58 protein-coding genes, 6 tRNA genes and 1 pseudogene (2 of these 65 cut by a window edge) are annotated in these 57671 nt (G+C 39.5%); 20 read left to right on the top strand and 45 right to left on the bottom strand.

Annotated features, from left to right (window positions below):
- The 4 genes in view from F3G91_RS07205 to F3G91_RS07220 are tightly spaced (at most 8 nt apart) and all read right to left on the bottom strand, a layout consistent with a single transcriptional unit that may run on beyond the window.
- On the bottom strand, positions 1-519 hold the start of the coding sequence (locus F3G91_RS07205; RefSeq protein ID WP_149701131.1) for a fatty acid--CoA ligase. The gene continues 1149 nt to the left of window position 1, outside the view; the window shows 519 of its 1668 coding nt (coding positions 1-519); its start codon is at positions 517-519; the stop codon falls past the left edge of the window.
- Positions 520-527: 8 nt separating this feature from the next.
- Complete coding sequence (locus F3G91_RS07210) at positions 528-1772, bottom strand: OmpP1/FadL family transporter (protein WP_149701132.1); 1245 nt, start codon at positions 1770-1772, stop codon at positions 528-530.
- A complete protein-coding gene (nfo, locus tag F3G91_RS07215) occupies positions 1769-2620 on the bottom strand; it encodes a deoxyribonuclease IV (protein WP_149701133.1) in 852 nt (283 codons plus the stop codon). Before nfo ends, F3G91_RS07210 begins: the two co-directional genes overlap by 4 nt.
- Positions 2617-3087, bottom strand: a complete 471-nt coding sequence (locus F3G91_RS07220) for a hypothetical protein (protein WP_149701134.1) — start codon at positions 3085-3087, stop codon at positions 2617-2619. The genes nfo and F3G91_RS07220 overlap by 4 nt, the downstream gene beginning before the upstream one ends.
- Before the next feature lie 65 nt (positions 3088-3152).
- On the opposite strand from F3G91_RS07220, the gene F3G91_RS07225 reads away from it, so the two are divergent.
- Positions 3153-3227: transfer RNA gene (locus F3G91_RS07225), tRNA-Glu, on the top strand.
- Between the two features lie 211 nt (positions 3228-3438).
- On the opposite strand, the gene F3G91_RS07230 is transcribed toward F3G91_RS07225, so the two are convergent.
- Together F3G91_RS07230 and F3G91_RS07235 are read right to left on the bottom strand one after the other, a co-directional pair.
- Positions 3439-5856, bottom strand: a complete 2418-nt coding sequence (locus F3G91_RS07230) for a bifunctional diguanylate cyclase/phosphodiesterase (RefSeq protein ID WP_149701135.1) — start codon at positions 5854-5856, stop codon at positions 3439-3441.
- Positions 5849-6712 carry a cytochrome-c peroxidase gene (locus F3G91_RS07235; protein ID WP_149701136.1) on the bottom strand — a complete coding sequence of 288 codons (864 nt, stop codon included), beginning with the start codon at positions 6710-6712 and terminating at the stop codon, positions 5849-5851. Before F3G91_RS07235 ends, F3G91_RS07230 begins: the two co-directional genes overlap by 8 nt.
- Positions 6713-6862: 150 nt before the next feature.
- Between F3G91_RS07235 and F3G91_RS07240 the strand changes: the two genes are divergently transcribed.
- The 7 genes from F3G91_RS07240 (at position 6863) to F3G91_RS07270 (ending at position 8577) form a co-directional block, all read left to right on the top strand.
- Positions 6863-7375: a type II secretion system protein gene (locus F3G91_RS07240; RefSeq protein WP_107855957.1), complete on the top strand. Its 513-nt coding sequence runs from the start codon at positions 6863-6865 to the stop codon at positions 7373-7375.
- A 130-nt stretch (positions 7376-7505) separates the two neighbouring features.
- Positions 7506-7976 carry a type II secretion system protein gene (locus tag F3G91_RS07245; RefSeq protein ID WP_149701137.1) on the top strand — a complete coding sequence of 157 codons (471 nt, stop codon included), beginning with the start codon at positions 7506-7508 and terminating at the stop codon, positions 7974-7976.
- A gap of 165 nt (positions 7977-8141) precedes the next feature.
- A tRNA-Pro gene (locus F3G91_RS07250) sits at positions 8142-8219 on the top strand.
- A gap of 9 nt (positions 8220-8228) precedes the next feature.
- A tRNA-His gene (locus F3G91_RS07255) sits at positions 8229-8305 on the top strand.
- Positions 8306-8311: 6 nt separating this feature from the next.
- Positions 8312-8388: transfer RNA gene (locus tag F3G91_RS07260), tRNA-Arg, on the top strand.
- A gap of 13 nt (positions 8389-8401) precedes the next feature.
- A tRNA-Arg gene (locus tag F3G91_RS07265) sits at positions 8402-8478 on the top strand.
- Between the two features lie 14 nt (positions 8479-8492).
- Positions 8493-8577, top strand: a tRNA-Leu gene (locus F3G91_RS07270).
- Positions 8578-9243: 666 nt separating this feature from the next.
- Here F3G91_RS07270 and F3G91_RS07275 read toward each other — a convergent pair.
- The 5 genes and pseudogenes from F3G91_RS07275 to fliK form a co-directional block, all read right to left on the bottom strand.
- Positions 9244-11685, bottom strand: coding sequence for a molybdopterin-dependent oxidoreductase (locus tag F3G91_RS07275; RefSeq protein WP_149701138.1), 2442 nt, complete (start codon positions 11683-11685; stop codon positions 9244-9246).
- 20 nt (positions 11686-11705) lie between these two features.
- On the bottom strand, positions 11706-12275 hold the full coding sequence (locus F3G91_RS07280; protein ID WP_103639819.1) for a hypothetical protein: 570 nt from the start codon (positions 12273-12275) through the stop codon (positions 11706-11708).
- 166 nt (positions 12276-12441) lie between these two features.
- Positions 12442-14043 (bottom strand): flagellar hook-basal body complex protein, encoded by a 1602-nt coding sequence (locus F3G91_RS07285; protein WP_149701139.1) that lies wholly within the window; start codon positions 14041-14043, stop codon positions 12442-12444.
- A gap of 5 nt (positions 14044-14048) precedes the next feature.
- Entirely contained in the window at positions 14049-14756 is a 708-nt protein-coding gene (locus F3G91_RS07290) for a flagellar basal body rod modification protein (protein ID WP_103610313.1), read from the bottom strand.
- Between the two features lie 8 nt (positions 14757-14764).
- Positions 14765-15076 (bottom strand): annotated as a pseudogene (gene fliK, locus F3G91_RS10805) (flagellar hook-length control protein FliK); the annotation flags it as partial.
- Between the two features lie 1250 nt (positions 15077-16326).
- On the opposite strand from fliK, the gene typA reads away from it, so the two are divergent.
- Complete coding sequence (gene typA, locus F3G91_RS07300) at positions 16327-18129, top strand: translational GTPase TypA (protein ID WP_004317297.1); 1803 nt, start codon at positions 16327-16329, stop codon at positions 18127-18129.
- A gap of 876 nt (positions 18130-19005) precedes the next feature.
- Here typA and F3G91_RS07305 read toward each other — a convergent pair.
- The 6 genes from F3G91_RS07305 to F3G91_RS07330 are packed head-to-tail and all read right to left on the bottom strand — an operon-like array spanning position 19006 to position 23435.
- Complete coding sequence (locus F3G91_RS07305; RefSeq protein ID WP_149701141.1) at positions 19006-19428, bottom strand: Sua5 YciO YrdC YwlC family protein; 423 nt, start codon at positions 19426-19428, stop codon at positions 19006-19008.
- Entirely contained in the window at positions 19406-20308 is a 903-nt protein-coding gene (locus F3G91_RS07310) for a DMT family transporter (RefSeq protein WP_149701142.1), read from the bottom strand. Before F3G91_RS07310 ends, F3G91_RS07305 begins: the two co-directional genes overlap by 23 nt.
- 5 nt (positions 20309-20313) lie before the next feature.
- Positions 20314-20991, bottom strand: a complete 678-nt coding sequence (locus F3G91_RS07315; protein WP_103645862.1) for a DUF799 domain-containing protein — start codon at positions 20989-20991, stop codon at positions 20314-20316.
- Entirely contained in the window at positions 20981-21385 is a 405-nt protein-coding gene (locus F3G91_RS07320; protein WP_149701143.1) for a DUF4810 domain-containing protein, read from the bottom strand. The genes F3G91_RS07315 and F3G91_RS07320 overlap by 11 nt, the downstream gene beginning before the upstream one ends.
- A complete protein-coding gene (locus F3G91_RS07325; RefSeq protein ID WP_149701144.1) occupies positions 21370-22038 on the bottom strand; it encodes a CsgG/HfaB family protein in 669 nt (222 codons plus the stop codon). Before F3G91_RS07325 ends, F3G91_RS07320 begins: the two co-directional genes overlap by 16 nt.
- A 44-nt stretch (positions 22039-22082) precedes the next feature.
- On the bottom strand, positions 22083-23435 hold the full coding sequence (locus F3G91_RS07330; RefSeq protein WP_149701145.1) for an MATE family efflux transporter: 1353 nt from the start codon (positions 23433-23435) through the stop codon (positions 22083-22085).
- A 151-nt stretch (positions 23436-23586) separates the two neighbouring features.
- Between F3G91_RS07330 and F3G91_RS07335 the strand changes: the two genes are divergently transcribed.
- Together F3G91_RS07335 and F3G91_RS07340 are read left to right on the top strand one after the other, a co-directional pair.
- The gene (locus F3G91_RS07335) at positions 23587-24366 is read left to right on the top strand and encodes an acyl-CoA dehydratase activase (protein WP_149701146.1); all 780 of its coding nucleotides are present in this window, start codon (positions 23587-23589) and stop codon (positions 24364-24366) included.
- Entirely contained in the window at positions 24353-25510 is a 1158-nt protein-coding gene (locus F3G91_RS07340) for a double-cubane-cluster-containing anaerobic reductase (protein WP_149701147.1), read from the top strand. The genes F3G91_RS07335 and F3G91_RS07340 overlap by 14 nt, the downstream gene beginning before the upstream one ends.
- A gap of 196 nt (positions 25511-25706) precedes the next feature.
- Here F3G91_RS07340 and F3G91_RS07345 read toward each other — a convergent pair whose 3' ends face one another.
- The 26 genes from F3G91_RS07345 to mqnP form a co-directional block, all read right to left on the bottom strand.
- Entirely contained in the window at positions 25707-25919 is a 213-nt protein-coding gene (locus F3G91_RS07345) for a hypothetical protein (protein ID WP_149701148.1), read from the bottom strand.
- Positions 25920-25975: 56 nt separating this feature from the next.
- Positions 25976-26221, bottom strand: a complete 246-nt coding sequence (locus F3G91_RS10270; RefSeq protein ID WP_188116812.1) for a hypothetical protein — start codon at positions 26219-26221, stop codon at positions 25976-25978.
- Positions 26178-26366 (bottom strand): hypothetical protein, encoded by a 189-nt coding sequence (locus tag F3G91_RS07350; protein ID WP_149701149.1) that lies wholly within the window; start codon positions 26364-26366, stop codon positions 26178-26180. The genes F3G91_RS10270 and F3G91_RS07350 overlap by 44 nt, the downstream gene beginning before the upstream one ends.
- Before the next feature lie 113 nt (positions 26367-26479).
- Positions 26480-27142, bottom strand: a complete 663-nt coding sequence (locus F3G91_RS07355; RefSeq protein WP_149701150.1) for a DUF8095 domain-containing protein — start codon at positions 27140-27142, stop codon at positions 26480-26482.
- Complete coding sequence (purF, locus tag F3G91_RS07360; RefSeq protein ID WP_149701151.1) at positions 27139-28476, bottom strand: amidophosphoribosyltransferase; 1338 nt, start codon at positions 28474-28476, stop codon at positions 27139-27141. Before purF ends, F3G91_RS07355 begins: the two co-directional genes overlap by 4 nt.
- 270 nt (positions 28477-28746) lie before the next feature.
- On the bottom strand, positions 28747-29517 hold the full coding sequence (gene dapB / locus F3G91_RS07365) for a 4-hydroxy-tetrahydrodipicolinate reductase (RefSeq protein ID WP_149701152.1): 771 nt from the start codon (positions 29515-29517) through the stop codon (positions 28747-28749).
- A gap of 315 nt (positions 29518-29832) precedes the next feature.
- Positions 29833-30771 carry an NAD(P)/FAD-dependent oxidoreductase gene (locus F3G91_RS07370; RefSeq protein WP_149701153.1) on the bottom strand — a complete coding sequence of 313 codons (939 nt, stop codon included), beginning with the start codon at positions 30769-30771 and terminating at the stop codon, positions 29833-29835.
- 9 nt (positions 30772-30780) lie between these two features.
- Complete coding sequence (locus F3G91_RS07375; protein WP_103590356.1) at positions 30781-31227, bottom strand: hypothetical protein; 447 nt, start codon at positions 31225-31227, stop codon at positions 30781-30783.
- Positions 31227-31541 carry a thioredoxin gene (trxA, locus tag F3G91_RS07380; RefSeq protein WP_021092602.1) on the bottom strand — a complete coding sequence of 105 codons (315 nt, stop codon included), beginning with the start codon at positions 31539-31541 and terminating at the stop codon, positions 31227-31229. Before trxA ends, F3G91_RS07375 begins: the two co-directional genes overlap by 1 nt.
- Before the next feature lie 73 nt (positions 31542-31614).
- On the bottom strand, positions 31615-31956 hold the full coding sequence (locus tag F3G91_RS07385) for a YraN family protein (RefSeq protein WP_149701154.1): 342 nt from the start codon (positions 31954-31956) through the stop codon (positions 31615-31617).
- Between the two features lies 1 nt (position 31957).
- Complete coding sequence (locus F3G91_RS07390; RefSeq protein WP_149701155.1) at positions 31958-33220, bottom strand: homoserine dehydrogenase; 1263 nt, start codon at positions 33218-33220, stop codon at positions 31958-31960.
- The gene (locus F3G91_RS07395; RefSeq protein WP_149701156.1) at positions 33217-34425 is read right to left on the bottom strand and encodes an LL-diaminopimelate aminotransferase; all 1209 of its coding nucleotides are present in this window, start codon (positions 34423-34425) and stop codon (positions 33217-33219) included. The genes F3G91_RS07390 and F3G91_RS07395 overlap by 4 nt, the downstream gene beginning before the upstream one ends.
- A 9-nt stretch (positions 34426-34434) precedes the next feature.
- Positions 34435-35217: a hypothetical protein gene (locus F3G91_RS07400; protein WP_149701157.1), complete on the bottom strand. Its 783-nt coding sequence runs from the start codon at positions 35215-35217 to the stop codon at positions 34435-34437.
- On the bottom strand, positions 35211-36146 hold the full coding sequence (locus tag F3G91_RS07405) for a RodZ family helix-turn-helix domain-containing protein (protein ID WP_149701158.1): 936 nt from the start codon (positions 36144-36146) through the stop codon (positions 35211-35213). The genes F3G91_RS07400 and F3G91_RS07405 overlap by 7 nt, the downstream gene beginning before the upstream one ends.
- A complete protein-coding gene (gene rlmB / locus F3G91_RS07410; RefSeq protein ID WP_103567913.1) occupies positions 36139-36819 on the bottom strand; it encodes a 23S rRNA (guanosine(2251)-2'-O)-methyltransferase RlmB in 681 nt (226 codons plus the stop codon). The genes F3G91_RS07405 and rlmB overlap by 8 nt, the downstream gene beginning before the upstream one ends.
- 100 nt (positions 36820-36919) lie before the next feature.
- Positions 36920-37735 carry a 16S rRNA (cytidine(1402)-2'-O)-methyltransferase gene (rsmI, locus tag F3G91_RS07415; protein WP_149701159.1) on the bottom strand — a complete coding sequence of 272 codons (816 nt, stop codon included), beginning with the start codon at positions 37733-37735 and terminating at the stop codon, positions 36920-36922.
- A gap of 3 nt (positions 37736-37738) precedes the next feature.
- Positions 37739-37939: a 50S ribosomal protein L31 gene (gene rpmE, locus F3G91_RS07420; RefSeq protein ID WP_002942443.1), complete on the bottom strand. Its 201-nt coding sequence runs from the start codon at positions 37937-37939 to the stop codon at positions 37739-37741.
- An 81-nt stretch (positions 37940-38020) separates the two neighbouring features.
- A complete protein-coding gene (locus F3G91_RS07425) occupies positions 38021-38677 on the bottom strand; it encodes a 16S rRNA (uracil(1498)-N(3))-methyltransferase (protein ID WP_149701160.1) in 657 nt (218 codons plus the stop codon).
- On the bottom strand, positions 38678-39079 hold the full coding sequence (locus tag F3G91_RS07430) for a hypothetical protein (RefSeq protein ID WP_149701161.1): 402 nt from the start codon (positions 39077-39079) through the stop codon (positions 38678-38680).
- Positions 39076-39279, bottom strand: a complete 204-nt coding sequence (locus F3G91_RS07435; RefSeq protein WP_009295012.1) for a hypothetical protein — start codon at positions 39277-39279, stop codon at positions 39076-39078. The genes F3G91_RS07430 and F3G91_RS07435 overlap by 4 nt, the downstream gene beginning before the upstream one ends.
- The gene (locus F3G91_RS07440; protein WP_148785673.1) at positions 39279-39860 is read right to left on the bottom strand and encodes a 6-pyruvoyl trahydropterin synthase family protein; all 582 of its coding nucleotides are present in this window, start codon (positions 39858-39860) and stop codon (positions 39279-39281) included. The genes F3G91_RS07435 and F3G91_RS07440 overlap by 1 nt, the downstream gene beginning before the upstream one ends.
- A complete protein-coding gene (locus tag F3G91_RS07445; protein WP_149701162.1) occupies positions 39860-40615 on the bottom strand; it encodes a 7-carboxy-7-deazaguanine synthase QueE in 756 nt (251 codons plus the stop codon). Before F3G91_RS07445 ends, F3G91_RS07440 begins: the two co-directional genes overlap by 1 nt.
- A complete protein-coding gene (gene moaA / locus F3G91_RS07450; protein WP_035142762.1) occupies positions 40615-41583 on the bottom strand; it encodes a GTP 3',8-cyclase MoaA in 969 nt (322 codons plus the stop codon). The genes F3G91_RS07445 and moaA overlap by 1 nt, the downstream gene beginning before the upstream one ends.
- A 133-nt stretch (positions 41584-41716) precedes the next feature.
- A complete protein-coding gene (locus F3G91_RS07455) occupies positions 41717-42220 on the bottom strand; it encodes a DUF6115 domain-containing protein (protein ID WP_149701163.1) in 504 nt (167 codons plus the stop codon).
- A gap of 9 nt (positions 42221-42229) precedes the next feature.
- Positions 42230-42751 (bottom strand): hypothetical protein, encoded by a 522-nt coding sequence (locus F3G91_RS07460; RefSeq protein ID WP_103571713.1) that lies wholly within the window; start codon positions 42749-42751, stop codon positions 42230-42232.
- Positions 42748-43608, bottom strand: a complete 861-nt coding sequence (mqnP, locus tag F3G91_RS07465) for a menaquinone biosynthesis prenyltransferase MqnP (RefSeq protein WP_411160730.1) — start codon at positions 43606-43608, stop codon at positions 42748-42750. Before mqnP ends, F3G91_RS07460 begins: the two co-directional genes overlap by 4 nt.
- Before the next feature lie 102 nt (positions 43609-43710).
- On the opposite strand from mqnP, the gene F3G91_RS07470 reads away from it, so the two are divergent.
- Positions 43711-44925 (top strand): FAD-dependent oxidoreductase, encoded by a 1215-nt coding sequence (locus tag F3G91_RS07470; RefSeq protein ID WP_149701164.1) that lies wholly within the window; start codon positions 43711-43713, stop codon positions 44923-44925.
- Positions 44926-44927: 2 nt separating this feature from the next.
- Positions 44928-45803 (top strand): tRNA (adenosine(37)-N6)-dimethylallyltransferase MiaA, encoded by an 876-nt coding sequence (miaA, locus tag F3G91_RS07475; protein ID WP_149701165.1) that lies wholly within the window; start codon positions 44928-44930, stop codon positions 45801-45803.
- 87 nt (positions 45804-45890) lie between these two features.
- Here the strand turns inward: miaA and F3G91_RS07480 are convergent, their stop codons facing one another.
- The gene (locus F3G91_RS07480; RefSeq protein ID WP_004318029.1) at positions 45891-46883 is read right to left on the bottom strand and encodes an iron-sulfur cluster assembly scaffold protein NifU; all 993 of its coding nucleotides are present in this window, start codon (positions 46881-46883) and stop codon (positions 45891-45893) included.
- A 17-nt stretch (positions 46884-46900) separates the two neighbouring features.
- On the bottom strand, positions 46901-48091 hold the full coding sequence (locus F3G91_RS07485; RefSeq protein ID WP_009295004.1) for a NifS family cysteine desulfurase: 1191 nt from the start codon (positions 48089-48091) through the stop codon (positions 46901-46903).
- A 317-nt stretch (positions 48092-48408) separates the two neighbouring features.
- Here F3G91_RS07485 and F3G91_RS07490 point away from each other — a divergent pair, with 317 nt between their 5' ends.
- The 7 genes from F3G91_RS07490 to F3G91_RS10275 all read left to right on the top strand — a co-directional run.
- Entirely contained in the window at positions 48409-49065 is a 657-nt protein-coding gene (locus F3G91_RS07490; RefSeq protein ID WP_149701166.1) for a tRNA 2-selenouridine synthase, read from the top strand.
- On the top strand, positions 49065-49247 hold the full coding sequence (locus F3G91_RS07495; protein ID WP_149701167.1) for a hypothetical protein: 183 nt from the start codon (positions 49065-49067) through the stop codon (positions 49245-49247). The genes F3G91_RS07490 and F3G91_RS07495 overlap by 1 nt, the downstream gene beginning before the upstream one ends.
- An 89-nt stretch (positions 49248-49336) precedes the next feature.
- Positions 49337-49996, top strand: coding sequence for a tRNA 2-selenouridine synthase (locus tag F3G91_RS07500; protein WP_149701168.1), 660 nt, complete (start codon positions 49337-49339; stop codon positions 49994-49996).
- Positions 49996-50217 carry a hypothetical protein gene (locus tag F3G91_RS07505; RefSeq protein ID WP_149701169.1) on the top strand — a complete coding sequence of 74 codons (222 nt, stop codon included), beginning with the start codon at positions 49996-49998 and terminating at the stop codon, positions 50215-50217. Before F3G91_RS07500 ends, F3G91_RS07505 begins: the two co-directional genes overlap by 1 nt.
- Before the next feature lie 49 nt (positions 50218-50266).
- The gene (locus F3G91_RS10450; protein WP_223227841.1) at positions 50267-51028 is read left to right on the top strand and encodes a tRNA 2-selenouridine synthase; all 762 of its coding nucleotides are present in this window, start codon (positions 50267-50269) and stop codon (positions 51026-51028) included.
- The gene (locus F3G91_RS07515) at positions 51028-54402 is read left to right on the top strand and encodes a lipase family protein (protein ID WP_149701170.1); all 3375 of its coding nucleotides are present in this window, start codon (positions 51028-51030) and stop codon (positions 54400-54402) included. Before F3G91_RS10450 ends, F3G91_RS07515 begins: the two co-directional genes overlap by 1 nt.
- 24 nt (positions 54403-54426) lie before the next feature.
- On the top strand, positions 54427-57671 hold the 5' portion of the coding sequence (locus F3G91_RS10275) for a hypothetical protein (protein WP_188116813.1). 460 nt of this gene lie beyond the right edge of the window; only the first 3245 of its 3705 coding nucleotides appear in the window; the start codon lies at positions 54427-54429; its stop codon lies beyond the right edge, outside the window.

The raw sequence follows: 57671 nt of genomic DNA on the forward strand, positions 1-57671 counted from the left end.
CTTGCTCATATCCTCTTTTGAAATTTGTGGTGTAGAAGAGAGATAAGCGCTCTCGCCATACTCCTCATCAACGCTTACATAGTCGTCTTTTGAGGCGCTTTGAAGCTTTTTAGGCGTCTGACCGATCCAGATGATCTTTCTTAAAATCTCAAGCTCGCTAAGTGCGATTAGCTCCTTTGCAAGTGAGCTAGAGGCGAAAAGCACCCTTGCACCGCAGTCATTTAAGATATACTCAAACTCATTTGTTTTTAAAAAGGTGTTCATCGGCACCGCGACCGCTCCGATAGCCGTGATAGCAAGGTATGAGATGATAAATTCTTTCGAATTTGCCACCGCCATAGCCACTTTGTCGCCAAAATTTACTCCGCAAAGCTGCAAGTAAGCCGCCACTTTATCGACGTTTTGCTTTATTTCGTGGTATTTTAGCTTCTCTTTTTCGTCAAAGATCGCTATCTGGTTTGGATTCTGCTTTGCTACTTTGGTCAAAATTTCATAAAAATTATTATAAGAGTATTGCATTTTTAGCCCTAGAAAGAGTATTTAAATGTCATCGCAGCTATTTGAACGCTACTTGCGTCAAATTCGCCAGACATTGAGCCAGTGCCGTTGCCAGTACCATTTTTTATACCTGTCGCACGCTTTTTGTCTCGGTGCTGATAGAGATAGCCTAGTCCTAGCTCTAAATTTGGTGTAAATTTATAGTTTGCTCCAAATGAATATGCCTGAGAGGTGGTGTTTGGAAGCTCTAGGCCAGTGTGCTCGCCACTAGTTATATCCTCATCGTATGAAAAGCCAGCCATTAGCCTAAGTTTTTCATTTACGTCGTAAGCAAGGCCTATCCTATATGTGTTTGTATCTTTTGCATTTTTAACGACTGGATCGTCCATAAACATTTTAAAAGCAGGGTGGTGTGAATGAATAGCCGTCTTATCATCATATTCAAAGTCATAATCTTTAAATTTAGACCAGTAAGTCCTCTCGAAAGCAAGCAAAAGGGTAAAATCACTAAATTTATATCCAGTCGCAAGCACTAGCTGAGCAGGCAAAGGGATCTCAACTCTTGTTTTGCCATGATAGCTTATATCTGCTAGCGGCACGTTAAAATCAGCGTCAGCGCTACCTTTAAGCTCCAAATTTACCTTCGAGCGGTAAGTCACTGCAAAGCTTAGCTCATCAATTGGTCTATATGTAAGAGCGACGTTGTAGCCGTAGTTTATCCCATCGCCTTGTATCTCTCTGTAGCCAAAACGTCCAAAGTCACTTGCTATCTTGCCCTTGCTATAAACGCCTCTAGCGCCCAGAGCAATGGCAAGTTTGTCATTTATGCGGTAAGCTACGGTTGGATTTAGCTCGACAACTTGTAGTTTGAACCTCTTGCCAGTAAAAGCAGTCTCTGGATCCTCCCACGAGATGCCAACAGCAGCAGGCACGGCAAGGGCTAGTCCAAATCTCCAGTTTTCATAAATTTCTGGCGTTACAAAGCTAAATGTGCCAGCTAGTGAGTCAAATTTCTCTGAGCTGTAGCTCTTGCCATCATCGCTTTTAAAGTCGATGGAATTTATATGAAACCAACCAAGCGTGCTTTCAAAATGGTGAAGCCCGTCTAAAAACATCATATTTGCAGGGTTAAAATAAGCCGCATCAGCCCCAAAACTAAAGGCTACGTTGCTAGCAGCAAGCCCTAAAGAGTCAGCACTTTGCTCAGGGACCTTGTAGCCCCCAGCATTTAATAAAGAACACGTCGCAACAATGCTTAAAAGCACTCTTTTCATAGCTTTTCCTTTTCTAGGTTTCTTAAAATTTTGATCTCATCTTCCCAAATACTCTCGTCAATCGTCTCTAAAATCAAGGGAATTTCGCCTATTTTATCATCATTTATTATATTTTCAAAAGCGCCAAGCCCAAGCTCGCCCTTGCCAAGGCTCTCGTGCCTATCTTTTTTTGAGCCAAGCCCAAATTTAGCGTCATTTAAATGCATGCCAGATAGAAATTTATAGCCGATTATCGCGTCAAATTCGCCCATCGTCTTAGCGTAAGCTTCTTTGCTTCTTAGATCGTACCCAGCGGCAAATGCGTGGCAAGTATCGATGCAAACGCCAACTCTGCTCTCATCATCCACACGCTCGATCAAATACGCCAGCTGCGCAAAGTCAAAGCCTAAATTTGAGCCTTGTGCGGCTGTGTTTTCGATGACAAGCTTTACGCCGCTTGTTCGTTTTAGCGCTTCGTTTATGCATCTAGTGATGTTATCTAGGCACTCATTTTGGCTTATCTGCTTTAGGTGTGAGCCTGGGTGAAAATTTAAAAGCTTTAGTCCAAGCTTGCTAGCTCGCTCTATCTCATCGACAAAGGCTTCAAGGGATTTTGTCCTTGCCTCTTTTTCTGGATGGCCTAAATTTATGAGGTAGCTTGCGTGTGGCAAGACGTGATCAGCGCTTATGCCAGAGGCTTTTAAATTTGCTTTAAACTGCTCTATCTCGCTACCACTTAGCTCTTTTGCGCTCCACTGACGCTGGTTTTTTGTAAAAAGCGCAAAGGCATTTGCTCCTATTTTTGCAGCATTTATAGGTGCGTTAGATACGCCTCCAGCCGCACTTACGTGAGCCCCTATGTATCTCATTTTAACTCTTTTATTATCACTTTTATTTTATTTTTGCTGTCGATAAATTTGACGTAGTTATCGCAAACTTCGTATTTTATAAAATAAGAACTTAGATCTTGTCTAAAGCCGCACTCTGTGGCGCTTAGATCTTTGCCGTCATAAATTTTTTGCCTTTGCAAAATCTCTTCAAAAAGGCTCTCATAATGTGGCGCTAGAAAAAATTTCTCGTTAAATTCTGTCTTTTTAAAACAAGCGCTATTTACGCAAATTTTGTCCTTTATATTGATATTTGCGGTATTTACGCCAGAGCTATAAATTTGTAAATTTAGATCATTTTTATAAGTGTGAAAAAATCCAACATCATTTATCTTTATCATCGGAGAAAATAAAGTGACCTGAAAAGCTTGTGAGCTTTGCGGTGTTTTAGTCGCAACACAGCCTGAAAAAATGAGAGCAGATAATAAAACAAGTGAAAATTTCTTCAACGATTTGTCCTTTTATGTAAATTTAAGTTAAAAAGTAATATAATCCCAACTTCATAACCGACCGTGGCCCATTCGTCTAGCGGTTAGGACATCGCCCTTTCACGGCGGTAACACGAGTTCGAGTCTCGTATGGGTCACCACTTCTAAAAGACAAAATCTTATCCACATAAGCTTTAAAATCTAGTTAATCCAAATTTCAAGATTTCTAAAAACAAATTCCTAAATTTTCGTTTTGTAAAAAGAGATCAAATTTCACGTCTAGCAAAATTTAAAAAAGAGGTTTCGCACGAGTATAAAAGCAAAAAGCAGTTAAATTTAGTTTTTTATAGGCTCTAAATTAACTGCTTAAATTTACATCTGATGTGGCTTGCCTAGTAAAAATCCCTGCGCGTATGAAATTCCAAATTTCTTTATATATTCTAAAATTTCTTCGTTGCTCACAAACTCAGCCACTATCTTATAGCCTTGTCTTCTAGCAAAGCTCACGATAGTCTCAACCAAAACCCTTGCGTTTTCATCGGTTGGTAGCTTTTTGATGATCGAGCCATCTATCTTGATGTTATCTATATCAAGCTCTAAAATTCGGTAGTAGTTAGAGTAGCCAGAGCCAAAGTCGTCGATTGAGATTTTACATCCATATTTTTTAGCTCTTTTTATAAATTCATTTGCCATGCCGTAGTCGCTAAGCTCTTCGCTCTCTAGCATCTCAAAGCAAACTCTACTAGGATCTGGACAGCTCTCTAGCTTTTCATCTAAAATTTCTCTAACACCAGGATCAGTTAGATCCGAGCTTGAGAGGTTGATAGAAAATGTATAGTCTGGATATTTTTTCACTAGATCAAAGGCTAGAGCGATCACCTTTTTTGTTATCTGAAGGTAAAGTTGTGTTTTCATCGCGATCTCTAAAAACTCGCCTGGGTAGCGGATCTTGCCATTTTGATCGACTATGCGCACCAAAACTTCGTAGTATTTTGCCTCTGTTTCATTTTCATGCACGTTAAAAATTCCCTGACACTCGACTATCACCTTGTCGTTTTCTAGAGCGTACTCGATGAGTTCGGTTATGAGTTGGTTTTTATAGTATCTCATCTCGATCGCGTCGTTTTCTAGGTAGTAGTAGATCTCGTTGCCGCTATCGCTTGCTTGTTGATTAGCTAGGATTGACTGCATTAGACGGTTTGTTTGCGGTGTGTCATTTGATAAGGATACGCCAAGAGTTATCTTGATACCAGGTAGGTTTTCAAATTTACCATCTATCTCGATGTTCATCCTGCTAAAGTTAAAATACTCTTTTATAAAGCCGATATCTCTAACGATGTCATCGCCTTGATACCAGATGTAAAACGCATCATCTTGAAATCTAAATAGTTCAGCATTTATAGAGTAGGTATCAACACAGAGTTTTAGTGTATTTGCCACCGCTTTTAACATAGCGTCAATAACCTTTGTCTGGTAGAAAAATCTTAGCATCTTGTAGTTTTTGATGCTTATGCTGATCACAATTCCATCTTTTTTCGCCTCTATCATCTCAGTCAGAGCAAAATAGTTTCCAAAGCCAGTTAGCTTGTCGATTGAGGATTGAATTTTTATCTGCTCATTTTTTTGAGTTAGCTCTTTAAGCATGCTAAGTTCTTTTGTCCTATCAAGCTTTATAGCCATGTAGCCCTCTAGCTTGCCCTCAAAGAAAAATGGCGCAAAACGCACCTTTTCATAGAGCAGTTTGCCACTTTTTGTTCTGCTTATCAGCTCGTCGCTTTCCCAAGAAGTATGCTTATTTATGGCATTTCTTATCTCAGCGTAAAAGCTCTCTGGGTGCATATTTGATTTTAAAATTTTAGGGCTTTTTCCGATAACGTCTTTTAGTTTATAACCAGTTTTTGCCTCAAAGGTTTTATTTACATATAAAATTTTATTGTTATTGTCACAAAAGACTATAGAGCTGTGTCCAGCATCCACTGTCGTTTTTAGAAGTTTTATCTGTTTTTGCTGCTTAGCTAGTACCCTTGCTTGATAAAAAGTTAAAGCGCAAAATAGCACAAAGCTGATAAAACAAAGCACTTGCATTATTACTATATTTCGTATCATTATTTTGTAAGAGGCTAGGGTATCATCTCTAAATTTTCTTAGTGTTTCTCCAAGTTTTAGATCAACAGAGTCTTGAGCTACGGCACTTAGGTTTTTTGCAAATTCAAGTGCGTAAGTTGCCTTATTTAGCACCAAGATCGCTTTTGTGTCGTTTTTGTAAGTATCTTTATATTTTTCTATCTGCTCTTTTGTTTGATTTAGCGTTTCAGGGCTGATTAGGGCTGAGCTTTTTATCGCGTGAAATATCACATTAAGCGCATCTAGCTTCTTCTCTGATGCTATTTCAAACTCACCTGATAAGATATAAGCAGCCATTGACGAGCTAGCGTAGTTTGACCTATCTACAAGCCTTTGTTTTTTTAAAAAGTCGTCGTTTATGACCTTTAAAGTTTTGGCATTTTTCTCTTGGTAAAAGACCTGTATGATCGCGTTTAGCTCATCAAGCTTGGTTAAATTTTGATCAAAACTCCTTAAATTTTTATTTACATCGTCGTAGTTTAAGCGAAGTACGTTGTTTTCTAGGGTGAAGCTTAGCTCATTATCTAGTAAGATAAGACTTAAGATCGTATCGTTAAATTTACTAACAGCAGTAACTGCTTTATTTGCCATGTAGATATAGGTTGAGCTAAAGCAAAAGATGATTGCTAGGACGATTAAGATGATATTTGCTTGTCTTTTATTCATTTAGTATCCTAGGTCTGCGTCCATTTAGCGTTAGCAAAAATTTATAAATTTGCCCTATCTCTTCGCTATTTAGTGTATGGATTAGTTGATGATAGCTCACAAAGCCTATGACTTCTTTTAGATCACTCATTTCGCCACTGCTTAGATATGGAGCCGTTCTTGCTACATTTCTAAGCGAAGGCACTCGCATGAGGCGTCTGCTCTCACTTGCATCTTTTAAGCCCACATTTTGCATCAAATTTCCACCTAAATTTCTACCATTGTGGCAAGCCACACAGCCTACTTTATTAAAGAGCTCAAAGCCCTTTTTTGCCTCAGCGTTTATGGAGTCGTCATTGCCAGCTAGATACTCATCAAATGGCGAATCTATGCTTAAAATAGCCTTTTCAAATTCTGCCAAAGCACCTACTATATTTTCATAGTTTATGCCATCACTATATGCATCATTAAATAAAATCCCATACTCGCCTATGCTTTTTATCTTTTTTACTATCTCATCTTTGTTTGAATTTAGCTCATTTCTAGAATTTATCGACTCTTTTACCTGATCTTTTAAGCTTCTTACCCTGCCATCAGTAAAAAATAGAAAATTTAAAGCCGAATTTAGCACGCTAGGTGGGTTTATAACGCCTTTTTGGCTGGTGTAAGATGAGTTTGTACCACTTAAATTCCAGTATAAGTTGTGGCAAGTTTCGCATGAGTAGTTTTCAGTGGTGCTTAGCCTTTTGTCAAAAAAGAGCTTTTTGCCGATGTAGGCTTGTTTTTCGTCATATTTTGATGAAAGCACTGGCTCAAATGATGAATTTGCGCTCAAAATACAAAAAGATACTACCATCCAAAATAAAACTTTTTTCATAAAATCTCCATATTCTTGAGCGTCATTATAGCGGAATTCTTTTTCATAACTACCAAATCGGCTAAATTGTAAAAAATTTAGTTTTTATTTGTCTTTTGAAAAAAATGTTGTATAATCCGCGAAAAATTACACAAATTTCAAGGAGGAACCATGAAAAAAGGTTTTACAATGATCGAGTTGATCTTCGTGATCGTGATTTTAGGCATATTAGCCACAGTCGCTATACCAAAACTAGCTGCAACAAGGGATGATGCAGAGATAGCTAAAACTGCTACAAACATATCAACTTTACTAAGTGATATCGGTACATATTATACTTCGCAAGGTAAATTTGCTGATGATATCAGCACAATGACAAACGTACCATTAGAAGTTGATGGAACTAATAAAAAAATTGGTCAGATGACAGTTGCTAGTAAAAAATGTATAAAATTTACTTTAGCTGGGCCTGTAACAGACGCTGGTGATACCAAAGGAAAACCTGCTGTTATAAAAGTCGAGGATGGAGCGGATAGTGCCGCTGGTCTTTGCCCTAAGGTACTAAGCAGTAGTGCTGTTACAAAAATAAAAACTAGTAAATTTAAATTTGTAAATGCTTCTGGCGTTGAGAAAGAAAGTGCGGCAGGTGAGTATCCAGTTAGCGGTCTTAGCGTAGCTTTCTAATTTTTCAAACTCAAACTTCTTGGCAAGGAAATTCCTTGCCATCTCTCTTTAAATTTCACTTAAAAATTTATTTTTCATTTATAAAAAATCTAGCTATAATCTCCCAACTTCAAATTTCAAGGATGAAGTGGTGAAAAAAGCTTTTACAATGATCGAGCCAATTTTTGTAATAGCCATTATGGGAATACTGGCCGCTGTTATCATCTCTAAGATAAATGCCACAAGAGAGGACGCTAAGCTTACAAAAGTCATGTCAGAGATAGCAGTCGCCATTCAAGACATAAATGCCTACTATATATCAGAAGGTAAGCTAGCTATTGATACTACAAACAATAAAGTTAAATTTAAAGAGATGACAAATGCTGGGGTTGTAGATAGCTCTGGTGATCTTGGCTTTTTTGCCAAAAACGAAAGGTGCATTTCATTAAAATTCTTTGCTGCAGACCAAAGCTACTTAGGAGTAGATATCAGCGAGCAAGGCCTATGTAAAAAGCTTTGGGAAGCTCCAGAATTTAAGCGCTTTAGCCAGACCATGATAAAGCCAGCACAAGGAGCATTGCCAGCTCATATCAGCTTTAGCGCTGTTCGCATCGTTTTTTAGCTAGATATTTTTCAAAAAGCTTTAAAGTCTGAAATTTACACTTAATTCTTGAAACTTTATAAAAATAAAGTCCAAAACTAATTTTTTCTTGACAACAATAACATTTTTAGATACAATGCGACTTTTTAATGAGGTAGTGGCATAAACTTACAAACACGACTCAGGCGGGGTGTAGCGCAGTCTGGTTAGCGCATCTGGTTTGGGACCAGAGGGCCGAAGGTTCGAATCCTTTCACCCCGACCATGTTAAATGGTGAGTGTAGCTCAGTCGGTTAGAGCATCAGATTGTGGTCCTGAGGGTCGTGGGTTCGATTCCCATCACTCACCCCATTTTGGGCGCTCGTAGCTCAATTGGATAGAGCGACAGACTTCGGATCTGTAGGTTATGGGTTCGACTCCTATCGGGCGCGCCACTTAAAACTTTATGCGCTCATAGCTCAGCTGGATAGAGCAACGGCCTTCTAAGCCGTAGGCCTCAGGTTCGAATCCTGATGGGCGTACCACTTATTATTGTTGTGCGGATGTGGTGAAATTGGCAGACACGCCAGACTTAGGATCTGGTGCCCCACGGCGTGGAGGTTCAAGTCCTCTCATCCGCACCATCTTTTTTAAACTCCATCTTTAAAACTTCAGAAACTCGATTTTCATTTGAATTTATCAAATTTATTTTGTGAATTCGGTAAAAATATCCATTTATTAAATGATCCGTATCAAATTTATAGACTCAAAATTTCAAATTAACAATTAAATTTTGAACCATTTGCAAGCAATAATCTCGTGTATATTTGGCAACGCTGCGATATTGGTTGTAGGCGAGGCGCTGTTGGTAAATTTAACTTTAGAGCTTCAAAACACAAAAAATTGTGGCTTAAATTTAGAAAACCGAGATACTTAAAGAGTAAAAGAGATGAAATTTGTAATAGAAGCAATAAATTTAAGCTATTAGAAAAGTATATTTCTTTTGTGGTGGTAGTTGTGCTGATATTTTCCCACCAAATTTAACTACAAAATCAAATAATCTAGAAATTTACGATCAAATTTAAGTCGCTTCGGGCTTGGATTTAAATTCTTGCTACCAAATTTATTAGCCAAAGTGATAACTAAATTTGAACTGCCCGAGAAATTTGCTCAGCAAGTAGCTTGTTTAAATATTTTTGTTTTTAGAAGCTAGAAATTTATTGTGGTTGAAACTTTAGCTATTTGCAGATTTAAAGCAGCACATATACGTCAAATTTAGCCCCCAAGCGAGGGCTAAATTTATATAAATTCTACAAAGATTGCGTAATTTTTGGTTTAGAAAATGCAGTGATCGGCTTGATCTCGCCTTTATATTTTTCCAAATTTGCAAGGATTGTGTGTCCGCAGTTGCTTTGAGCGATGCTAGATGTACCTTTGTCGCGAGTTAGGACGTTTATGCAGCCATGCTTACAAAGGCTCTTCTCGCCTAGCACTTCAGGGTCGTACCACGCACCCTCGCAGATGGCGATGACGTGCTCTGGTATGATGTCGGTGACTAGCGCGCCAACCAAAATTTCGCCCCTGTCGTTAAATACTCTCACCACGTCGCCAGTTGCGATGCCTTTTGCTTTGGCGTCATTTACGTTTATTAGCATTGGCTCGCGCGCGCATACTTCAGCGTAGTTTCTGATTATTGAGTTATTTAGCTGTGAGTGGAGGCGGTATCTTGAGTGTGGGGTTGTGACGCTAAATGGATACTTTTTGGCTTTTTCGCTACCAAGCCACTCAAATGGCTCGATCCAAGCAGCGTGCGGCGCAAAGTCTTTGTAGCCAAATTTAGCGATAGTTGGAGAGTAGAGCTCTATCTTGCCAGATGGCGTGCCTAGGCGGTTTTTGTGAGGATTTTCTCTAAAAGCACTAAGCCTTGTGTAGTATCTGCTCGCTTCGTCATCTTGCTCAAATCTAACATATCCCTCTTTCCAAAACTCATCAAAGCTTGGCATCTTGACATTTATGCCCTTAGCTTGCTCGGCTGCGTCTGCGTAAAATTCTTTCGCCCAGCCAAGCTCATCTTTGCCCTCTGTAAAGACCTCTTCTCTGCCCCAGCGTTTGCAGATTTGTGAGCAGATCCAGTAATCACTCCTGCTCTCGCCCATAGGCTCTACGACAGGCTTGTAAGCTACGATGTACTCGTTAGTAGGCACGCTTTGGTTGATGTCATTTCTCTCGACTTCGAGGGCTACTGGCAAGACGATGTCGCTTAGTTTTGCTGTGCTTGTCCAAAATGGCTCAGCGGTTATTACGGTGTCAAATTTACGCCACGCTTTTACGGCGTTATTTACATCCTGATGTCTTGTAAACATCGATCCAGACGCCATGTAAGCCACTCTCATGTGTGGTAGCTTGATCTTTGAGCCGTCATAGTCTATCTCTTTGCCAGGGTTTTGCAAAGCCTCGATCGATCTTGAAGATGGGATGGTGACGTTTTTAAATTTCTTCCAAGGAGCGCCATCTACGTTGTCGTATTTCTCGCTGATGCTGGTGCTGATGCCTTTTAGTGACGGAGCGATCTTGTCTGTAGCGCCATTTGAGTGGTAGAGGTTAAACTCAAACCCAAGACCCTCTTTGCCAATCTGACCTAGCATCGCACTAAGTGTTACGATGCCCCAAAAGCCCATCTCGCCGTGATCTTGTCTTTGAAGTGACCTGCCTGCGATGATGACGCTTGGCTCTTTCGCAAGCGCTGTTGCAAATTTAGCGATATCTTCGGCTTTTACGCCACAAATTTTGCTCGCCCAGTTGATATCTTTGACCACTTTGTCGGTTGTGCCAAGTAGGTAGTCTTTAAATTTATTAAAGCCAACTGTGTATTTTTTGATAAATTCTTCGTCATAAAGCTTGTTTTCATATAGATAGTGGCACATGCCAAGCATCATTGCTACGTCGGTATTTGGACGAACGATGATAGCTTCAGAGTCAAGGTATCTTGTGGTGTCGTTTTTAAAGACGCAAACGCTATAAGTTTTTATGCCTGCCTCTTTTATCTTTTTGATGCCAAGATAGCCATCATGTGTTGGTGGCTGCCATGAAATTTGATCAGTTACAAGTGGGTCAGTGCCCCAAAATACAACATTTTTAGCGTTTTTAGCGATAGCCTCCCACTTTGTCGGAGCATCATAAACGGCGCTGTTGCCTAGGACGTGAAGCATGATAACAAGGCCAGCACCCGTTGAGTAGTCGCCGCTCTCTTCTACATATCCGCCAAGCACTTTTAGCATCCTGTGACCAACAGTCCTACCCCAGCTGATCTTGCCGCTACCGCCCCACCAGTAGCACTCGCCGTAGATGCTCTCAGGGCCATACTTATCAAAATTTTCTTTTAAGGCTTTTGCTGCTAGATCAAGGGCAGTATCCCAGCTAACGCGCACAAATTCCTCTTTGCCACGAAGCTCGCTCTTTGCTGCGCCTTTTGCTTTTAGATAGCTCTTTCTCACGTATGGATAGAGCACGCGGCTCTCGTTTTGGATGAGGTCTGGCAAGCTGTTGTTCATGGTATTTGGAAATTTATCGCCCTCAAATGGACCTACTGAGACGATTTGGTTTGAGTTGGTATTTGCCCAAAATAGGCCAAATCTATTTGCGCCAAAGGTCTTGCTTTGATCAAAGATGGTCTTTGTCACGCCCTCTATCTTGTTTGCCTGCGCTGCTGTGGCAGCAAGTGCAGAAAATTTTATAAAATCTCGTCTTTTCATATTTTCTCCCTTATGAAAATTTATTTTACTTTTTTGGCATTGTGTTGTAGGTATTTAAGCACTAAATTTAGATCAGTTTCATCAAGTGCAACAAATTTCGCATCGACCATGCCAGCTAAATTTGCTGGCCACTGAGCGGCTGTGAAGCTGTTTGGTTCGTGCAGTCTGTGACATGCTGAGCAGGTCTCTTCGTAAATTTTCTTAGCCTTTGCATAAAGCTCTTTTTGGTTGCCACCAAGCGCGTCATTTGGCACTTCATAAAGCCCATCAACTTGGTACCAAACCTCGCCGTAGTCATCTTCAAGATCTTTTACTTTTTTGAAATTTGCCTCGCTCTCGTCATCAAAAGCTACAAAAACTTCAGGATCTTCTACACTTCTTTGAAGCTGAGCCAAGTAGTTTGCCGACGCTACACCACTAACCTTGATCTTGCTCGTTTTATCGCCTTTTTCAACGACTTCAACTGGCGTTAAAACCTCGATCTTACCGATCATCTTGCCATCAAGTGTTATGTTCGCATCTTTTGCGATCACATCAGCACCAAAGGCAAGACTACATACTAGCACTGGGGCTAAAAATAGCATTTTCATTTGACAATCCTTAAAAAAAGAAATTAAATGAATTTTATAACCATCACGCTTAAAATTATATTGCTATATTTAGAGAAAAGTAAGTATTTTAGGGGACTTGAAAGGTCTAAAGTAAATTTAAAGTTATAAAAATAGGGCGATTGCTCGCCCAAATTTACTTTAAGGATTATTTCTTCATCTGGATAGCAGTTTGTATCATCTCATCACTTGTCGTGATGCTTTTTGCACTCGCTTCGTAGGCCTTTTGCGTGACGATCACCTCGCTTAGTGCTTGACCAAGATCGACGTTACTCATCTCAAGCTTGTTTGCTAAAATTTGCGCCCCATAAACAGTCTCGCCAGCTTTGTTTTTGTAAAAAAATGGCTCGCCAGAGTTGGCTGTGGCTTCATAGAGATTGTCGCCAACCTTTGCCACGCCTTGGTCATTTATAAAGTGATAAAGCGCCACTTTTGCCACGGGGAATGCTCGAGTGTTGTCGAAATTTGCCATGATGTTGCCACGATCATCGACGCTATATTTTGAAAGTAGCCCCTCAGCGTAGCCATCTCTTTTTATGTTAAAGTCTTTTCTGGCGTTTGCTGAGCTTGTCATGCCGTTATAAACGTCCGCGTCGCCATCGCCTTCGAAGTTTAAATTTACACTGCCAACGCTTGTTAGCGTATTTGCGACAAGCCTGCCGCTGCCATTAAATGTAAGCGAGCCCATTGCAGTATTTTGCACGGCTCCGCTAGCGTCAGTTATCGTTGCCACTGCGTCCCAGATGGTCTGGTTGCCAGTTTGTGGGATCTGCTTGGTTAAATTTATGGTGACTAGGCTCTTTGTGCCGTCTGCATTGTAGATATCAGAGGTTAGTTTCTCTTTGTTTGGCACTTCAACGAGCGAGGTGACTTCAGCATTTACCTCTAAATTTGCAAAATCCATAAATTTAAGGCTCTTGTCGTTTATCTGCCAAGTGCCGTCACTCTCAAGTGTGGTTGAAAACTCGCTAAATTTACCATCTCCGTCTTTTACTTTTACGACCACGCTGTCACCAGCTTTTGCGCCGAGTGATGTGGTGCTTAGCGGGATCTGTCCGTTTAGTGAGATCGTCTTGTTTGTATTATCAAGCGTGTAGGCGTATTCGCTAGCCTCAAGGGCTGTCGTTTTTTTATCTGTTATGCGGCTTGAGTTTAGGTTGCCTTTTAAGCTGATATTTGTAGTAGCCTCAGCTGGCATAAATAAAAAATGAGGCAACGTTATGCCCTTTTGTGAGCCAGGATCGCCCAGATTTAGCTCTTCTTGCGAGACTGTGTAAGCTTGTGGGGCGCTTGATGTTTGACCATATTTTTTAAGAGCGCTCGCACTTGGCGTGGTTGGAGTGAAATTTGCAAGCGTGCCAAGGAGTAAATTTCCCCTAGTATCTACTAAATTTCCAGCCGCATCTATGTCAAAAGTGCCTGTTCTTGTGTAGTAGTTTTTGCCTGTTTTATCGACAACGCCAAAGAAGCCATCTCCGCCTATGGCAAGGTCAAAGTTGTTATCAGTGTTTTGAAAGCTACCATTTGACATGTCAAGTGCAGTCGTTTGCTTAGTAGCTCCAAGTCCCACTTGATCACTAGTTGGGCCGCTTCCTGCTGAGACTAGGTTTTGGTTTATTAAATTTTTAAACTCAGGGATTGAAGCTTTGAAACCGACATTGTTTATGTTTGAGATGTTGTTTGACCAAACATCCATGCCAAAGCTTTGCGTCTTGATGCCGCTAACCCCGTTGTAAAAACCTCTCATCATGGCTTTTAGCCCTCGTAATATTCAGATACTTTATCCATTGAAACGTATTCGCCAGCTACCTTCATCATAGCCTTGCCATCTACAAATTTCACCGCCTCGACTGGGTAGTTGCCTACTTGTGTTTTATACTCTTTGCCATCTTTGCCAGTGTAAGTCGCTGAAATGGTGTATGAGCCATTTGGCACTTGGTTGCCAGACGCGTCTTTGCCGTCCCAAGCTAGGTTATGAACGCCTGCATTTGTCTCATTTAGATCAGTTGTTCTTACGACTTGACCATTTGCATTTTTGACCTCGATTTTGCCATTTGCAAGATCTGTCTTAAAGTAAAGCGCAAAATTTGCATCTTTTTTCTCATCTGTTAGTGTGACTGCATTTGAGCCAGTTGAGACCATCTTGCCAAGGGCTGAGATAGCGTAGGCATTTGCGTTTGATTTTAGCTGACTTACTAGCTCTTTCATCGCTTTGTTCGTGTTTTCTTGCATCTCGACTGATGCTAGTTGGCTAGTTTGCGTTAGCATCTTTTCAGTATCCATAGGGCTTGTTGGGTCTTGGTACTGAAGCTCAGTCAAAAGTAGCTTCATAAATGCATCTTTGTCTAGCTGTCCATTTGGATTAGTTCCTGTGCTAGCTGCAGCGTCTTGTCTTGCTTTTGCCTTTTTCTCGGCGTTTTTTTGCTGCGTTGTTTGTGTAGTTATATCTGAAACTGAAGCCATAATCTCTCCTAAATATATCTTGGTATTACTAGCTCAAGCAAGCTTTGTTCCGCTTGAGCGTTTTCGCTCTCGTCGCTTTGATTTGAGCCATATTTGTTCTTTGCTTGTTCTCTTTTTTCTTGTCTTTGGTTTTGGTCTGAGAAATTCATCTCAAGCTCGGTAAATCCCATATTTACAAGGCTGTTTTTAAACTCAGCTTGGTTTTGTAAAAAGAGGTTCATCGTAGCCGTTGTAGAGTTAAAATTTACATGCAAATTATTGCCGCGATTAACCATCGTGATCTCAACCTCGCCTAAATTTAGCGGGTTAAGCGTGATGTTAAAGCGAGTGATCGGCGCTTTGTAGTTTTGCACCTGCTCTTTTAGCGTAGAAGAGAAATTACTAAGCGTCTCTTTTATCTCAGCCTTTGTCTGAAGCTGGTGTTTAGCGCTATTTGCGATATCTTTTACCATTTGATTTAGCTCTGATTTATTATCACTGCTAAAGGTCTCCTCGCTTGGCTCAGCCTCGCTCATCTGCTCTCTTTCTGGAAAGAGTAGTGACTCAAGAGTTGGGGCTTTTTGCGCCTTTTGCTCGTGTAAATTTACCTTTACTTTTGGCTCTTTTGGCTGCTCCTCTGGCTCAACATCCACTAGCTCATCATCAAGCTTTACTTCACTATCATCTAGTTTTTTAGGCTCTTCTTTGACTAAATTTTTAACTTCGCTGACTGGATTTGCCACCACCTCTTTTAACAAAGTATCAAGCTTTACGACCTCTTTTGGCTCGCTTTTGATGATGGTTTGCTCGACTTCGTTTTTTAGCTCTTTTAGGTAAAAAGGCTTATCCTCAGTCTTTATCGGCGTGAAAAATTCCTGCTTGCCCAAATTTTTAAACATCTCGTTTAGTTTTGGCACGTCTTCATTTGAAATTTCTATATTTTCAAGGCCAAGGTCAAATTTCTTAGCAAGATCGATAAGATCGCTAACGCTTTTAACGTTGCTAAGCTCTTCGACGTTTTGGGGCACACTTAAGAAATTTGCTATTTTGTCGCTGAAATTTGGAAATTTGCTTACTTTTTCATTGCCATTTAGAATTTCTAAAACTTGCAAAAGCTGCATGAAATTTGCATTTTCATAGAGCTCATTTTTTGTATCTTCGTCCAAATTTTCTTCAAGTGCGGCTGAAATTTTTGCTACGCTTTCGTTTTGCGCCTTCTCTATCGTCTCTTTTTGGATATCAACAGTTTTTACTATCTCTTTGACATCCTTTTCGGTGATCTTTTGACCGCTATTTGCCTTGCTCGCAGCCGCATCCAAAACCATCGACAAAAACTCGCCGTTGTTTTGAGACTTCTTCGCAGCCGCAGGCTTTTTAGTAGCCGCAGGAGCTAGCAAATCTACGTTGTTTTTCGCTGTGTAAGCTTGCATTTAATCCCTTTAAATTTAAAAACTTAACGCTTACATGCAAAATCTATTCCAAAAATTAATTTCTTGATATCAGCTTAAAATTTATAAAAATTTGGATATAATCTGCCCCTATTTTAAAACTGATAAAGCGAAAAATATCAAACTAATAAACGGAGAAACATTTGGAAAAGATACGAAATATAGCCGTTATCGCGCACGTCGACCACGGTAAGACAACAATGGTTGATGAGCTTTTGAAGCAGTCAGGAACATTTAACGAGCATCAAAACCTTGGCGAGCGTGTAATGGATAGCAACGACATCGAAAGAGAGCGTGGCATCACGATCCTTTCTAAAAACACCGCCATTCGCTACAAAGATACAAAGATCAACATCATCGACACCCCAGGCCACGCCGACTTTGGTGGCGAGGTAGAGCGTGTTCTTAAGATGGTTGATGGTGTTTTACTACTTGTCGATGCGCAAGAAGGCGTTATGCCACAAACTAAATTTGTCGTCAAAAAGGCGCTCTCACTTGGACTTCGCCCAATCGTCGTCGTAAATAAGATAGATAAACCTGCAGGCGATCCAGACCGCGTTATAAATGAAATTTTTGACCTTTTTGTCGCACTTGATGCAAATGACGAGCAGTTAGAATTTCCAGTCGTTTATGCAGCTGCAAAAAATGGCTACGCAAAGCTAAAACTAAGCGATGAAAACAAAGATATGCAGCCACTTTTCGAGACTATCTTAGCTCACGTACCAGCTCCAAGCGGCAGCGACGAGAACCCACTTCAGCTTCAAGTTTTCACGCTTGATTATGACAACTACGTCGGTAAGATCGGCATCGCGAGGATTTTTAACGGCAAGATAGCTAAAAACCAAAACGTCATGCTTGCAAAAGCTGATGGCACAAAGACAACTGGTAGAATTTCAAAACTTATCGGTTTTATGGGACTTGACAGGATCGATATAAACGAGGCTGGCACTGGCGATATCGTAGCGATCGCTGGCTTTGACGCGCTTGACGTTGGCGATAGCGTCGTTGATCCAAATAACCCACATCCGCTTGATCCGCTCCATATCGAAGAGCCAACCCTTAGTGTTGTATTTTCTGTAAATGACGGCCCACTAGCAGGCACTGAGGGCAAACACGTCACATCAAACAAGATCGATGAGCGCCTTGCAAACGAGATGAAGACAAATATCGCGATGAAGTATGAAAACATCGGCGAGGGCAAATTTAAAGTAAGCGGCCGTGGTGAGCTTCAGATCACCATTTTGGCTGAAAATATGCGCCGTGAGGGCTATGAGTTTTTACTTGGCAGACCTGAGGTCATCGTAAAAGAGATAAACGGCGTAAAATGCGAGCCATACGAGCTTTTAGTCATCGACGCGCCTGATGATACGACAGGCACAGTCATCGAAAAACTAGGCAAAAGAAAAGCCGAAATGGTCTCTATGAACCCAACAGGCGACGGACAAACAAGGATCGAATTTGAGATCCCAGCGCGTGGTCTTATCGGCTTTAGAAGCCAGTTCTTGACTGATACAAAAGGCGAGGGCGTTATGAACCACAGCTTTTTGGAGTTTAGACCACTAAGCGGCACCGTCGAGCACAGAACAAATGGCGCGCTAGTTTCTATGGAAAACGGCGTAACGCTTGCTTATTCGCTATTTAACTTGCAAGATCGTGGCGTGCTATTTCTTGATCCGCAAGCAAAAGTCTATGTGGGTATGATCATCGGTGAGCACAGTCGTCCAAACGACCTTGATGTAAATCCTATCAAGGGCAAAAACCTAACAAACGTGCGTGCCAGCGGCAGTGACGATGCGATCAAGCTTGTGCCGCCTAGAAAGCTAAGCCTTGAGCGCGCGCTAGAGTGGATCGAGGATGACGAGCTAGTCGAGGTTACACCTATAAATATCCGCGTTCGTAAGCGCTATTTAGACCCAACAGAGCGCAAAAGAAAAGCAAAACTATAATCCAAATTTGCTAGCAAAATCCCTTTGGTGCCAGCCAAAGGGGCTAGCAAGTGAAATTTAATCCTAAAAGCAAATTTAATAATCTAATTTGTAAATTTATCTGTTTGTGCCAAATGGAGCTGGCTAAATTTAGTCAAATTTGGGTTTTAACTGCTGTAAATTTATAAAGAATATTTTTGTTTTTTGGTTCAGCGCTTCAAATTTGTAAATTTATGCTTGATAAGTAAATTTGTCTGATCTGATGCCGTCACGAGAAATTTATAGAGTAGTTTGCGTTTTACAAAGACTATTTTGCCCGTGAAAAAGCAACTAGCCGTGGTTAGTGAATTTGCAAAAGGGTTAAATTTTGGTTTTGAGGGCTGTTAAATTTACTTATTTGACTATCTCTGCATCCAAATTTTGATAGTGGCTAAAATTTTAAATTTGTGGCTTGACTAATTTTGCTTGCGTGGTTGTAGTGGCGTTGCGATGAATAGCTACTTTATCCGCACAAATGAGCTAAATTTAGTGAAATTTAGTCCTTTCTTGCTCTAAATTTGTAAATTTATGTGAGTTGATAGGATTTGAGCGATATAAATTTTTGGTCTTAGTGGGTAACTTTAGATATTGGCTCAAATTTACATCAGCCAGTGCTTAGCTAAAGCATCTGGCAGACTTTAAATTTTAAAATGTAGTCTGAAGCGAGGTTCATAGTAATATATAGGCTAAATTTAGTTTGGACATTTGTAAATTTATCTAATTAGTAGATTAAATTTAGATCTTGTATAAAAAACTAGCTTTTAAAATCGCTCTTGCAAGCTGTGAAATTTGGCAAATTTATCACCTCAAACCACGAAAACTATCTAAATTTATAAAAAGTGCAGGGCGTAAATTTAACTAACGGATTTTTTTTATTTTTGATTTTGAAATTTTATAAATTTTTGATGGACTATCTTCAAAAAATCGTTCATCAACAACTTCATCAGCCACGCTTCTAGCCCAAACTTCGTCAAATTTCATACCATTCTTGTTTGCGCTGCTTGAGTAAAGCCAGTCAAATTTGCTTAAGAATTTCTCATGTTCGCACTCTTTTACGACCCTGATCGCCTTTAAATTTGGATATAAAAATGTCGTTTTTCTCGAGCGGCGGATGAAATTTTTATACTTTTTTGGCGCTCTTGCTAGCTCACGTAAAACGCTAAATTTAGCCGTCGTGATAAGGCAAGGTTTGCCCTCACTTCGCATTTTGACGTGATTTATCTCCTTGTAGTCTTTGCTTAAAAAGCCAGCTGTCGTGTCAGTTTGCGCTAGGTATATCATCTCTCTTCTTTGAAAGTAAAAATATGCATGATATGATGAGAGCAAAGCCTAAAAAGTCCCAAAAGACGAACTTCGTCCCAAGCCAAAAGTAGCCAAAAAAGGCCGCGCTTAGTGGCTCTATGCAGGCTATCATGCTGGCCTTTGAGGCGCCTATGAGCTTAACTCCAGTCATATAAAAGCTAAATGCAAATATCGTGCCAAGCGTGATAACGGCGAGAAATGCCAGCCACTGCGCCGTGCCACTAAGCCCCGCAAACTCCCACACTCTCATATAAAGGCAAAGCACCACGCCACCTATCACCATGCCCCAGCCAAGCGTGAGCGTGACTGAGTATTTGGCATTTAGCCTTGCGGGAGCTAGGTTATAAACGCAGACGCAAACGGCGCTTACTAAGCACCAAAATAGCGCTTCTGGCGAGATGACAAGGGCTGAAATTTGCGCATGAGTAGCCAAGAAAAAGACGCCAAGCATCGCGCAAAGTAGGGCTAAAATTTCAAGCGGTCTTGGTGCTCGCTTTTCTTTTAGGCAGATGACGGCTAGGATGAGAACCGGGGCTGTGTATTGAATGACGGTTGCAACTGCGGCGTTTGAGAGCTCGATCGAGTAAAAGTAGGCATACTGCGTCATCATGAGCCCAAGCAGAGCGTATATGAGAAGCTCAGCCATCAGTTTTACGTCAGTAACTGGCGCAAAAACGGCCTTTGGAGCCTTAAAAGCGTAGTAGAGCACGATAAAAGCGCCAGCTAGCAAGAGCCTATAAGGCACTAAAAAATCAGCGCTTATGCCTTGCGAGAAGAGATACTGCCCGCAAACTCCGCTAAACCCCCAAAGCACGCCACCAACTAGCGTAAGAAGCACTCCAAGTTGATGGCTGGGCATTAAATTTATCTATCTTTATGTAGCTGGGCGTCTTTGCCGTAGTGAGGCGAATATGGCCCATAAAGTATGCAGTCGTGGCAGTTTCTAGAAAAGAGGTAGGCATCAGCTCTTACTGCTAGGTCGTATGATCTATCTGAGATGGTGTTTGCCACCTGCGTGATGACGGCTGAGACTAGCATGCCAAGCAGGCTGTTTTGCCCGCTGCCGCTATCCTCTGCGGCTGCTGCCTCGCCCTGCCAGAGTGTCGCGCCACTTTTTATATCGACTAGCTTTGCTTCAAGCACTACCTTTGTAGAGCTTGAGACCACGACGTAGCTTGTGCCATAGTCTTTGATGTTTATGTAAAGCACGCTATCGGCGTGAAAAATTTTATCAAGCTTATTTAGTGGCACGGCTGCGATCTCGCTAGGTTCGGTTATGCCATTTTGCTTAAATGTATCATTTACAAGAGCCACTGGAAATACATAGTATCCAGCCTCGCTAAGTGGGGCTACTGAGTTAGCCAAAACCGCTGCTGAGCCGCTTACTTCGGTGCTATCGTTTGTTGGCATGAGTACTAGGATGGAGCGTGGCTTTTTTTGTAAAAAGGCTGAGTAGTCGTATGGCTCAGGCTCTTTGAAAGAACAACCCGCAAAAAACAGCGCAAGAAGCGTCACAGCTATAAATTTCAGGCTATTTTTCATCTTTCGCTCCCTCTTTTTTGCTCTGCTTTTTTGGGGTTAAATTTTTAGAGCCTTTGATGAAATTTATAAATTCTTTTGACTCTGGGAAATTTTGCACCTCTTTGTCAAAATTTGCATTTGCAGCACCTAAATTTCCGTTATTTAAGTATAAAAGTCCAAGGTGCGCATAAAGCCCTGGCGCAACCTTGTAGCCCCTTTGGGTTGAGTTTTGCACTAAATTTTCTAAGCGTGAAATTTGCTCAGTTGCGTCGCCATCTTCGCTTAGATAGCTATATAGCGAGCTGCTATATGTGCCGTCCCAGTAGTAAAGCGACCTTGGGCCACTTGCGTTGCTGCACCCTGCGATTACGAGCGCAAGAGCGCTAAGGCAGGCAAGCTTTATTTTACTTGCCATGCTCCGCTTTCTATGCCATTTACTAGGTTATTTACCGCTTCAACTATCGCTAGGCTTAGAACCTTGCCATTTAGCGTAGAGTCGTATCCTGCAGTGCCGCCAAAGCCGATAATCTCTCTGTTTGAAAGGGTGTATTCGCCAGCACCGCTAACTGAGTAGACGACCTCTGCCGTTTTGGTATCGACAACGTTTAAATTTACCTTTGAGTAGGCGGTTTGCTTTTTGCCTTTGCCAAGTATGCCAAATAGCTGGTGATCGCCTGTTGTCTTGCGGCCAAACTCAGTCACATCGCCAGTTATCACATATCTTGAGCCTTTTAAATTTTGAGCCTCTTTGCTTAGCTCGCTCTCTTGTTTGAGGACCGACATATTTGATCTCTCAAGCACTAAAAATCTACCGCTTTGCTGTAAATTTGTGATCAAGATGCTTTGAGCTTGGTTGCCAAGTCTATCTTCGTTATCACTAAAAACGCCACTATTGTAGTTTGATTGGTTATTAAAGCGGCCAATAGAAACTGAGACCTTTTTGCCGTTATAGACTGAGCCATAGCTTGCTACTTTTGGAGTTTCGACCACTCTTGAGCTCTCGCTTGCACATCCAGCAAAAAGTGCTGCGATCACTAGAGCTGCACTAAATTTTAAAACATTTTTCATCTTTATCCTTTGTGACAAAATCGTGTGTATATTACTACTTTTTTTTAAATGGCTCGAAATTTCATCCACGTGCCATTTGCGTATCTGCGCACAAAGAGCACCGCCTTTACCGCCCAGTCGGCAAACATTGCAAACCAAGTGCCTATCATGCCAAGATCAAAGGTGAGTGCAAAGATATAAGCTAGCACGATCCTGCAGGCAAACATGCAGGCTAAATTTACTATCATCGGGTATTTTGCGTCCCCGGCAGCTCGAAAAACGGTCGGATAGGTGTAGGCAAGCGGCCAGATAAGGCACATCGCGATGCCGTGATACCAGACGATCTGCCTTGTTAAATTTATGGCCTCGCTTGAGAGATTATAAACGCGAAGTAGCGGCTCAAGAAGCAGTAACACGACAGCCGTGCTAAAAAGCTGCACGATGTAGATGCTTAGCATCGATTTTCTTACGTAAAATTTGGCCTGATTAAAGTCATTTGCGCCGATACATCTAGCCACGACGACGCTTAGGCCTGTGCCTATCGCCATGCCAGGGAGCACCTGAAACATCACGATCGTCCCGCCCACGGCATTTGCAGCGATGCTTGCCGTGCCAAAGAGCGAAACAAGGCTCAAAACGATGATGCGACCCACGTAAAACATCGAATTTTCAAAGCCATAAGGCACGCCGATATTTAAAATTTTCTTGATGATCTCGTAGTCAAATTTATAGATAAGGCTCTTTCTTATGTGAAGTTTTAGCTTTATATCAAGTAGCAGATAGACGATGACAAAGCAAGCGATCGCTCTTGCTATGAGCGTGCTAATGGCGATGCCAAGCACCCCTGTGTGAAATGTGTAGATGCTAATGGCAGTAAGCAGCACATTTAGTAAATTTGCAGCTGCCATGATATACATAGGTAGCTTTGCGTTTGACATCGTGCGAAAGATCGCCGCAGCTGCTGCATAGACGGCTAAAAATGGCGCTGAAATGGCTGAGAAAACGAGATAGTGGCTAGCATCGCGCCTCACTTGTTCGCCGATATCGCCAAAGACTTTATCTAAGATGAGATCTTTTAAAATGATGATGGCAAGGGCTATAAATATTGCAAAAATTAGGCTAAACCAAACTAGCTGATCGGCGGTATTTCTGGCGTTGCCGCTTTGTTTGCCACCTAGATACTGGCTAGCGACCACCGAGCCACCAGTGGCGATAGCGGTAAAAATGCTAATAAATAGCGCCATGACAAACTCCACAAGGCTTACCGCACTCACCGCACTTTCGCTAACACTTGCTGCCATTAGCGAGTTAGCAAGCCCTAGGCTATACTCTAAAAACTGCTCTACGGCGATAGGGAAAAATAGCCTTGTAAGGTCGGCATTTGAGAAAAATCTCTGCTCGTTTGTCAAATTTTTCAAATTTCATCCCCTTTGTAAAGTGTGGGTAAATTATAAATTTTAAAAGGTGAAAAGGCTATAAATTTTGGGTCTTATTTATTGACAAATTTGTCTTAAAGGGAGTAAAATCACGCCAGTTCTAAGTTTTAGAAAGACCTTTTTTGGATACAAAATGCACTCAATCGGAATCGATATAGGCTCAACTTCTGCAAAGGTTGCCGTCATAGAGGCAAGTAGTGGCGAGATAAAGGAGCTATTTTTACTCCCGACTGGCTGGAGCAGCGCAGATACGGCTATGCTTATAAAAGAGCGAGTTTTAGCTTTAGGCCTTGGTGAGCTTTATTTTACAGCGACTGGATATGGCAGAGTCTCGGTGCCATACGCCAATAAAACCCTTACAGAGATCACCTGTCACGCGCTTGGGGCGCACTACTTTTGCAAAAGCGACTGCACCGTTATAGACGTGGGCGGTCAAGATACGAAGGCTATCAAGCTTGAAAATGGCTCGGTGACTGACTTTACGATGAATGATAAATGCTCAGCCGGTACTGGTAAATTTCTTGAAGTGATGTCAAACCGCCTTGGGGTTAGGTTTGATGAGCTTACACGCCTTGCTAAAAATAGCGACAAAGATATCGCCATAAGCTCGATGTGCACGGTCTTTGCGGAGTCTGAGATCATAAGCCTCATCGCTCAAAACGTCTCACGAGAAAATATCGCAAAAGCGGTGATCGTCTCAGCTATAAATAAAATTTCAAATTTGGTCAAAAAACAGGCAAATACGAGCTATTTTCTAAGCGGTGGCTTTAGTAAGAGCGAGTATGTGAGAGAAAATTTAGAAGCGTGCTTGCAAGCTAGCGTCACCACGCACAAAGATGCGATCTACTGCGGTGCGATCGGCGCTGGCCTTGCAGGGATAAGAAATTTAAGGAGAGAAGATGGCAATAAATGAGAGTATGAATTTAAGCGAAATTTTCGCTACCTATGACAGCGCTAAGAAAAATTTAGCCCAAAATGTCGAAGCGGTCAAAAATAGCGGTCAAAAGATTGCAGCGATATTTTGCACCTACACGCCAAGAGAGATCATCCACGCAGCAAATGCCCACAGCGTGAGCGTCTGCGCTACTGGCGATAACGCCGTTGTTGAGGGCGAAAAGTACCTGCCTAAAAACCTCTGCCCGCTCATAAAGGCAAGCTATGGCTTTGCTAAGGCAAACAAGTGCCCATTTGTGCGAAACTCTGATATCGTTATCGGCGAGACTACCTGCGACGGCAAGAAAAAGATGTATGAGCTGATGGGCGAGTTTAAAGACGTCCACGTCATGCACTTGCCACATTTCAAGAGCCAAAAGAGCCTGGAGCTTTGGCAAGATGAGGTTAGGGAGTTAAAGGAGCGGCTGGAGGCTAAATTTGACGTGAAAGTGAGCGATGAGGAGCTAAAAAACTCTATCAGGCTATTTAACAAAGAGCGCGAGCTGATGGGGGAAATTCAAAATTTCATGAAGCTAACGCCACCACCGATGAATGGCAAAGAGTTGCACGCACTGCTATATGGAAATGGCTTTATATTTGATAAAAAGGAGCAGATAAGCGACCTTGAAATCATCGTAAATAAGCTAAAAGAGTGCGTGAGGGACAAAATTTCACCCGTGCATAAGGACGCCAAACGCATCATCATCACAGGCTGTCCAAGTGGCGGGGTCTATGACAAGATCGTGCCAGCCATAGAAGAGGCAGGCGGCGTCGTGGTAGCTTACGAAAACTGCACTGGGACTAAAAATTTTAACAACCTAGTCGATGAAAATGACGATCCTATAAATGCCATCGCAAAGCGCTACATGGCGATACCTTGCTCGATCATGTCGCCAAATAAAGAGAGAGAAAATGTGCTACAAGAGATGATAAAAGAGTATAAGGCGGACGGCGTGATCGACGTTGTGCTGCAAGCCTGTCACACCTACAACGTAGAAACTGCTAATATAAAAAGAGCGTGTAACGACGTAGATACGCCTTATATGGCGCTTGAGACGGACTTTTCTACAAGCGACGCTGGGCAGATCAAGACAAGGCTGGAGGCATTTATAGAGATGCTTTAGGATAAATTTGGCGTCTGGCTTTTTGAGGCGAGCGCTAAATTTAAAAGAGCAGGGGGGGGCTAAATTTAGCTTTAAATTTAAAATAGCTGACTTGAAAATGGAGAAATTTATAAGTCAGCTAAAGTGAAAATTCCAATTTAAAAATAGATATTTTTTGAAAAAATATGCAGGAATTTATCCTGCATATTTAAGCAGCTTAATCTAGCAAAAGCCACCATGCAGAAGCATCTTTATAAATATATCTCATGTGTTGATAATCGTAAAGAACAGAATTCCATTTTTCATCGCCATTTTTCATTTTATCGTTATATTCTTTAGTCTTTTCTCTGTCGCCTAAATTTTTATACATATCACGCAGATCTCTACATATATAGGCACTTTTTAGTTCATTGCAGCCATATTCAAGCATTTTTACATCTGCTTTTGACTCAGAAAGTGCTTTTGCATAGTCAGACTCGATGGCTTCTACTTTTGCATAATCACCACTTTTTTTGCAAAATAAACTACCTTTTTTTCAATTAAGTCATGAGCTGGTATATTGCATGCTGGAGCAAATTTTTTATCATAACAATACTCAGGAATAGTTTTTTCATAATAATTTATAACCTTTTTAAGATCTTTACCCTTTAAAGCTTCTAATTTTTCTAATGCTAAACAACCTAGGTCGTTACCTTGATCTAAGCACCAATATTTTGCTTTTTTCAGTGCCAATTTTTTGTGTATTGGTTTCTATAAGCTTTTTATCAGCACTATAATCATAGTTAGGCTTTTCTCTACTTCCTCCAAAGCCCCAAGCATATACGCTACTTGTGGCCAACACGCTGGCTAAGACTGAAGCTAAAATTTGCTTTTTCATCTTGATATCTCCTTTTTGATTTAAAAAGGCATTCTACCCCCCCCCGTACTTAAAATAAATTTTAAAAGGGTGCAGGCCCATGAAAAAGTATAAATTTAGCGTGTAAATGCCTGCTAAAAAGTGCAGAGTATGTCAAGCAGTCTGCCAAGCTTTTGCATATCGTTTAAGAAAAGCTGGTTTGGTTTTTGTGTAAATTCTTTAGCCTCTTCTAGGATTTTAGGCTCAGATATGCTATAAACAAACTCCTCTTTTAGGATCTTCGCGCCCTTTTTATAAACAAATTTCGCCTCAATCAAGCTTGCAAAAAAGCTATCATCTCTTAAGTAGTAGTTGGTGGCCGCATTTACAAATACTGGCTTTTGAGCCAAAAACTCACCGCAAACGCCATTTGGTGATCTAAATTTAACACTCTCAACCACATCAGGCCTTATCTCGTAAAACCTTATCTCGCTAGATTTTTTAAGAGTTAAAACATCACTAGCTTTGTTTAAATTTATAGAGGCACTATCTGCTTCGATGACGTTTATAACGCCACTTACTAGAGAATAAGCACTTGTAGTTTTGTTTTGATCAAGAAAATTTACCATACCAAAAAATGGCACGCTGGCATTTTTGTCAGCCAAATTTGGCACGCTTTTTATGAGTAGCTGCTGCTTTTCGCCGTTTAGCTCAAAGTAACTCACCATGATAGAAATTTCATCCTTTTTGCTAGGCGTCTTTTGCGAGCAGCCCGCAAAAAAGAGCACCCCAAGCAGCAAAACTACTAAATTTCTCATTTTATGAAGTAATCACCATCAAAGCTTACAAGCGAGTATTTTCTCTCGTTGCCGATGCTCTCTTTAAGCTCATCGATGCTCAAAAACTCCAAGCTGTCAGCTCCGATGTACTCTCTGACCTCTTCGACGCTTTTTTTGGCGCTTATTAGCTCTTCAAAGCTTGGTGTGTCGATGCCATATCGCTCAGGATACTTGAGCTCAGGGCACGCAACTCTGAAGTGAATTTCTTTTGCCCCTGCGTGTCTTAAGAGATCGACCACTTTTTTAGAAGTGGTGCCACGAACGATGCTATCGTCGATCACGACGATACTTTTACCCTCTAGCACGCTTGACATCGGATTAAGTTTTAGCTTGACCTTTAAATTTCTCATCTCTTGGCTTGGCTCGATAAATGTCCTGCCAACATAGTGGTTTCTGGTGATGGCTAGCTCAAATGGGATCTTGCTCTCATTTGCGTATCCAAGCGCTGCTGGCACGCCACTATCTGGCACAGGCACGACAAAGTCAGCCTTTACCTTGCTCTTTCTAGCTAGTACCTCGCCCATCTTTTTTCTCACTTCATAGACGCTTTTGCCCTCTATCACGCTATCTGGGCGCGCAAAGTAGATGTACTCAAAGGCGCAAATTCTAGGCTCTGGCTCGAAAATCTGCAAGCTTTGAAACTCGCTCTTGCCATGCTCAAAAACTATCATCTCGCCAGGTCTAACATCTCTTATAAATGTTGCTCCCACAAGGTCAAACGCGCAAGTCTCGCTAGCTACGATGTATCCGCCATCTTTTAGCCTACCAAGGCTTAGTGGCCTAACACCCCAGCGGTCTCTGATAGCAAAGGTCTTGTGGCGTGACTGCACGAGCAAGCAGTAAGCGCCTTTTATCTTATCAAGTGCTGCGATGATGCGATCTTGCAGGTGTTCGTCGTGGTTTCTTGCGATGAGGTGGATGATGTTTTCTGTGTCCATATTTGTCTGAAATATCGCGCCATCTTTGATGAGCTCGTCTCTAACTTCGTCTTTATTGACCAAATTTCCGTTATGGACGATTGAGATTTGACCTAGGGCGTAGTTGGCGGCTATTGGCTGGGCGTCACGGCCTGAGTTTTTGCCAGCTGTTGCGTAGCGGTTGTGGCCGATCGCCATGTCGCCTTTTAGTGAGCTTAAAATCTCTTCGTTAAAGACATCAGTGACTAGGCCGTTGCCCTTGTGAGTAGAAATCTCGCCGTCGTTACAGACGCTGATGCCACTTGCCTCTTGACCGCGGTGTTGCATAGAAAATAACGCATAATACGCCGTTTTCGCCGCATCTTTAGAATTTATGATACCTACTATCGCACACATCTTTTATCCTCTTTTCATCTTTTTAAATTTCATCTTTGTAGTTAAATTTCATAGCCAACGCTAAGCACTTTTTATAAGTGTTTATTGTCTAATGGCTAGCACATTTGCCGTTATTTGCACCATTTATAACAATCCACATGCGCTAAAACTAAATTTTATCATCTTAAATCAAACTCACCAGCTCTTAAATTTTGGCGATTTTCGCGCTTTGGCAGGTAGAATTTATCGCCAAATTCTAGCTTGTAGCTCTGCGTGTCATCAAGACTAAATTTAATCATCAAGCCCCAAACTATCATCTATTGAGTAAAGGCCGCTGCTTTGATCTTTTAGCCAGATGGCAGCCTTGATCGCACCTTTTGAAAAGGTCACTCTGCTCGTTGCGGTGTGGTTTAGCTCGATAAATTCGCCATCATTGTAAAAGCCAACCGTGTGACGACCAACCACGTCACCGCCACGAAGCGCCATAACTGCGATCTCGTCTTTACTTCTTGCGCCCACCATGCCAGCTCTGCCTGTTACTAAAACATCTTTTAAATTTAGATCCCTTGCCTCTGCCACGCAACCAGCCAAGGTCATCGCAGTGCCACTTGGAGCGTCCTTTTTGTGTCTGTGGTGCTGCTCGACGATCTCTATATCGAATTCTCTTAAAACTTTCGAGGCTATCCTTGCTATGCGGTTTAACACTGCTATGCCTAGACTCATGTTTGTTGCGTAGAGTATCGGCATAGTGCCTGATGCTAGGTGTAGCAAGTTTTTCTCATCGTCATTTAGTCCAGTCGTGCCGATGACTAGTGGTTTTGGGTTGGTTCTAGCGTAGTTTAGTAGTGCTACGGTCGCCTCTTTTTGGCTAAAGTCGATGATGACGTCGCAAGCTTCAAAAAATTTAGCAAAGTCATTTGTCAAAAGCTCGCTACTTAAATTTTCAACCTCATTTTTTTGGCTAAAAGCGACGCTTAAAATGGCATTTTTCTCATCTTTTAAACAAGATATGATACTTTGAGCCATCTTGCCGCTAGCGCCGTAAAGTCCTATTTTTACCAAAATTTATCCTTTGAATTTTGGTTGAAATTTAACATAAAATTTATTATAGAGAGATTACGAAATGGCTTTTGAAAATAGCTATTTGAGGCAAAAATTTAATTAAAAATTATCATTGTGATAAGTATTAGACGCGCCCACTTTTGCCTATTTTGTGCAAAAAAGCTATTACACTATATCTTAGAGTTGTTTTATTAATGCAATTTTTGAAAAAAGTTCTGATAAGTCTAAAATCAATCATTTTTAAAAATAAATTTTGCTAAAAATGGTTTATTTTAAAAGAGAAATTTAGCCAAAAAATTTGGCTAAATTTGAGTATTAATGTAAGCTTTCTATGTAGCTCATAGCGCTAAGTGCAGCCACAGCGCCATCACCTGCTGCTACGACCACTTGTTTTGGAGCGTCCTCTCTGATGTCACCTGCTACAAAGAGCCCTTTTAGGCTAGTTTGCATCTTAAGGTTAGTCTTTACCTGTCCGCCATCAGCCATTTCGCAGATAAATTTGCCGTTTTCATCTTTTAAAATTTCGTTATTTACATTTAGTCCGACGAAGGTGAAAATGCCCGGCACATCAAGCACTCGCTCGCCATTTTTGGTATCAAGCACGATCTTTGTTAGACCCATTTTATCGCCAAGCGCCTCTTTTACAGTTGCACTTGTTATAAACTCGATTTTCTCATTTTTTCTAGCTTTTTCAACGGTTGTTGGCGCCGCTCTAAATTCGTCACGTCTATGCACTAGATAAACTTTTGAGCAGATATTTGCTAGGTAAAGTGCCTCTTCAACAGCTGTGTCGCCACCACCAAGTACGGCTACCTCTTTGTTTTTGTAAAAAAAGCCATCGCAAGTTGCGCATGTGCTAACGCCTTTGCCAAAGAACTCGTCCTCGCCTTTAAAGCCAGCACGTCTTGGGGTTGAGCCAGTCGCTACGATGACAGCTTTTGCCTGCTCGCTCTTGCCACCTTCAAGCAAAATTTCAAAGCTGCCGTCGTTATTTTTTCTAACGCCAACAACGTTTGCCCACTTATGAACTAGTCCAAATGTACTGCACTGCTTCCACCAAGTGCTCATGAAGTCAAAACCGCTCTCGCCAGGGGCTTTTTGACCTGGGTAGTTTTCTATCTCTGAGCTCGAGGTGATCTGACCGCCAGGCTCGCCTTTTTCAAACATTACAACATTTTTTAATCCGCCTCTAGTGGCGTAAAGTCCGGCGCTTAGTCCTGCTGGGCCGCCTCCGATGATCGCTAAATCAAGCATAAATTTCCTTTATTCTAAAACATTTATGGACGAATTTTGTTTGTAAATTTCGCCCCTTTGATGAACTATCTCAACACTGCTAGGAAGCTTTGTGATGCTTAAATTTCGCATCAGCTCTAAGACTGTATTTACATCAGAGCTTATGTATTTTAGTGTTGAGTTTGACTCATATCTTTTTTGAAAGATATCGATCGCCACAACTGTTTCATTTTTGGTTGGTAAAATTTCGTCTAATTTTGATTGATTTGAACTGAAGATTAAAAGCGTGTATTTTGGCTCTTTTGGAGTGAAAATTTCGCTTTTTTCGTAAAAAACTAGCTTCGCAAAATCAACAAATTTATATTGTGAAAAACGATAGTTGCTATACGCAAATGCAGCCGCTATCATAGCTGCACCAAAAAATGAACCAAATATATAGGTAAGAGGAAGCAGACTTCCTCTTCTTTTTTCGCTCATTAAAGAAGCGAATTTAGTTTGTCAGTTAGGGCTTGTTTTGACTGCGCACCGACCATTTGCTCAACTAGCTCGCCATTTTTGAAAAATAGCAATGTTGGGATCGATCTGATGCCAAACTCAACTGCAAGATCTTGCACTTCATCAGTATTTACCTTGCAAATTTTCGCTTTGCCCTCGAAGTCTTCAGCAAGCTCTTCGATCACTGGAGCTAGCATACGGCAAGGTCCGCACCATGGAGCCCAGAAATCTACTAGAGCAACGCCTTCTTTTGTTACATCAAAATTTTCTTTTGTGAGTTCGATGTATTTTCCCATTTGTTCTCCTTATTTTCAAGATGTAGCAATTATACAAAATCAAATTTAAATTTTAGATAAATAATAAATTTTATTATAAACTAATATTTTCTATCAACTCAAAATCTTCATTTTTTACAACAAGCAGATCAAGCTGAAAGTCCCTGTTTGGCTCATTTTTCATCATATAAAAATTTATAGTTTTTAAAATTTTCATATATTTTGCCTTGTTTAGGCGGTACTGAGCCTCGTATTCTCCGCTAGTTGCTTTTACCTCTATGAAGTGCAAAATTTTATCGCTACTAAGAGCGATGATGTCGATCTCGCCAAATTTAGAGTGAAAATTTCTCTCTAAAATGACAAAATCAAGCTTACGCAAAAATTCGCAAGCTCTGTCTTCCGAGCTCTTGCCAAAGAGATACTCTTTTAGTCCCAAGCTACTCCTCGATCCTCATCATAAATGGCTCTTCTTTTATATACTCTTGCTCTTTTAAAAGCTCTATCGTTCGCTTCGCATCAGCCTCTAAGCTCGTGTGCGTCGTGAAAAATAGCACGGCATACTCGCTCTCATCTTTTGGTTTTTGTAGCAAGCTATCTATCGAGAGGTTGTTTTCACTCATCAAATTTGTTATCTTTGCTAGCACGCCCATCTTATCTTCGACTTTTAGCCTAAAGTAGTATTTCGTCTTTATCCTGTCGCGATCAAGCAGCTCTAAGGTGTTTAGCTCAAATGGCGCTTTGTATCCAAGCATAGGCGACTTGCTATCTCTTGCGATGTCGATAAGATCGCTGATGACCGCACTTGCTGTTGCGTCGCCGCCAGCTCCTGGGCCATAGTACATCGTCTCGCCAACGACCTCTCCAACAACGCTGATCGCATTTGTCACGCCACTTGCTTTTGCTATCATTTTATTTTGTGGTACAAGTGCTGGATGTACGCGTAGCTCGACCTCGCCCTCGCTTTTTTTGGCGATGGCTAGAAGCTTGATAGAGTATTCAAAATCTTTTGCGAAAAATATGTCTTCTGGAGTGATGCCTTGAATCCCTTCTATCAAGATATCTTCTGGATCGCCGTGCACGCCGTATGCGATGCTAGCAAGTATGAGAAGCTTGTGAGCCGTGTCAAAGCCACCCACGTCAAAAGTTGGATCAGCCTCAGCATATCCAAGCTCCTGTGCCTTTTTAAGCGCGTCTTTAAAATTTGATCCCTCATTCATCATCGAGCTTAGGATGTAGTTGCTTGTGCCATTTAGTATGCCATTTATGCTTAAGATGTGGTTGGCGCTAAGCCCCTCTCTTAAGGCTCTAATGATCGGTATGCCACCAGCCACGCTTGCTTCAAAGCCAAATGGCGTGTTTTTGGCTAAATTTTGCAAAGCATATCTGTGATAGGCAAGAAGCGCTTTGTTTGCAGTGACGACCGCTTTTTTATGCTTTAAAATTTCACTCACCACTTTAAAAGGCTCTTCAACGCCGCCCATAAGCTCGACAAAAACGTCGATATCATCGCGGTTTATGACGCTATTTATATCATCAGTCAAAGGGATGCCAGCGTCTCTTTTTTTATTTAAATTTCTAACCACACCGATGACTGGCACTATCTCCTCGCCACATCTTGCTGCAATTAGCTTTTTGTTTTTTAGTAAAATTTTTGCAACTGCCTCGCCAACGGTTCCAACGCCTAATATCGCTACATTCATTCAAATTCTTTCAAATATTTTTTTATATTTCTTGCTGCTTGTCTTATCCTGTTTTCGTTTTCGATAAGAGCTAAGCGCACATAGTCGTTTCCGCCCTCGCCAAAACCAATGCCTGGGCTAACGGCGACTGATGCCTTTGTAAGAAGCTGCTTTGAAAACTCAAGACTGCCTAAGTGGCTAACCTTTGGTGGAAGTTTCGCCCAGATAAACATGCTAGAGCTTGGCTTTTTAAGCTCCCAACCAGCCTGAGTGAAGGCCTCTACCATCACATCTCTTCTTTTTTCATAAATTTGGCGTATCTCTTCAACGCAGCTTTGATCGCCATCAAGCGCGACTGTGGCTGATACTTGTATCGGCGTAAACATGCCGTAATCAACCCATGATTTTATCTTTTTAAGTGCGGCGCAAAGCCTTTTGTTTCCGCACATAAAGCCAACTCTCCAGCCTGCCATATTGTAGCTTTTTGAAAGAGTGTAGCACTCGACTGCGACGTCTTTTGCGCCTTCAACTTCAAAAATGCTTGGCGTTTTGTAGCCATCAAATGTAAGATCTGCGTAGGCGATATCTGAGATGATGTAAAATCTCTCTTGCTTTGCAACGCTTACAAGGCGCTCGTAAAAGCTTTTTTGCACGGTCACGGTCGTTGGATTGTGAGGGAAATTTACGACTACATATTTTGGTTTTGGTGAGCTTGCATGTATCGTCTGGATCAAATTTTCAAAAAATTTATTCTCATCTAGCTCAAATTTATCGTTGTAGTGAAGTGGCATCTTTGCGACACTTCCGCCAGCAAATAAAAACGCTTGCGTGTGTATCGGATATGCAGGGTCAGGCACGATAGCCACGTCGCCTGGGTTTATTATGGCTTGAGCAAGATGCACAAAGCCCTCTTTGCTACCCATGGTGGCAACTGCTTCAGTTTCTGGGTCTAAATTTACGCCGTATTTGCGCTTATACCAGTTGCAAATGGCAAGGCGGAGCTTGTAAATTCCAGCGCTGGCTGAGTAGCCGTGAGTCTTGTCTTTTTGCGCGCTTTCGCATAGTTTATCGACGATATGTTGCGGTGTTCTGCCCTCTGGGTTGCCCATAGAAAAGTCGATGATGTCCTCGCCAGCTCTACGTGCTGCCATTTTGATCGCATTTACTTCGGCAAAAACGTAGTTTGGCAAACGCTCAATTGTATTAAATCTTATCTCATCAAACACTGTTTGCTCCTATTTTACAAGCTTGATAATTATCTCGTTTTTAATATTAGTTATGTCGTTATTGTCGCTAATTAACGCATATTTTGCGTCTTTAGCTAAATTTATGGTGTAGTTAGTTTTTATCTCGTTTTCTCTTTTTAGATCGATTTGGTTTAAATTTTTATCATAAATTCTAACAAGTGGCACCCATTTGTTTGGCTCGTTTGAGATGATATTTAGGCTACTTGCGCCTGCCACGTCGACGATATAGACACCACCACTTTTGACAAGCGGGGTCTCTTCATTAAAATTTACTTTTGACGCATTAAGGCTCATATTTTTAGCGTCCAAATAAAGCGCTAAATTTCCATCAAGCCTATCAAATCCCATGATCTTAAAGCCGCTTTTACTAAGCGTGAAATTTAGTAAATTTGGATCTATGCCATCACTTTTTAGGGCTAAAATCCCATAAGAAATTTCACTGCCATTTTTTAGAGAATTTACCCTTGCCACGCTTATATTTGCATCTTCAAGAGCTAAATTTATCGATTTTACAAATAGAGCTGTGGGGACTTTTTGTGTGCTTATAAATTTTAAATTTAAGCTATTTGAGCTAAAAGAGAGAGCATCGTAGTTCGAGCTTTGCTTTAGCCTTGAGACCAGCTCGCCGACGTTTAGCGAGCCGTTAGTGTCTAAATTTTCTAAAGAAATTTGCAGATCTTTTCCACTGCTTAGTGCATTTGCACTGCTATTTAGATCAAAAGCGTATGAAAAAACGCTAAAAAGAAGAAATATGGCCAGTTTTTTTACCAAGATTTACCCTTATTCATCTCGACAAACTCGTCATAAGTTAAAAATTTCATATCGCCATTTTCTACTAAAAATCTAGCTGGACGGCTTGGGTTATACTTTGTCACTTTATCGCCGATCTTAAGCTCGATGTTGCCATTTCCGCAAACGACTAGCTGTCTTTGGTCTAAATTTATATTGACACTTTTGCTTGTATCGCTTGATGTTTTTTGGCCATTTTCAAGGTTGATGATGCCTATCCAAACGCGTTGTTTTGGTGTGATAACCGCCTCGTTTAGCGGCTTTGTCACGTTTTGCTCTACTTTTGGAGCTGGCTGGGCTGCCATGCTAGGTTTTACAGTATTTTGATCAACGCTAGCAGAACTTACAGTCACGTTTTGCTCAGCAGGAGCTGAAATTTTCACATTTGATGAGTTTGCCTCTATCTTTGGAGCATTTTGTGTGATCGTCACGTTTGTGTCGATGATGTTTTTCTTCACTTCATTTACGATGCTTGACTGCGAGTAGCTCACGCTTGTGTTGTCTTCGTTTAAGGTCGCGATGAAATTTTGGACGTATTTGTACGCGTCAAAATAGTAAGCACCGCCGCCGATGATAGCTAGGATGACGATCCAAAAGAAAAAGCCAGATCCGCCGCCTTGCCTTTGGTTTGTTATATCATCAGGCGTGTATGAGGCGATCTTTGGGCTAACTACGGTTTTATTGCTCTCATCAGGGGTGTTTTCTTGCATAAATGCGTCGTATTCGGCGAGAAGTTCGCTAAGATCGACGCCATACTCACGCTGTAAAATTTTGGCGTAGCCTCTGATGTTCAAGCGTGATAATTTTTCAAAATTTTTGTCAAAAATGTATTGTAAAAATGTCGGTTCAATGTGCGTTTTACGCGAAATTTCTTTTATGCCTATCTCTTTTAAATTTTCTAATTCATTCATCTATCATCCTATCACAAATTATCGCAAAAGCTGCACTTACATTTAGGGAGTCCCAGCCGTCTTTTAGCTTGATACCGACGCACTCATCGCACTTTGCTAGAGCTTTTTGCGGTATGCCTTCGCCCTCTGAGCCCATCACCAAAGCCCTTTTGCCAGCAAATTTCATCTCTTTTATATTTTTGCCGTTGCTTGCCGTCGCGTAGAGCTTAAAGCCACACTGTTTTAGCTCGTTTAGCAGGCTAAGTCCGTCTTCAAAGATCGCTATTGGTATCTCGTAAGCAGCACCGCTACTTGACCTTAAAACGCCTTGCATATTTACACTTTTTGTAACAATAACAAGTCCTTCGCAGCCTAGAGCATAGGCGCTTCTAGCGATGGCGCCGATGTTTCCGACGTCACTTATGCCATAAAGCACGGCGATGAAATTTAGCTTTTTTAGCTCACTAAAGTCTGAAAACTCAAACTCACTAACGCTTGCTAAGAAGCCTTGATGGTTGCCGCCATGCGCCATCGACTGCGCCTTTTGATTATCCACGCGGATGATCTTCTTGCCAGTGCCACAAATTTTAGAGAAGAGTTTTTTATCACACTCTTTTGAGAGATAGATCTCTTCTAGGATCTGCGGGCGCTTGTTCAAAATATGTAAAAATAGCTGTTTTCCGTATATTATCATAGTGGCTTATGGTAGCTAAAGTCAAGTAAAATTTAACTTATTTTGCTTCTAAATTTGAGTGAATTTTTGAAACTTTTTGGAGAAATTTGAGCTTTTAAATTTATGCTTTTATGAGCTCGTCGTATACCTTTTTGACGTCCTTGCCAGTTATTTTGCTAAGTAGTTTTGCTTTGGCTTTTGGGGCGATGTCAAGCGAGATGATCTCATCTTTTGTGATATTTTGAGTGGCTATATTCGCACTTTTTGAGATGACCACTGCCCACTCGCCGCTTAAATTTGCTTTTTCTAAAATTTGGGCTAAATTTTTGGCTCTATCCTTAAATTTGGTCTCAAATTTTTTGGTGGCCTCTTTTATAGCAAAAATTTCTCTTTCTGGCTCTAAATGTGCGATGCTTTGCACTAAGCTTAATATGCGTTTTGGGCTTTCATAGATCACAGCTGGATAGGCTAAATTTAGAGCGTTTTGTATGGCTAGGGCTCTTTCTCTGCCTGTATTTGGTAAAAATCCTAAAAAGATAAATTCTTTATCGCAAAGTCCGCTGGCGACTACGCTTAAAAGTGCAGCATTTGCTCCGCTTAAAATTTCGTATTTGATATCATTTTTTTGAGCGTATCTTACTAGGCTAACGCCTGGATCGCTTATGCCTGGCATGCCAGCGTCGCTCATGTAAGCTATATTTTTGCTTAAAATTTCATCATTTAAATTTGCAAAAAATTCATCTTCGTTGTGGGTGTGAAGTGGGATAAAATTTGAGATATTTATATTTGCGTCAAAGCGTTCGTTTAGTAGATTTACAAGACTTTTGCAAACTCTTGTATCTTCGCAGATAGCTATCTCGCATTCACGCAAAATTTTGATCGCACGAAGCGAGATATCTTCTAAATTTCCTATTGGAGTAGGAACAAAGTAGAGCAAGGCTTATTTTTGAGCGTATTTTTTCTTAAATTTCTCAACACGGCCAGCGCTATCAACTATCTTTTCGCTGCCTGTGAAAAATGGGTGGCACTTGTCACAAATGTCAATTCTGATTTCGCTTTTGTTTGACTTTGTCTTAAAAGTGTTGCCACACGCGCAAGTTACGGTGCAATCTACATACTCTGGATGGATATCTTTTTTCATCATCTTTCCTTTATTATTTTGGGCTATTTGTTACCTTAAAAGTTGCTGATTATATAAAAACTAATCTAAAAATCAAATAAATCAAGCAAGAAATTTTGCCGCCACAGATATGACTGCGGTCTGCGATCTTAAGATATTTTTTGTATTTAGCCCGTAGATATTTTTAAATTTAGCCGTCTCATCCTCGCTAAATCCGCCCTCTGGACCAATTATCAAAATTTCATCATCTCTTTTTTCATTTAAATTTTTACCGCCAAAATTTATGGCCGAGACATTTTTATAAACGCTCATTAGCTCGTCTAAATTTTTGTAAATTTCAAACTCTATTAGCGACGTTCTCCCGCACTGCTCGCATGAAAGTGCGTTTATGTAGTTTAGCTTTTCAAGGTCGATCTTGAAATTTGCCTGAGAAAATTTAGTATAGACAAAGGCGATCTTGCCAACGCCAAGCTCATTTAAAAATGGCAGCGCCTTTTCGATCGTCTTTGGATCAACGACCGCCCAAGCGATGGTAAAGTCAAATTTATGCTCGCAGTTTAGGCTGGCAAAGACGAGGCTTAAATTCGCACTTCTGCGCTCTATCTCATCGATCTCGTAGATATACTCTTTGCCATCACGTAAATTTCTAACACTTATGCGTTCTCCTGCTTCAACTCTTCTGGCTTTTAGGTGTAAAAATGCCTCATTTACTATTTTTAAGCGCTCTTTGCCAGCGTTTTTATCATATAAAAATTTCATCTAAATCCCTGCTATGATGATCAAAATAATGTCACAAATGCCTTTAATAAGGGCAAATTTTTTAAATTTCTCTAGCTCGTCAGCAATGGCATATCTCTTTAGCCTTTTATACCCAACTGCGCTAAGTGCGATCAGGGCCATCAAGATAAGAAGCATTTTTATGGCGTTAAATTTTGGCTCGTAACTATAATATGCCCACAAAATAAGCCCAGTTAGCACCAAAAAGCTAAGCAGCATATGATAAATAGGCAAGAAATACCTTATACGAAGCACGTAATTTTTACTCCTCACTCCAAACTGAGTAAGCGCTAGATAAAGCACCGCTAAAGCAAGTAGCGCATAAAAAAATGTCACGTGAAATGGCAAAGTATAAGCATAAAGCGAGCCTAAGTGTTCGTTCATTTTTTCTCTTTAGGAGGCTCGTTTTCTTCGACGACTGGCTCAGGTGGCAGCTGCTCGTCGATAGTTACATTTGCATCAGGCTGAGCTATCGTAACATCACTGGGGACTGGCTCACTAACGTCACTTTTGGCCTCTTCTTTATCTCCACATCCCAAAAATACGCCAGCTATAAGCAAAAAAGAGGTTATAAATTTTTTCATTAAACGTCCTTTGGATTTTCTATTTTTATCTTATTTATCATCTTTTCAAGCAAATTTTTATCTTCCCACTCGTCCATAACCGCCTCAGAAAATTTGATATCACTAAGCCTTATCTCGCCCATTTGTGGGTTTATCGTGTCCTCTTTGAAGCACTGCGCATAGCCAGTGTCGGTCTCATGGACGATGACGCTATGAAGCTTCACTTCACGCTCGCCATTACTCATCACGCTAAGTTCAAGCAGCCTTTCGATCAAGACAAAAAATATACGGCAAAACTGCTCTGCGCTGGGATTTAGCGGGATCTCGATCCACCTTGCAGAGTGCTTTTTAAGGTCGTTTTTGTATTCGTCACTATCGCCTGAATATATGGTTGTAGCGTGGTCAAAGCTATCGATGATCGTTTTTATGTTTTGCTTCATCAGCCCAAAGTCATAGACCATGCCAGCGTTATCAAGAAAATTTGAGCTAAGTAAAATTTCTGCCACGTAGCTGTGTCCGTGGATGCTCGTCCTGCAGCGCTTTGAGCTACAAAATCTCACGATATGCGCATTTTCAAATCTAAAAAGTTTTCTAATAATCATCAAACACCCTCTTTGTCGCCCCAAAGCCTGATGTGGATACGCTCTGAGTAGTTAAATCCATGCTTTATGACAAATTGCGCTGTTTTTAGAGCATTTTTGCTTAGCTCGTCCTCATTTGCGCCCATCGCCATGCACCAAACTGGCAAATTTGCTCTATTTTTTATATATAAAATTTCCTCCAGCTCGCTTTTATCAAAACGCGAGAGGACAAATTTTAAAAAGCTGCTTTTTGCGTTATTTTTGATAGCTAAAATGGCATCTAAATTTATGCGTTTTTGCTCGCTAACTCCGCTATTTGCTAGTTTTACGCCAAGTGCAAAATGGCAGTTTTTATAAATTTCAAATTTATCAAAATCAACCAAGATCGTGCCATTTGTCTCAAAATGCACCTCGTAATTTATAAGCAAATTTCTTACCAAATTTATGAAATTTTCATTTTGATGCCAGATGAGTGGCTCGCCGCCTGTTAAAACGATGATGGGCTTTTGCTCTAAGCCTTTACAAAGCCCATCAACTAGGCTTAAAATTTCATCTGCGCTATATGCTTTGTGGTGAAAATGTCCCTTAAAAACGGCTCTTATGCTATCGCATCCCAAAAGCTCTTCGCCTGTTTTTAAAGACCTTGTCTTTACGCCAAAGCCAGAGCAGTTTAGGTTGCAGCCCAAAAAGCGTAAAAACACAGCGAGCCTGCCCTGATAAGCGCCCTCGCCTTGGATGCTTAAAAATGCCTCAACTAATTCTAGCTCTTTGCTCATCAACCACCAGTTTGGTAAAAGGCCCTTGAAGAGGTTTCGTTTTCAGCTCCTAGAGCCCATTTGTTCTCTTTTGGCTTGTTAGCTAGCACTTGCCTTAAGATCTCGCTTGCTGCGACGATGTCGCCATTTGCAACTGCTTTTTTGATACTTAGTGCATCTTCAAAGTAAAGGCAAGGTATCAAAAGCCCTTCAGCGCTTAGTCTGATGCGGTTGCAACTCTCGCAAAAGTCGTGTTTGTGAGGGTCAATAATGCCAAATTTATAGCCGTCATCAAGTCTGTAAATAGACGCAGGCGCGTTTGGCAATTTTTCATCTTTTGTGACGTTATATTTTTGCGAGATGATATTTAGAATTTCATCGCTTTTTAGCCCTTTTAGATCCTCTTTGGCGTGCGAATTTTCCATATATTCGATAAATCTGATCTGAGAGTTTCTAAATTTAGCAAACTCAAGCAAATTTACTAGCTCATCGTCGTTAAAGCCTTTTAGTGCGACTGTGTTTATCTTGACTTTTAGTCCAGCATCAAGTGCCGCCTCAAAGCCAGCCAAAACCTCGTGCAAGACGCTCTTTTGAGCGATAAATTTAGCTTTTTGCTCATTTAGCGTATCAAGCGACATATTTATGCGCTTTAGTCCAGCGTCCTTTAGCCTTTTGGCAAAGTGTGGCAGCATAAAGCCATTTGTCGTAAGCGCTAGATCGATGTCTGGCTTATAATCGCTTATCATCTTTATAAAGACGTCAAGATCCTTGCGCACGAGTGGCTCGCCGCCTGTGATCCTGATCTTTTTCACACCCTCGTCAATAGCTACTTTGACAAATAAAAATAGCTCTTCAAATGTCAGTAAATTCTCTTTTGGCGTCCAACTAAATGGCGTCGTAGGCATGCAATATCTACATCTAAAATTGCAACGCTGCGTCACAGAAATTCTTAAATAATCAACAACCCGACCATATTTATCTATTAGCATAAAGCACCTTTTTTAAGCTTGGTTAGAGCTTTTTTAATTTTCAATTATATGTTAAAAGATTTAAATCTAAATAAAAATTTAAGCTAATTTTTGTAGTTTAAGAGTAGTTTTGTCTTTTAAAATTAGCCCAAATTTAGGCTAATTTATGAAATTTAAGCACAAATTCAACTCGCCCCATACCCACGTGAAGATCTTTAGCGATCATGGCTGCGCTTTTACCATCTTTAAACATCTTTAGGATCTGCTCTTCTTCGTTGATGACACTTGGGGCGATTTTATTGATATCTCTTGTTCGCTCCTCAAGGTTAAACATCCTATCTTTTTGCTCGTTTGCAAAGTCATCTATCACTCGCTCGATGCTCTTTATAGCGCGGATTATCGGCACGATTTTTTCATTTATTTGCTCGTTTATCTGCTCTTTTAACTCATCTTTTACATCTTTTAGCTGCTCATCATCAGGCTTAAAGCTCGCCAGTGCGGCTAGCTGTTTTTTGAGATTGTAGTTTTCTTGTATGGCGCTCTCTATGGCACGCTCATATCTTGTAAATTTCTTATTTGTCTCACTATCTTTTATAAATATCAAAGCTATTATTATCGCTAAAACGATGCCAAAACCTAAAAAAATGTAAATTTCCATATTTTTCCTTTATGAATTCGCTCTAAGCTCTCTTATCATCACACGCTCTCTAGCCGTCACATAAGCGTTCCAGTCGGCCTCGTCCTCTTCGTGCATGTTCTCTATCTTTGCTAGCCTCTCGTCCTGCGCCCTTAGATAAAGGCTCAAATTTCTCTTTGGAAAGATAGGCATCATAATCCTTGCGTAGTAAATTTCATTTTTTGTAAATTTATCTTCGCTTATTTTTATATGCGTAAAGCCGATCTCGTCGATATCTGCGCTCTCTTTTAGTGGCAGATACTGCTTGTGCTCATTTTTTATATAATCACTAAGCGCGTCGATCTTTCTATGAAGCTCGATGACAAGCGTTAGCAAGACTTGGTCGCTCTCTTTGGTCTCGCCGCGTGATTTGGCTCGTTTTAGCCACGCTCCAAGCGCATCTTCATCTCCTGGCAAGATAGAGTTAAATTCTCTTAAAAATTTCTCATCTCCCGAGCTATCACGCTCATAAACCATGCTAAGAGGCGCTTTAAAAAGCCTTACTTCGCTCATAATACACTGATCCAAACAAAGATGAAAAATAAAATTCCCAAGTAGCCATTTAGTGTAAAAAATGCCCGATCTATCTTGCTAAAGTCGCGCCTTACGATCCTATGCTCGAAAAATAATATCACGCCACTTACCACAATGCCAAAAAATGCCATCGCTCCAAGTCCAGCCGCCCAAGCAAAAAGTAGCCAAAGTATAAAAGCCAAGGCATGAAAAATGGCTGATAAAAATAGCGTAGCCTTGTCGCCATAAATGGCTGGTATGCTAAAGAGCTTGTTTTCTTGGTCAAATTTCATATCTTGAAGCGAGTAGAGCAGGTCAAATCCAGCCACCCAAAATGTCACACCAAGGCAAAGTAACACGCTCCAAAGTGGTATGGCAGCGCTTACTGCGACCACGCCAGCGATGGGGGCAAGCCCAAGACTAAGTCCAAGTACTAAGTGCGCTAACTCGCTAAATCGCTTAAATAGCGAGTATCCGCCAAGCACGGCAAGGATGGGAAAGCTCAGCCAAAATGCGAGCGAATTTACGAAATAGGCGCAGATGATAAAGATAAGCGCGTTTGCTGCGATGAAAAGCTGCATATTGCCCTTGCCGATGCGTCCATCCACGCTTGGACGGCTTGCGGTGCGTGGGTTTAGCTTGTCGATGTCCTCATCTTGGTATCTGTTAAACGCCATGGCGAAATTTCTAGCGCTGACCGCGCAAAGAGTGCCTAAAATAAGCAGTTTAAAGCCAAACCAAGCCGAGCCATTTTCTATCTTGCTCGCAACTATCATCGCCACAAAGATAAAGGGCAGGGCAAAAACCGAGTGCTTAAAAACGATGAGTTCTGCGATATCTTTTAGCTTTTTGATCATATAAATTTCCATCTTTTTAAAAAGTGTCTGATTTTACACCATTTTGCTTTAAATCTAAATTTATATTATCATTGCCACATTATTTTAAAATGAAGGGTTATGATGAGTAAAATAGCGATTATCGGAGATAGTTTTAGTGCGTTGTTTACGGCACTTGAGCTAGCTAAAAAGGGTGAGGAAATTTTAGTTATTAGTAGCCAAAAAGATGAGTTTGAGAGCGGAATTTTAACTCCATTTAACACCCCAGCGCTCGCAAGAGATGGAGCGATATCTAGCTCATTTTTAGGGCTAGTTAGTAAAAAAAGCGAGCTTGATATAGCGATTTGCCTAAATGAAAACTTTAGGGCGTGGATGGCGAATTTTACGCTTAAATCAACAAAGGCTCACGATAAAAAGATGAGAATTTTGTTTAAGAAATTTGGACAAAAGAGCTTTGAAATTTTAAAAGAGCTAAACGAAAAATATCCACAGATAAATTTTGATGAGAGTGGCGTTTATCTCATCTTTAGCGATGATGAGAGCTTTAAAAAGAGGCTTGATGAGACAAGGGTCGCTGATAGCGAGCAAGAAATTTTAAGCGTGGATAGTGAGCTAGCAAATTTTGGCCTGATAAATAAAAATATAAAAGGGGCGCTAAATTTAGCTAAAAATGCGAGCATTGACGCAGGTGAGCTAAAAAAAGCGCTTGTTAGCGAGCTAAACGAGCTTGGAGTGCAGTTTATAAACGATGAAATTTATGAGCTAAAAACGCAGGGGCAAGCCGTGCAAAAGGCTGTTGGCAGGGCTGGTGAGTACGAGGCTGATAGCTTTGTCGTGGCGAGTAGAAATTTGGAGCTTTCAAGTAAGCTTGGGACAAATTTAAGCGCCATTTTGGCTAAATTTTACACGATCGATCTTGTGCTAAACGAGGGTCAGATCCCTAAAAAGCCGATCATTTTAAATGATATGTTTGCCAAAATTTATCCAACCAAAAATGGCGTCACGATCATCACAAATTTACAAGTGGGCGCGATCGATACGCTTGTAAAAACAGAAAAGATCAACGCATTTTTAAACGAGCTAAAAAGACACCTTGGCATAAGCGAGCTAAAAGAGCCTAGTTTTAGGGCAAATTTCGTCCTTCTTAGCTCAAATGACAAGCCAGCGATCGGACGCGACGAGACATATCAAAATTTACTCTATAACCAAGCGTACGGGCTAAACGAACTAAGCTTTGCACCGCACTTTGCAGGCGTTTTGGCTGATCTTATAAAAGAGGGCAAAAGCAACGAGCAAAGCGATGAAATTTTGCTATTTAGCTCATTTTACGAAGGCTAAGCTTGTTTGGCGAGCTAGCACTAATTGGCACCACGGCAAGCGGCAAGAGCGATCTAGCCTTTGAGCTAGCAAAGGAGTTTGGTGGCGTCATCTTAAGCCTTGACTCGCTTGCGCTTTATAAAGAGATAGATATCGCCAGTGCAAAGCCAAAGCCCTGGCAGCTGGGGGCTGTGAGGCACTTTGGGGTGGATGAAATTTACCCTGATGAGGAATTTAGCGTTGGGGCATTTTTTGAAATTTATAAAAAGGCAAAGGAATTTGCGCGCTCACAAGAGTGCCTGCTCATCATCACAGGCGGGAGTGGCTTTTATCTAAAGGCGATGCTTAGCGGTCTTGCGCCAGATGTGCCAAAATGCGAGCTAAATTTAAGCAACGAGGAAATTTATGAGCTAGCTTTACAAAACGACCCTGAGTTTGCAAGTAAATTTAGCCAAAACGACTCTTATCGCCTCGAAAAATGGTATCAAATTTATAAATTTAGCGGTCAAATCCCAAGCATCTGGCTAAAGCAAAACACCAAAGAGAGCGTCATAAAAGAGCTTGCGATATTTGAAATTTTGTGGGACAAAGAGGAGCTTAGAGCTCGCATCGCAAAACGGACGAAAAATATGCTAGATGATGGCTTGCTAGATGAGGCGAAGTTTTTATTTGACAAGTATAAAAGCGAGCCTAAACCCCTAAAATCGATAGGCCTAAAAGAGTGCAAGCAGTTTTTGGAGGGTGAAATTTCAAAAAGCGAGCTAGAAACGCTCATCGCCACGCACACAACCCAGCTTGCTAAGCGTCAGCGAACCTTTAACCGATCGCAGTTTGAGAAGAAATTTGTGGGCGATTTGACGCAGACTAGAAGTGAAATTTTGAAATTTTTAAAAAGCTAAATTTGAGCTTGGTTAAATTCAGATTGTCTAGGTGGTAAATTTAGTTTAGTAGAAGCGAACAGCTCCAAAAGAAGCCGTTCGATAAATTTATATAGGCATTACCCTGATTTTTGGGCTTAGGCTCTCTTGCAAGACATTTTCTATCGCATAAAGCGTGCCAGTCGAGCCGCTTGAACAGCCTGAGCAAGCACCAAGATAGCGGATATAAACGTCGATATTTTCGCCGTTATCGTTTCTGATATCTATGATCTCTAAATTTCCGCCATCCATCATAAGCATCGGGCGGATCTCTTTATCGATGATCGATTCGATCGCTTTTAGCTGGCCAACCATCGTCATACTCTCAAAGCTAACGTCGCTTAGGGTGTTGTTTGCCTGAGCATTTGCCTGAGCTTCTAGTCTCTCTTGCTCCATCTCAGCCCTAGTATCGCGCAAGATATCAACCAAATAGTAGTCTTTTTTCTCATGTCCGCCAGGTCTAACGCATGATTTACAAAATGCGCCTGCTTTGGTGTATTGCGTGATCTCCTCAACCGTGTGAAGGTCGTTTAGTCTTATCACCTCTTTGATCGTGCCAAGGCTCACTCTAGCGCACTCGCAAACGATGATCTCATCTTCAAAGTGCTCTGGGTCTATGCCCTTGTAGCTTGCAGCAGCTGCCTTGATAACGTCATAAGCCATAACCGAGCAGTGCATCTTTTGAGGTGGCACAGCTGGAGTGTCTGGGTTGTCACGCATAGCTCTTTCGACATCGAGGTTTGTGATCTTAACCGCTTCATCGACTGTTTTGCCGATGCAAAGCTCAGCCATCGTATCAGAGCTAGCTATCGCCGTGCCACAGCCAAAGCTTTTAAATTTAGCGTCTATTATCTTGTCAGTTTTCTCATCAACGAGCCAGTAGAGCCTGACTGCATCGCCGCAGCTCTCTGCGCCAAAGTCAGCGATGATAAGTTTTGCGTTTGCTTTTTTGGCGTCCTCTTCGGTTAGTTCGCCCATGAATTTAGGATTATTCATCCTATCTTGGACTACCTTTGAGTATTCATCCCAGATAGAGCCGCCGATTAAGTTATTTTTTGCCATGTTTTTCCTTTAAATTTTTATAATCCACTCTTATGCCACTCTGGGGCGTACGCAAATGTGCTTGAGATGCCTCTTAGCCTATTTACGGCCTTTGTTATCTGCTCGATCGCGTAGTCGATCTCTTCTTCTGTGTTAAACCTTGAAAGAGATAGTCTAAGTGCGGTGTGAGCTAACTCTTTGTCAGCTCCGATCGCCTCCATGATAGGGTTGCTCTCAAGCGTTTCACTCGCACAGGCAGAGCCAGTAGATGCTGCTATGCCAGCTCTATTTAGATCCCAAAGCATCGCCTCGCCCTCGACGCCTTTGATAGAAGCTAGGATGGTGTTTGGCACGCGCTGCTCTTTTTTGCCAACGATGCTAACGTCAGGAATTTGTAGCAATGCATCCTCTAGCTTGTCACGTAAACGGCGAACGTGCGAATGCTCGTAGTCCATAAATTTATTTGCTAGCTCAAGCGCCTTGCCCATGCCAACGATGCCTGGTACATCAAGCGTGCCGCTTCTGCGTCCGCCCATGTGCTCGCCGCCGTGAAGCAAGCTGCTTAGTGGCATGCTATTTTTTATAAATAACGCTCCAACGCCCTTTGGTCCGTGAAATTTATGAGCTGAAAAGCTTAAGAAATCAACGTCTAAATCTTGAACGTCTATCTTTATCTTGCCGACTGCTTGCACGGCGTCAGTGTGAAATAAAGCGCCGTATTCGTGGGCAACTTTGGCAAGCTCTTTTATAGGAAAGATCATGCCAGTTTCGTTGTTTGCGCTCATTATGGCGACAAGCGCGACATTTTCGTCCATGACGGCTCTTAGCTGGTCTGGAGTGACGATGCCGTCGCTATTTACGTCTAAGACCGTAAGATCCACGCCATATTTTTCTAGGAATTTACAAGTTGCCAAAATGGCTGGATGCTCGACCGCGGTTGTGATGATGCGTTTTTTCTCGCCAGTTGCTATTTTGTCAAAGTAGATGCCTTTTACAACCCAGTTGTTGCTCTCGGTCGCACATGATGTAACGACGATGTCGTCGCTATCTTTTGCATTTAGTCCGGCGTAGAGCTGATCGAGCGCTGTTCTTAGTGCTGGGTGGGTCTCTGAGCCAAATTTGTGAAGTGAGTTTGGATTGCCGTATTTTTCGCAAAAAAACGGCTTCATAAGTTCAAAAGCTTCTGGATCAACCATCGTTGTGGCGTTATTGTCTAAATATACTCTCAAATTTAAAACCTTAATTCGGATAAAAAATATCCCTTTTATTTTTGATGGGATATTATAACAAAAAAGTTAAAAGCAAGTTTAAAAAAATGCTTTAGTTTTTTCAATATTTGGCTCATTTTGATAGTAAAAAATATTGAATTTCTTTATCAATATTTGGCAGATACGTCATTTGCGAAATTTGGTCTAAAAAAGTCTATTTTACTCTTAATATTAATTGTTTTTCTTAAGGATTGGAAATTTAAACCAAGGGGAATTAATAGTATTGTAAATATTGCGACAATAAAATACCCAAAATAAAATTTCTAAAAGGATATAGGATGAAATTTATAGGCATTATACTTCTACTACTAACAAGCATATTTTTAATAGCTTGCTCTGCAAATCAAGCAAGCAATAAGATAAGTAACTCTGAACTAGAGAATTTAGCTAGTAAATATGGTGGAGTTTATGTATTTAATGAGAAATTTGAAAAAGAGATAGAGAAAAGAGAAGCTGAGAGAAAAGCGGTTAATCAACAAATTTTAAGTGAAATAGCCCATATATCAAATAAAAGCGAAAGAAACGCAAAGATGAGAGAGCTACTAAAGGAAAGGTATTATAACAATCCAAAAATAGAGCAAACTCTTTCAAATGATAAACGATATTATACTAGCTCTATTGATTACGAAAACCAAACAGGCAAAAGAGCTAAAATCCCAAAAGAATTTTTAGACAAGATCAAAAAATTTATAGGACTTGAAAACTACAATGTTTTTAGACCTTCAATGGGATTGGAATATTTTTATATAGATAAAGATGAGAATATAGTACCTATAGATATCTCTGTAACATACAGCTATCAATCAAAAAAATATGGCTTATTTGGCGATGAAGGAGCTGGCATAAAATTTAGCAAGAGTGAAACAAACTATGTCTTAGGTGGAAATAAATTTTACTTTGATAGCTCTAAAAACACTTTTGTTAAGGAAAAATAGTGGAAAATAGCAATAACAACCCTAAAAATAAATCTGTAAGACAAATAATCTCTGATATAAAAGACCATGCTGATATGGCTGACGCTTCTTATTCATTTTATGAATTTATAGATAATAATGAAAAGTGGAGTAAGTCAGATGAATTTTATAACTATAAAATACTTAAAAAGCCTAAATTTTAACAATCTACAAATAAAGCATAATAAATTAATAATATTATAAATATAATGGCAATAAAATACCCAAAATAAAATTTCTAAAAGGATATAGGATGAAATTTATAGGCATTATACTTCTACTACTAACAAGCATATTTTTAATAGCATGCTCTGCAAACCAAGCAAGCAATAAGATAAGCAACTCTGAACTAGAAAATTTAGCTAGTAAATATGGTGGGGTTTATATATTTAACAAAAAATTCTATGATGAGATAGAAAAGAGAGAGGCTGAGAGGAAAGAGTTAAGCAAATCACTTGGTGACAAAATAAGATCAAATCCTAGAAAAATAAAGCAAGGGGATAAATTTATAACCATATATGATGTTGATATGACATTAATAAATGATAAACTCCCACGAACTCTATCTAACGGCAAACGATACTATACTATTTGGACAACCTACGAAAGCGAAACTGGCAAAAAAGTTAAAATTTCAAAAGAATTTACGGATAAGATTAAAAATTTTATAGGGTTAGAAAACTATAAGAATTCTGGCGCTAGCATTGATATGAGTTATTTTTATATAGATAAAGATAACATAGCAATACCCATTAGGCTAACTTTAAATTTTTACAACATTTCAAAAAGCTATGGATTATATGGAGATGAAGGAAGAGGTATTTCTTTTTCTAAAGAAAGACTTATAAATATAGCAGGAGATAATGTATTTTACTTTGATAGCTCTAAAAACACTTTCGTTAAGGAAAAATAGTGGAAAACAGCAATAATAACCCTAAAAATAAATCTGTAAAACAAATAATATCTGATATAAAAGACCATGCTGATATGGCTGACGCTTCTTACTCATTTTATGAATTTATAGATAATAATGAAACATGGAGCAAATCGGATGAATTTTATAATTACAAAATACTAAAAAACCTAAAATTTAACAATCTACAAATAAAGCATAATAAATTAATAATATTATAATTTCAAAGACAATAAAATACCCAAAATAAAATTTCTAAAAGGATATAGGATGAAATTTATAGGCATTATACTTCTACTACTAACAAGCATATTTTTAATAGCTTGCTCTGCAAATCAAGCAAGCAATAAGATAAGTAGCTCTGAACTAGAAAATTTAGCTAGTAAATATGGTGGGGTTTATATATTTAATCAAAAATTTGTTGAGGAGATAGAGAAAAGGGAAAGAAAAATAAAACTATCAGAAACAAATATGAAAGCAAATAAAGACAACTATAGAAATGAGCTTAATAAGGAATTTAAAAATATAAATTCTTTGTTATATAAACAATGGCAGCTTAAAAAAGATGAATATGCAAAAATGGTCTATAAAAAATATGGTATGAAAGATGATTATTTTACAGCCAAAGGAATTTTTATAGAAGATATGGTTAGAGAGAAATTTCGTAGTTTAGATAGAGTTCTATCTAATGGCAAACGATACTATCTTGACTCTATTGATTACGAAAACCAAACAGGCAAAAGAGTAAAAATTCCAAAAGAATTTGCAGATAAAATTATAAATTTCATAGGACTTGAAAACTACAATAAGTTTAAACCATCAATGGGGTTGGGATATTTCTATATAGACAATAATGGTGTTGTAATGCCTATAGACATATCAGCAACATATAGCTATCAATCAAAAAAATATGGTCTATTTGGCGATGAAGGAGCTGGTATAAAATTTAGCAAGAGTGAAACAAACTATGTCTTAGGTGGAAATAAATTTTACTTTGATAGCTCTAAAAACACTTTCGTTAAGGAAAAATAGTGGAAAATAGCAATAACAATCCTAAAAATAAATCTGTAAAACAAATAATCTCTGATATAAAAGATCATGCTGATATGGCTGATGCTTCTTATTCATTTTATGAATTTATAGACAAAAATGAAACATGGAGCAAGTCAGATGAATTTTATAATTACAAAATACTAAAAAAACCTAATCCTAGGTGGATTTATGCTGATCACATTAAACAAGGATTTCTTAATCCTGAAATAGATTCATTGACAGCTTATGCTCTTTGTGTGGAAGCTAGGTTTATGAAAGACAAGGAGATAATAGCTCCAAATGATTATGAAGACGAAAAAGAAGATAAAAGACTAATTGACAATGACATTAAAAATTTTATAAAAGTAGATGAAAGAAATTTTTCTCAGCGAATTTTCTATAAACCAACCTCCCTATCTCACCGAACAAAGACATTTGTAAATAGATATGAGCTGATATCTCACCAGCCAAATACAGTGATATCTGGCTTTTCTTACACGATATTTAAGGATACTAAGCCTACTATGAGTAGTGATAAGCCAAGATATATCATAGCATTTAGAGGCACGGAGGTTGGCGGTGCGGAGTTTTTTAAAGACTTGGTGCTTACTGACGTGTTTATAGCTGCATTTGCTGGACTACCTCAGATCATATCGCTATTTACGATGATCACTGATATAAATAAGGCCATCAGAGAAGATAGCGGCAGTGACAAGAAAACGTCTAACTTTAATGTAAGTATATGTGGTCACAGCCTTGGCGGGCATCTATCTCAGGTGTGTTGTTTGTTTTACAAGAGTCTAAACGTAGATGAGCTTTATACATATAATGCCCCTGGCATAGGTGGTCTTGCTATCAGTGCTTTGCATTTTGTTTTTAGGGTGGTTAGGCTGATAGTTAAGATGATCAAATTTTGCGTACATAAGTTGCTTGATCTTTTTGGATTTACCAGAAAAGTTATAGATAAATGTGTAGATAAGATATATAACGGCTCAAAAAGTACTGATACTCTAATAAGTGAGTGTAAAGAGCACAAAGACGAGCTAGATCCTAACTTGCTAGAGGAGAGTGCTGCTAGCTGCAAAACTATATACAAAGACTGCATACCATTTGAGATACATCACTGCGAGACTATAAAAAACACTGTGACTTGTGAGGAATTTAACATAGGCAATGACTTTAACAGAGCCATAGAGCCTACTGTGTCGGTGATAGCTGATCTGGGATATAAACTAGGGCTTACTCAAGATGATAGGATAAACTACAAAAATACGCCAAGGCTTCATCTACTTCATATAGGTCAGCTCGATGGCAACTACTATATAAACTCGCACTATATGACTAGTATAATATATGCCATATATCTATACGACTATCTTTTAAAAGAAGATAAAAATTCCAAGAAAAAGGCGCTAAGTGAGGACATATCATACGCGCTAACATATCTTGATAAGCTATCTGCCATACTAGTAGACAACATAGAGGGCAATAAATATAAGCTCAGCGATAAAAACGAAAATATCAAAGATGGTAATCAAAACTATATAAGTATCATTTTGGGAGAGCTTTATCATATACTAGAGAGCCTTGGAGATGAGGAGTATCAAGAGATAATAGACAAATACTCTGCCGAAAGCGAAAATAGGCTAAGTAAAGTAACCTTGGTGGATATGCTGATGGATCTAGCGGATAAGCAAATTTATGCAAGGATAATAGACAAAAACGATATGGACGATAGTTCAAATATACCTTTAAATCAGGTAAGATCGCTGCAAAAGATGTATCCACTGGAATTTATACATAATGAAAATGAGCTAATAAAAGATAAAACTGATATCACGAAAGCCTACACCTACGGCTCAAATCTTACAAAGTGCTATTTGCCAAAAGAGAAAGATAGCTTGTTTATAAAGGCCAAGAAGGCTCAGTTTAAAAATGCTATGTTTAGCGATAACTTTACTAGCATTTATATAAGAGATAATGGGGCTAAAGAGAAATTTAGCCTAGATAGATCAAGCTCTACGGCGTTTGCTGACACTAAGGATAAGCAGCTTTATATATTTTTAAACGATAAGGATGTTGTGGACTGCGATGAAATTTATAATAAGATAGAAGATAGGCTAAATATAGAGGACATTAGGTCTTATACGCCAAACGTCTTTTTAAACTCTATGCCACTAAACACCGCTACCGAGCAATCAGACTATCCACTATACTTTAAAAATGAAGAGAGCGGGGAGGGGTCAAATTCTAACCTACTAAGCTTCTCTCATCAGCCAAGAGATGAGGATAAAGATAAAGGAAGACTAAGTGTTACATATAAAAACTCACAGGCTAGCATACTAAACTACTCACTACTAAATAAAAGTCTAAATATAGACCTAAAGCCAACAAACAAAGAGACCAAAGAGTCGCTTGAAAAGGCAAATGAGAGACTAAATTTAGAAAAGAAAAGTAGTGCGCTAAGTGCTGGTGGCACTGCATTTGCTAATCCAATAATAGAAGATGACGTGGTAGTTTGCCCACATGGCGGCCATGTGATCTTAAAAAGTAGAGCGGGCAAAAGCATAAGGTCAGACGATCAAGGCGTTATACTTGATGTTGATTTTATAAACTCACCGATAGTTGGCTGCTCAGCTAAAAACCCTTGCACAAAGGTAGCATACGTACCAAGGGCAGCTCTTAGTCTAAAAAGTATGAATAACCACTATGCTGTTATGCAAGACCTAGTGCCAGCGTGCCTAAGCAACACCAGCTCGCCGCTAAGATGTATCAAAAAAGAAAATAGGATAAAGCTAGCTCATAGCATAGGTAGTCCTGCATCTGAAAATAATAATGCAGCGGTGCTAAATCCAAATTTAAACAAGCCAGTGATCAGACTTCATGTGAAGGCCTTTGCTTCTCAGAGTGATAACCTTTTAGTGGCTACGTACTATCTATTTGATAAGAAATTTGAAGATAAAAATGGATTTAGCAAGATCAAGCTCAACTTAGATGAGGGAAGAGACGTAGAGGATAAGAATTTAAAGGCTCTTTTAGCGGATAATTATGACGATAAGCGTTATGATATCAAAGAATTTAAACTAAGATATGGAGCGGATAAGCTAAATTTGGTATTTGTTGCTCCAAAGAATTTTAGCGCACTTGATAAAGAGAACTATAAAAAAGCAAATAGTCCTGAAAGCGGTGTGGGATTTTATGCTAGTTTAGACGAGTTTAACAGCTCTAGCACAGATAAAAACAAGCAAACTTATACAAATGTATTTTTAACTCCAACTGGTGCTAAAAGTATAGAACTTGAGATAGCTAAAGGGCTAGATAGTGGATATGAAAATGACATAAACACAACTAGCTTTGTAATGCTTGTTAGTTGATAAATTTAAAGAGAAGGATCGTTCTTGAGATTAGATAATACGAAAATTATTAGAAGCATAGAGGAATTGCTTTTCGAGTTTGGTGTTAATGGTGAGACATACAAAAATATAACTTTTTATTGTCGTGACTTAAATCATTTTTACGAACCAAATGTGTTTAATGGAGAGGCGTTATATAATAAAATAATTACAAGGTTATTTTCTCTAAAACAATACAGCAATAAATCTTTGTCTGTAAAAACATATAAATACTTGGATAAGCCTAGTTTGTTCAATAAAAATATTACGAAAAAAAATAACAAGATAACACTTCTTAATTCTAGTATATATGCAGAAATCCTTAGTGAAGAGCAAGATCCAGTAGAAGAATTTGTTGATGGATTAATTTATCTTGCTAATAGAGTTAAAAGCGATGACAGTGAGGTTAAAAATTTCGAGGAGGCATCTAGTATACTAGTTAGCGAATATAATACAATAGAAAAAAGACTTTGGACTTTGATGGACAAACTAAAAGTTGCGTTAATAGATAGGGCAAATATTATATTAATTCGTGAAAATTTTAGCAAAAGAGATGAAGTAATAAAAACGATAGAAGAGAGTTTTGATGAGATCAAAAAAAATCTTAAGAAAGCTTCAGAGGATGGCGACACTTATATCAAAAAAGAGATATTTAAATTTTTTATGAGTTTTTTTGATATCACTGATTTTAAAAAATCGTTCGGCTTATTAAATATTGTGTCATCTACGCCAGACGCGTTGAAAACTACCGAAAATATCTTTAGCTCTCTAAAAAAAAGAGGTTCTTATGCTTTTTCTAGTCCGGTTATGAGTTTGCTAGCTACTAAGTTTGGTTTTATACTAGGACTATTAAATACGGTATCGTTTAATAATATTTTAGTTTTTACAAATGACGATCAAAAGAGTGGAGCATTTATAGACTTTTCAGGATTTGATATAACAGCCACTAACACAAAAAGTAATTATGATGAGTATATTGGAATTTGCTCCAATTTTTCATTAGAAGGTGATGAAAAAAGTCTATTTGATGCAAAGATAAGTAAATATGAAAATATAGACAAAAAGAATAATATATCAATATGCAAAAACGATAAGGATAATACTGAAGAGAGCTTACTTAAAAGGATAGAAGAGTGCGTGATCGCAAATAGAGCAAATTTTGTCTATATGCAATATCCATTTTTTAACTCTTTAAAATTTGCAAATCTCTTAAGAGACAAATCCTTAACCACAAAAGACAATACTCATAATACAAATAATAGTAGCGGTATCTCTAAAAACTATCTTGTTGTTTCGAATGCTCCTTCAATACTAAACGCAAAGCTAAACGAACATCTTTTACAAAACGTATTAAACTATAAGATAGTAGATAGTCTAAATAGGGCTGATGACAAGAAGGTGACCGATCCTAAGCAGCTAAATGGCACAAAAGACTATAGCCAGTACTCTATACAAATAGATGCCCAAAAAGAGGAAGATCTGTACCTATTAAGCCTAAGCCCATTTACAAGGGTTGGCAAAGATAGAATTAAAAAATTTCAAAAAGATATAGATACTTTTAATGATTTTATGCAAGATAAACAAAATCAAATAAATACGATTATGTACTTTGATACATTAAGTGAGAACGAAAAGCAGGTGGCATATAGATTTTTAAAAGCTAATTCTTATCTTGGACACATAAATAAGTATTTCAAAAATGCTAAAGACATGGAAGAGATAGTTAAGAATGAAAAGGATTTTTTAGTTGCAAGTATAAAAGAATTTGAAACTTTCTTTTCAAGTATAAATTCTTCTTTAGAACACAGTGAATCACATGTTGTTGAAATACCTTCTTTGCAAAATTTAAATTCTATGATGAAAAAAAATGATGCTGTAATTAAAGTACCAGATATAATAGTACTATCTGATTATTATTATCCAGCTACTAGAGTATTTCTTTTGGTTATGGGCTACTATGTCATAAGACAAACATTTGATAATTCTATGATTAGTCAAGATATTACTGTATCTGCTTATGAATCTATAAAAATATCCGACGAGTCATTTATGGTTTGTTCTGAAGACTCTTATTACTTGAAAGAAGACGGAGTCAAAGTGCCGATTTGCTTTTTTAAAAAAACAAAAGAGGGCAAAATAGCAAAACTAAAAACAAACAAGGAAGAAAATAAAGAGATACAAAATAATATAATTTGTATAGAAGAGATAGTGGAAACAATAGAAAAAAGCCATGTAAGAGATATTGATCATGTATTAGATGATCATTCATATGAGGAACTAAAAGAACTTCTTAAAAATTATACAGGTTTAGATGGTGAGAGTGTCGAGGATGAAAAATTTACGAAAAATATCAAGCAATTAGATGATGACGAGTATAAATATACGATAGATTTTGCAATGATATCCACACTAGACGATATTTTATATGACATATTTCCGTTTTATGGATTTTTTATAGGTAAATCATATGAAACTATACTAAAAAGCATAACAAAGGCTTTCTTTTCGAGCAGCAAAGATAACCTTTTAAAAAATATTTTTATCGAACTAGTAGGAGAGCTTAAAACATTTAGTACATTAAATGAGTTGCCAGTTGCAAAAATAGTCAATAAGGATCATGGCAAAATAATAAAAGAAAAAAAGAAAAAAGGATTTATTGAAATAACTAAGGAAAAAAGCAACAAGATTCTACTTATAAATATGGAACGCACTAATAAAACTAAACGGAGCTTAAAAAGTGCAAAAAAATGGATAGATGAATTTGAAGTAGGTGAAGAAATAAAAAGACAGATAGCTATAAAGGCAGGTAAAGAATTTGTAAAAAATAGCTCGATAACATTTGTAAAAGATTTGGCAAAGGCTGGATTTGGTTTTTTTGTAGATAGTTTTTTTATCAACACCTACGAACAACAAAAAAGATCTTATGAACTAATACTTCATAAGTATTTCACAAATAAATTTAATGATACTTATGCTGTTAAGAATATATCTTATGAACCAAATTCAAATGAAACAGGTGAATATACCTACTACCCTATAGAGATATACTCATCCTTTATAAATATAGATCTAAAAAGAACTATCATAGGAGGAAGACTATCTAGTGGAGGACTAGACTACCATAACTTCTTCTACTATGATATAAACACTACTACAAACAAACTAGACTCTAACCTATCTAAAGATATAAGCCTAGATACTATGATATCTTACCTATGTCTGGATGAACTAAGAACAGATAATAAAACTGA

This window comes from Campylobacter concisus, assembly GCF_902460715.1.
In the GTDB taxonomy this organism is placed as follows: domain Bacteria; phylum Campylobacterota; class Campylobacteria; order Campylobacterales; family Campylobacteraceae; genus Campylobacter_A; species Campylobacter_A concisus_AK.

What these genes read in the sequence shown, in the direction of transcription:
- F3G91_RS07340 (WP_149701147.1), top strand. Translation starts at nt 24,353, where the DNA reads ATGGCAATAAATGAGAGTATGAATTTAAGCGAAATTTTCGCTACCTAT.
- F3G91_RS07345 (WP_149701148.1), bottom strand. Translation starts at nt 25,919, where the DNA reads ATGCTTGAATATGGCTGCAATGAACTAAAAAGTGCCTATATATGTAGA.
- F3G91_RS07425 (WP_149701160.1), bottom strand. Translation starts at nt 38,677, where the DNA reads ATGAAATTTTTATATGATAAAAACGCTGGCAAAGAGCGCTTAAAAATA.
- F3G91_RS07310 (WP_149701142.1), bottom strand. Translation starts at nt 20,308, where the DNA reads ATGCCCAGCCATCAACTTGGAGTGCTTCTTACGCTAGTTGGTGGCGTG.
- F3G91_RS07455 (WP_149701163.1), bottom strand. Translation starts at nt 42,220, where the DNA reads ATGGAAATTTACATTTTTTTAGGTTTTGGCATCGTTTTAGCGATAATA.
- F3G91_RS07235 (WP_149701136.1), bottom strand. Translation starts at nt 6,712, where the DNA reads ATGAAAAAAGTTTTATTTTGGATGGTAGTATCTTTTTGTATTTTGAGC.
- trxA (WP_021092602.1), bottom strand. Translation starts at nt 31,541, where the DNA reads ATGGGAAAATACATCGAACTCACAAAAGAAAATTTTGATGTAACAAAA.
- F3G91_RS07355 (WP_149701150.1), bottom strand. Translation starts at nt 27,142, where the DNA reads ATGAGAAATTTAGTAGTTTTGCTGCTTGGGGTGCTCTTTTTTGCGGGC.
- F3G91_RS07430 (WP_149701161.1), bottom strand. Translation starts at nt 39,079, where the DNA reads ATGAACGAACACTTAGGCTCGCTTTATGCTTATACTTTGCCATTTCAC.
- F3G91_RS07230 (WP_149701135.1), bottom strand. Translation starts at nt 5,856, where the DNA reads ATGAATAAAAGACAAGCAAATATCATCTTAATCGTCCTAGCAATCATC.
- F3G91_RS07320 (WP_149701143.1), bottom strand. Translation starts at nt 21,385, where the DNA reads ATGGCAAGTAAAATAAAGCTTGCCTGCCTTAGCGCTCTTGCGCTCGTA.
- F3G91_RS07490 (WP_149701166.1), top strand. Translation starts at nt 48,409, where the DNA reads ATGAAATTTATAGGCATTATACTTCTACTACTAACAAGCATATTTTTA.
- F3G91_RS07500 (WP_149701168.1), top strand. Translation starts at nt 49,337, where the DNA reads ATGAAATTTATAGGCATTATACTTCTACTACTAACAAGCATATTTTTA.
- F3G91_RS07210 (WP_149701132.1), bottom strand. Translation starts at nt 1,772, where the DNA reads ATGAAAAGAGTGCTTTTAAGCATTGTTGCGACGTGTTCTTTATTAAAT.
- moaA (WP_035142762.1), bottom strand. Translation starts at nt 41,583, where the DNA reads ATGCTAATAGATAAATATGGTCGGGTTGTTGATTATTTAAGAATTTCT.
- F3G91_RS07290 (WP_103610313.1), bottom strand. Translation starts at nt 14,756, where the DNA reads ATGGCTTCAGTTTCAGATATAACTACACAAACAACGCAGCAAAAAAAC.
- F3G91_RS07445 (WP_149701162.1), bottom strand. Translation starts at nt 40,615, where the DNA reads ATGAGCAAAGAGCTAGAATTAGTTGAGGCATTTTTAAGCATCCAAGGC.
- F3G91_RS07350 (WP_149701149.1), bottom strand. Translation starts at nt 26,366, where the DNA reads ATGAAAAAGCAAATTTTAGCTTCAGTCTTAGCCAGCGTGTTGGCCACA.
- F3G91_RS07240 (WP_107855957.1), top strand. Translation starts at nt 6,863, where the DNA reads ATGAAAAAAGGTTTTACAATGATCGAGTTGATCTTCGTGATCGTGATT.
- rpmE (WP_002942443.1), bottom strand. Translation starts at nt 37,939, where the DNA reads ATGAAAAAAGATATCCATCCAGAGTATGTAGATTGCACCGTAACTTGC.
- rlmB (WP_103567913.1), bottom strand. Translation starts at nt 36,819, where the DNA reads ATGATAATATACGGAAAACAGCTATTTTTACATATTTTGAACAAGCGC.
- F3G91_RS07370 (WP_149701153.1), bottom strand. Translation starts at nt 30,771, where the DNA reads ATGCTTGATTTAGCGATCATCGGAGGCGGCCCAGCAGGACTAAGCGCC.
- F3G91_RS07405 (WP_149701158.1), bottom strand. Translation starts at nt 36,146, where the DNA reads ATGAATGAATTAGAAAATTTAAAAGAGATAGGCATAAAAGAAATTTCG.
- F3G91_RS07325 (WP_149701144.1), bottom strand. Translation starts at nt 22,038, where the DNA reads ATGAAAAATGTTTTAAAATTTAGTGCAGCTCTAGTGATCGCAGCACTT.
- F3G91_RS07375 (WP_103590356.1), bottom strand. Translation starts at nt 31,227, where the DNA reads ATGAGCGAAAAAAGAAGAGGAAGTCTGCTTCCTCTTACCTATATATTT.
- purF (WP_149701151.1), bottom strand. Translation starts at nt 28,476, where the DNA reads ATGTGTGCGATAGTAGGTATCATAAATTCTAAAGATGCGGCGAAAACG.
- nfo (WP_149701133.1), bottom strand. Translation starts at nt 2,620, where the DNA reads ATGAGATACATAGGGGCTCACGTAAGTGCGGCTGGAGGCGTATCTAAC.
- F3G91_RS07440 (WP_148785673.1), bottom strand. Translation starts at nt 39,860, where the DNA reads ATGATTATTAGAAAACTTTTTAGATTTGAAAATGCGCATATCGTGAGA.
- F3G91_RS07285 (WP_149701139.1), bottom strand. Translation starts at nt 14,043, where the DNA reads ATGATGAGAGGTTTTTACAACGGGGTTAGCGGCATCAAGACGCAAAGC.
- F3G91_RS07435 (WP_009295012.1), bottom strand. Translation starts at nt 39,279, where the DNA reads ATGAAAAAATTTATAACCTCTTTTTTGCTTATAGCTGGCGTATTTTTG.
- F3G91_RS07305 (WP_149701141.1), bottom strand. Translation starts at nt 19,428, where the DNA reads ATGATATACCTAGCGCAAACTGACACGACAGCTGGCTTTTTAAGCAAA.
- F3G91_RS07480 (WP_004318029.1), bottom strand. Translation starts at nt 46,883, where the DNA reads ATGGCAAAAAATAACTTAATCGGCGGCTCTATCTGGGATGAATACTCA.
- F3G91_RS07470 (WP_149701164.1), top strand. Translation starts at nt 43,711, where the DNA reads ATGAGTAAAATAGCGATTATCGGAGATAGTTTTAGTGCGTTGTTTACG.
- F3G91_RS07315 (WP_103645862.1), bottom strand. Translation starts at nt 20,991, where the DNA reads ATGAAAAATAGCCTGAAATTTATAGCTGTGACGCTTCTTGCGCTGTTT.
- mqnP (WP_411160730.1), bottom strand. Translation starts at nt 43,608, where the DNA reads ATGATCAAAAAGCTAAAAGATATCGCAGAACTCATCGTTTTTAAGCAC.
- F3G91_RS07390 (WP_149701155.1), bottom strand. Translation starts at nt 33,220, where the DNA reads ATGAATGTAGCGATATTAGGCGTTGGAACCGTTGGCGAGGCAGTTGCA.
- F3G91_RS07460 (WP_103571713.1), bottom strand. Translation starts at nt 42,751, where the DNA reads ATGAGCGAAGTAAGGCTTTTTAAAGCGCCTCTTAGCATGGTTTATGAG.
- F3G91_RS10450 (WP_223227841.1), top strand. Translation starts at nt 50,267, where the DNA reads ATGAAATTTATAGGCATTATACTTCTACTACTAACAAGCATATTTTTA.
- F3G91_RS07280 (WP_103639819.1), bottom strand. Translation starts at nt 12,275, where the DNA reads ATGAAAATGCTATTTTTAGCCCCAGTGCTAGTATGTAGTCTTGCCTTT.
- F3G91_RS07335 (WP_149701146.1), top strand. Translation starts at nt 23,587, where the DNA reads ATGCACTCAATCGGAATCGATATAGGCTCAACTTCTGCAAAGGTTGCC.
- F3G91_RS07275 (WP_149701138.1), bottom strand. Translation starts at nt 11,685, where the DNA reads ATGAAAAGACGAGATTTTATAAAATTTTCTGCACTTGCTGCCACAGCA.